Origin of the sequence: Bacillus sp. JJ1609 (genome assembly GCF_036967045.1) — a bacterium.
In the GTDB taxonomy this organism is placed as follows: Bacteria; Bacillota; Bacilli; order Bacillales; family Cytobacillaceae; genus Mesobacillus.
Genome location: NZ_JBALSS010000010.1, coordinates 1 through 53,727, shown reverse-complemented (window position 1 = coordinate 53,727; position 53,727 = coordinate 1). Strand labels below are relative to the sequence as shown.

Below are 53,727 nucleotides of genomic sequence, written 5' to 3'. Positions count from 1 at the left end.
TAAAGTTAAAACGTTGGCTCGTGTTCTTTCTATATAATAGAAGATACACGATCATTTATTGTTTGTTGACGCTTGTTTGTTTAGTTTTCAAAGAACAAGTTAGTTAGCTTGCCGCCTAGAAGCGACTTTATTAATATAACATGTTGATTTGTTATTGTCAACAACGTTTTTTTTTTCATTTGTTAAAAACGAAGTTGTTTATCAAATCTTGTTGCTTTCTCTCAAGCGAGATTAAATATACCATGGATAAAATATGTTTGCAATATAATTTTTAAATAAATTTTACGAGTTAAAGTTTTTTTAAAACTCCCCCTACTTTCTTCTTATTATTATGTATTATTAATATTTTTCTTTCCCTGTTCATATAATGGCTTGGACAAACTATATGACGAGGTGATTTTGTTTGCTTCAATCAATCGCACTATATCTATCTTTATTCATGGCAATATTCCTGTTTTGCATTTCTTATATTGAGGCGATCAAAATTGCAAATGCAGAGGGAAAAGTTCGTGGCGGTACCTTCATTTTCAGCACAATTTGCGCCTTCTTATTTTCCCGGTTCACATACTTGTTTATATAATGCTTCTTTGGATATTATGTTATTTTTTCTTAATGCTCGATCTAATAAGACTCTGGCCTGCAAATTTATTAAGTAAATCAACTATTTATGTGTACAGCCTAAAAAAAATCCCCTTACTCAAGGGGATTTTTTATCTCAGGTCAATTTCTTCTCACTCTTCAATTTATGAATTAGCTTTTGTTTTAAAGCTTTCAAGTCATCCCACACATAAGCTAGTTCTACAACTTCCTTACCTGCTATTTTATCGATTTCTTCTCCTGCTTTTACGGGCAGAAGACTTTCATAGAATTTACGGCTTTTGTTTTCTTCAAGGACCCATACAAGCATCGATGTATATTTTTGTTCCAGTAATTCATCCACTCCTGCGTGGAGTAGTTTCAGCCCAAGTCTTTCTCTTTGATACTTTTTAAGAATGTAGATTGCGTATAACTCTCCATCTGCATTAAATTTTTCAGTGCGTTCTTTTCCATAGGAAGCAAATCCGACTATATTATTTTCTTCATTTACTGCGACAAATACAGGGGATAGCTGCGGTGTTTGGGATAAACTCCTCTTCCACAGTCCCATTCGATCTTCAATTTTTAGCGAATCCAAATATTCCTGACTAATAATACCTGCGTAGGTTTCTTTCCAACTTTCTATATGTACCCTGGCTATTCCCAGGGCGTCCCCTGCTTCCGCTCTCCGTATTTGCATTCGCATCTCTCCTATCCTGAAATAGAATTTATCTCTGATCTATTTTTCAGCTTCATTTGTCTTTCGTCGACTAAAAATAATGTTATTCCTGTAATAACAACTAATCCACCTGCTATTTGAGTCCAAATAACGTTTTCACCCAGGAGATAATAAGCGAGTATTGTCGCTCCTACCGGTTCAAAAAGGATAGCCATTGAAATAATTGATGCACTAAGCCATTTGATTGACCAGTTGAATAGCGTATGTCCCAGTAAGGTTGGAATTAAAGCAAGAAGGATGAAATAAACCCAATCACTTTTAGGGTAAGGATAGAAAGAGTCTCCAGCCGCAATAACGTAAAGGAACAATGTAATTGAACTAATGCTATAGACAAGAAATGTGTATGTTATAAGGGACATTCTTTTTCTCACCGTTTGCCCGAACAGCAGATAAACAGTTACCAGTGCGCAGGCTACAATTGCCAGGAAGTCGCCGAACAGTGCACTTCCGCTTATTTTAAAATCACCCCAGCTGATAATCACACTTCCGCCAATGGCAATAACCCCGCTTAGAATGGCTTTTGCAGATAATTTTTCTTTGAAGAAAATATAGGCTCCAGCAAATGCAAATAAAGGCTGCAGGGTTACTAATACGGTTGAACTGGCTACAGAGGTGTAGTTCAAAGATTCGAACCATAAAATAAAATGAAAAGCCAGGAATACGCCGGATATCCCAGTAAACACCCAATCCCGTTTCGTAATAAGACGGAGTTCTGAAACATATTTTAAAAGAAACACCGGAAGCATAAATAAGACTGAAAAAAACAATCTGTAAAAGGCAATGACTCCCGAAGGGGCAGAAGATACTTTTACTAAAATCGCTGATGTCGACACAGCTACAACACCTATCGCAACAGCTAAGTAAGGATTAACTTTTGGGGATTCCATCACTATTCTCCTTTTATTTAGAAACAATATTTAATTTATATGTATTCTACAATGAAATTCATCATTTTTCTTATTATATTAAAAAATTTATCCGAAAAGGGTTTATTTAACTTTAGATAGGGAAAGAAAATACATCTTATCAGGGCAGGAGATTATTATGTTGTATTCTATGGATATGGAAATTTTAATAAAGTTGGGAATATCAGCTTTTTTAGGGCTGGTCATTGGACTCGAAAGGGAAATTAAGAGAAAACCGGTTGGCCTAAAAACCAGCTTAGTCATATCAATTGTCAGCTGTCTCTTAACAGTTGTTTCAAGTGAATCTGCATACATGTTCCCAGGTGATGAAGATGTAAACATTACAATGGATCCACTCCGTCTGGCTGCTCAAATTGTATCAGGAATAGGTTTTCTTGGCGCAGGTGTTATTTTAAGAAGAGGAAATGATACAATTTCCGGCCTCACCACCGCTGCAATGATTTGGGGAGCAGCTGGAATCGGCATCACAGTGGGTGCAGGTTTCTATTTAGAGGCGATCGCCGGCGTGGCACTGCTGATTGTCAGCGTTGAATTTATGCCATTCCTTATGACTTTTATCGGTCCAAGACAGATGAGAGAGAAAGAAATACGTCTCCAATTCAATGTGAACGGCAGAGAGAGCATTGCCGATATTATCACAAAAATTAAGTCGGAAAAAATCGCGTTAAAAAATGTACGCATTAAAGATTTAGCAGAGGGGAATCAGCTTGTTCAGTTAATAGTCACTGTGGATTTCCGCAGAAAAACCACCGATGTTTATGAAGCTGTTTCGTTAATAGAAGGAATCAACCGGGTAGAAATCGAAAGTGTGTAGTTGAAAAGCCGCTGTTGAGTGGCTTTTTTCTGTATTATTAATTAAATTTTTCTTGCATCTCTGTATAGTTGGAGATATAATTTTTCTTGTACCTTATCTTATTATATACGGGGGATTAGCTCAGCTGGGAGAGCGCAACGCTGGCAGCGTTGAGGTCAGGGGTTCGAGCCCCCTATTCTCCATCATCGGAAACCCTTGCGCAGCAAGGGTTTTTTCAGTATATACTAATGTAAATTACTGAGGAATTTCTTAAAGTGTACACAATGTGTACACCTTTAGTATACTAAAGTGTTTGAACAATAGGGTGTAACGCTATCCAGATACCTAATTTCCATTATGGAAGAAATCATTTTCTAATCGCATCGCTGCTTCTACTTGAAGATCCTCATTTACGTGAGAATAAAGATCTAAAGTTATCGCTACCCTAGAATGTCCCAACCTCTCCTGGACTACCTTGGGTTAACCCCGTTAATCATAAGCTGTGTTGCATGAAGGTGTCTCAGATCATGAATTGTGATTTTAGGAAGTTTTGCCTTCTCAATCAGCCGGTTAAACTCGCGGAGAAGGTTTCTAGGATCTTTAAGCTTTCCTTCAAACGTACAGAATACCATCCCGTTATCTTGGTACGCAGCTCCAAGTACTTTTTTTTCTTGATCCTGGTTTCTCATATACTCCTGAAGCCTGTTTATTAATTAAGGGGAAATCGAAACTTGCCTTTTGGAACTTTTGGTTTTAACATCTTTCAAAAATAGACCCTTTTCCTTTATTTTTGCTAATGATCTCCTAACATGTATTTTTCCTTTTATAAAATCAATATCATCCCATTTCAGACCTAAGGCTTCTCCTCTTCTTAATCCTGTAAATATAATCACTTCAAATATAGGGTTCATCTTTTCTGTTTCTAATATCATTAGGAAATCTTTAGTTTGTTCCTTAGTCCAAATTTTTATTTCCTTTAACACTTTATCTTAGGCGGGGTTGCGTCTAATGCGGGATTGATTTTTAGAAGTGACCATTTCACAGCTTGTGTAAAAGCACTTCTCAAAAGATTATGGAATTCGCGAACAGTTTTTGGTGATAATCCATCCTTTAATTTCACATAATAAAAATTATCAAGTTTTTTTGTAGTAATTAGATTCAACGGTGTTAGTCCAAAAAAAGGCATAATGTGTTTCTCTATATATCTCCACCAGGTTTCTGCAGTGGTCTCTTCTACACTTGGTTTATAAGACATATTAAACCAACTCTCAATATAAGTAGAAAACGTTTCTTTATTGGGTTCCACGTATGTTCCTTCATCGATTTCCGCTAAAACTTTGTTAAGGCTCTTGCGCTGCCTTCTTGGTCTTAAACCCACCTTTGTACTTTTATTTCCTCTCGCCCCTCATACCTGAATCGTATCTAACCACATATACATTTCCTCGTTTTACAAAAGGAATTACGGCTTCCAAATAAGTTATGATTTCGACAGGGATTGAACTACTGAACCTCTACCCTGTCAAAATCAAGATGCAAAAATATATGGTTCAATTAAAACCAACCGAGTAAATAGAATGCTTACAAATCAACGTTTTTGCGTTCAGTTAGTAAATTAATTCAATTTAAAACTAGGGAAAAAATTAAGTCGGTGCAATAAATGTGCAATTGGTGTGTGGTAAAAACAAAGTAAGTATGTGGTCAATTACTAAAATGTTATAAATCCTACCTTTTTTTGTTCCCGCTATCTACGTGGGTTGGATGGTGATCGCAGATAGAATGGTGTAGTGGTGTTTACCTAATTAAAAGATTCTAGAATTTTTCCGAATCATTACCATAGATGCTTATAGAGCGAAATAAGTCTTTTCTTTAATATTTAACCATCTATTTGGTTTACATTAAGGATGAGTTGGTTCAGTTAAGTTTTCCAAACCCATCAGCGAAAAGGTATGGTTAGCGGCTTGGGGAAAAATGAAAATAAAAGTTAATTATCAGCTTTATTTTGAGGCATTACAAAATACTAAAAATAATTATTAAATTATCATGAAAAGAGGTTGACCCCCTTGGCCGGAGTCAACCTTAGATTACCAGTTAAAATTTACCTAATCGACTCTTGTCGTACTAAAGGATTCAACCCAGCAGTTTCCATATAATCTTTCCCCCAGTTATACATAGCATCGAGAATCGGCATCAAGCTTCTTCCTTGTTCAGTAAGGGAGTATTCTACTTTTGGAGGAACCACGGGATAGACTTCGCGGTTTACAATCAAGTCTTCTTCCAGTTCTCGCAATTGATTAACTAGCATTCTTTGCGTGATCCCTGGCATAAGAGCTTTCAGTTCACCAAATCGCTTCGTTCCCTCTTTTCCTAAATGCCATAGTATAAGCATCTTCCATTTACCACCGATAACGGAAAGAGTTAATTCTTTTTCACAATTAAACATCTTATCCTGCATTCGTGACATTTCACTTCACCTCCATATTTATTATAACCTACAGTATACTTTTTTCACTATATAAAATAAAAGTATGTACTTGTAATATTATTCCATACATATTTATTAGCAGTGAATATATAATTCTATTGTGCTGTTCAAAAAAGAAGTTAAAGAATGATGCGGCCATAGGAATTTTTTTGGAATCGAATGGCAACCGATTTAAAACCTTCTACTCTTTCTGAAACTGTGAATAAAGAAATTACACTTAAAGATTTACCTGAAACCTTACCTACTATTTCAAAAGGACAAGCAAGAGGTAGAATCATAGTAAAGATTTAATAAAACAATAGAGAGGGACCCAAAGTCTCTCTCTAAAGGAAATTACTTTCTTAACATGACAACATTTTTTTCTCGATCCAGAGTGATAACTAAGTCAGTCATGCCAACAAATAACCCATTTTCAACTACTCCCGGTATCATGTTAAGCATTCGTTCTAACATCTCAGGTTGAACGTGCTCAGAAATTTCGCAGTCAAAAATATAGTTCCCATTTTCAGTAATAAACGGATTTTCTCTGTTTAATCGAATTTCTGGGACTAAACCCATGGCTCTAATATGTTTTTCCGTCATTTCATAACCGAACGGAATAACTTCTACAGGCAATCGAAACGCACCTAATTTCTCTACCCTTTTAGATGAATCTGCTACAACAATAAATGTTTTAGCTGCTCTTGCTATGATTTTCTCTCTTAAAAGTGCGCCGCCACCACCTTTGATTAGTTCTAAGTCTGAATTAACTTCATCTGCTCCATCAATAGCAATATCTATACTTTCTATTTCACTAAAACTAGTAAGTGGAATGCCTATTTCTTTAGCCAATTCTTCCGTTTGAACAGAAGTTGGAATACCTTTAATGGAAAGGCCTTCCTTCACTAGCTGACCAAGCTTTTGTATGGTATAAAAAACTGTCGAACCCGTACCAAGCCCCACAACCATGCCATCTTTAACAAAATCTGCTGCTTTTTCACCGACTATTTTTTTATCAACCATTTTTACACCCATCATAACTAGGTCCTTTCTTTTTCATAAAGCATAATTATCATTGATCTAATTCTTTGCCAAACTTTCGTGATCAGTGGCAGAGGTAGGTTGTTCCATCTATCCCTTTTCTATTAATAGATTTATATCATCTTCAGCAATTAAGGCAATTTCGGTATTCATTCGTGCGTAATCTGCCGTTAAGTCTCTTCTTTGTCCCATTGATAATGCCTCACTATAACAAGCAATTGCTGCAGAAAGCAGTTTCGCTATATGAAATAGCATAAGTTTACCTGAAAAGGGAGGTAGGGTTGAATCGGTTACTTCTGTTTCAAATAACTTAGGAACATGAAGATTTTCCTCTTTTAACCTTGAACTTAGAATATCAAAGTGTTTAATACAAAGCTTACTAGCACGTTCCATATAATCTCGTTCCTCTTTAGATTGACAAACTTGACTGAATCCTAACACCAATACCATTTTCACCATTGTTTTCTGCATATTAAGATGCATACCACTGATTTCAATTCCGTTAATAGGTCTACGTTTCCCAACCAACCAGTTAAATAATTTTGCTTCCTAACAAAATCAATCTTTTGTTGATTGTTTAAAGTAGAGGATTTGTTAATAATTTCCTTATTTAAGGAAACACTAGTTACCCTATCATATAGTTCAAACGATTGCGAAGTACATTCAATAAAGTATTTTCTGACATCCTCTCGTATACAAACACTAGTGGCACCAGCATATCTCGTCAAACTGCGAATTGTAATAATATGTAAATAAACAGTCTTAAATGTATCAGTAAATAAACTAGGAGCGTCTACTGTGACATCTTCGTCTGTAAAGCCTATTGGAATTGGAAGATTTTCTAAGGATATGAATTGCTTCGTTTTTTCTAAATGAGTTTCTGATAATTCTAAAGCAAATTCCATTAAATCGCGAATATCTTCATCCTATACTTCATGTAACATATAGCGAAAAATACATCGTGACAAACCGTCATTAACATATAGTGATCAAATGACAGCATTTTCTGATGCATTAATTTTAGTATGGTGATTAACTTGTTCCATTTTATCATCCCTCCTATCTATTACAGATAAGGATAACCATTTACATAAATTTTATTTGTTAAATGTTCCTGGCAAGATAAATATATTACCGTTTTCTTACTCATGTTTATTAGGGAATCTTATATGATTGGAAAAGTTAAACATATTTTCTTGATAGGAAGATGCATTACAGAAATAGAACAGGAGTTAAATAGGGAATTCATACCGTTTGAGATTCCCTATTTAACATTTCTAAAAAACATACTCCAAATAAATTTTCTATCATTATTAATGGTTATTTCAGAAACTAGTGAGATCTCTCAACACGAGCACTTAAAATGTCTTCTGTTGTGATTTCCAGTAATTTCTCCAGGAACCTTATTGTTCCTATTATATTTTCCTCAGTTTTAACGTTTTCCATTTTCTTATCAGCTATCAAATCATTAAGAACTTTTCTGAAAGCATTGCTTTTTATTAGCCACTCTCCAATCAGTTCCTTTGTTGCAGATCTTTCAAATTCATTTTTCACAGCAAATAAACTTTCTCTTTTTGTTTCTATTATAGTAATAGCATTTAAATCAGAATTCATACGCATCTTAAAATATCTCTTTTCACTATTATAATAATTTTCATTTCTTAACCGAAAATACTCTACACCAATAGTGATTTCGTAAAAAGAAGCTGTCTCTGTAACATATTGAATGTCTTTCACTTCAACATTTTTCAATAGATCTAGATAAGTTTCTATACCATACTGAGTATTTATCATTTTTGCATCCAATACATTCATGAACTTCACATCCTTTTCTACCATCATATTCATTGTTTTCATTACCATTTCACGAATAATGAGCTATTTTTCTTCACCTATTTTTATTGACTCTTTTTCTATTAAATGTGACAGATGTAATTCTGTTAGTTTTTTTCAACAACATGTCCACCAAATTCGTTTCTTAATGCAGCTACCACTTTACCTGTAAAAGTATCGCTGTCTAATGAACGGTAACGCATCAAAAGAGACATTGCGATAACAGGAGTGGCTGCTTGTAAATCTAAAGCTGTTTCAACAGTCCATTTCCCTTCACCAGAAGAGTGCATAATCCCTTTAATTTCATCTAGCTTTGCATCTTTTGAAAATGCACGTTCAGTCAACTCCATGAGCCATGAACGAATAACTGAGCCGTTATTCCACACTCTAGCCACTTTTTCGTAGTCAAAATCGAAATTGCTTTTTTCTAATACCTCGAATCCTTCACCAATCGCTGCCATCATACCGTATTCAATTCCATTGTGAACCATTTTTAAGAAATGACCGCTCCCTGCTTTACCAGCATAGATAAATCCGTTTTCGACAGCTGTATCCTTGAAAATAGGTTCCACGATGCTCCAGGCTTCAGGGTCTCCACCAATCATATAACATGCTCCATTACGAGCACCTTCCATTCCACCAGAAGTACCGGCATCCATAAAGTGAATTCCTACTTCCTTTAGCTGGTTATATCGGCGAATGGATTCCTTATAGTGAGAATTTCCTGCTTCAATTACGATATCTCCAGTGCCTAATAATGGTGTCACTTCATCAATTACTGAATCTACCACAGCATGCGGAACCATAATCCATACAACTCTAGGTTTTTCTAATGATTCAACAAGTTCTTTTAAATCAGATGTACCTTGAGCACCGTATTTCTTCATTTCTTCAACGGCACTTCCATTTACATCGAAAGCTACTACTTCGTGCTTGTTATCAATTAAATTTTGACCTAAGTTTAATCCCATTTTTCCTAAACCAATTAATCCAACTTTCATGTTCATTTCCTCCTTAATAATCTAAAAAATATCTTCATCTTTTATTACTACCACCATTTATATCCTTCCTCCGCCAATAATTGATGGGAAGCATCTGGTCCCATTGACCCGGATGGATATAATTGAAGGGGAATTGTATTTTCCTCAAAAGCCTCTAAGATAGGCTGTACCCATTTCCAAGACAACTCCACTTCTTTCCAATGTGCAAAGAACGTTGAGTCGCCACGCATTGCATCGTAAATTAAAAGCTCATACGCTTCAGGAACATCTGCTTGCTTAGCAGAAAAATCAACATTGACTGGTTCGATTTTTCCATTGTTTAATGGGTTTTTACTATTTAATTGTAATGAAACACTTTCGTTTGGATTGATTTCAATCACTAAAAGATTTGGCGCAGTTTCTGCTTCTTGAGTCCTATACAAATCCTTTAAAGTATTTTTGAATTCAATCACAATCCGGGTGGATTTCTCTGTCATTCTTTTTCCTGTACGGATATAGAAAGGAACCCCTCTCCAAAAATCATTATCCACACATAGACGGGCAGCCACAAATGTGTCATTTAAAGAAGAAGGAGCAACTTCAGGTTCTCCTGTATACCCAACAACTGGTTTACCTTGGATTTCACCAGGACCATATTGACCTCGAATCACATGATTCACCACATCCTCTTTCTTTAATGGACGAAGTGATTCTATTACTTTTCTCTTTTCATTGCGGATCTCTTCTGCACTAATTTGTTTTGGCAGCTGCATTGCTGTCATCATCAACATTTGCAGCATATGATTTTGAAACATGTCGCGAATAGCCCCAGCTTGATCATAATAACCAGCTCTCTCTTCAACCCCAACTGTTTCGCTTGCAGTAATTTGCACATTTGCAATGTATTGGTTGTTCCATAATGCTTGAAGCACTGGATTTGCAAATCCTAACGCTTCCAGGTTTTGTACCATCGGCTTTCCAAGATAGTGGTCGATGCGAAAAATTTCTTCTTCATCAAAAGCTTTACTTAGTTTATCGTTTAATTCTTGAGCTGATTTTAAGTCATGTCCAAACGGTTTTTCGATAATTAGACGTTTCCAACCTTTAGTAGAACCTAGACCACTCTCTTTAATGTTGAAAGCAATCACATTAAAAAACTCAGGAGCAACAGATAGGTAGAACATACGATTTTCTGGAATATTCAATTCTTCTTCACGTTGTTTAACTAGTTCAAGTAATCCCTTATATCCTTCAGCCTTGATAGCATCTACATGGCTATACCGAAAGGCACGGATAAACACTTCAAGGTTTGAATCTTCATTTAGTGATCGTCTAGAAAATGTTTTTAAGGAATCTTTCACATGGTTTTGGAAATCAGTATCTGATAAATCACCTCTGCCCACCCCAATAATTGAGATGGGCAGAGGTAATTTTTGATCCAAAAATAAATTATATAGAGCCGGGAAGATTTTTCTTTTTGCTAAGTCCCCTGTCGCCCCAAATAAAACAAATGTCATTGCCTCCATTTTACATACCTCCAAAATTTAAAATTTCACTTATGCCTTTCTTAAAAAACTACTATAACTCTTGATAGCCAATCCCTGGCTTAGCCATATTTTTATTTGAACCTGCTTGGACCGTAATAATGATGTCCCTAAAATGCGAATGACCACATTTTGGACAATAACCATTATTCGATGTGAAGGTTAGGCATCTTGAACAAACTTTGTGATGCTTTGCATGTAACCCGAACATACTATTCACCCTTTCAATGTAGTAAACTGAATGCGGAAGATCAGATGACTGATCAATAACCACAGTATTCTTGAATCCAATGTTGCAACAAGATGTAAGTATAATACCTACATTTTTTAAATGGAAGTACGCACTTTTTATTTAAATAGTGATAAAAAAATAACATAATAACAAAATGTATACTATAGGAAATAAACTCATCTATTTTTGTGTTAATTAAATTAAAAAGCCAGGGTGAGCATCATCTCCCTGGCCAAAAATTATAAGTGATATAAATTTGTTGAGTACAGTATTCTTTATGTGTTGAAGCTTTTGGCGTAATAAGCGGATTATCTAAACCGGATGTCTCACAAACATAAGAAGCCTCCATAATTGCATTAGGATCAACTTACAATATAACCCTTTTTAATTTCGAATAAATAAATGGATTGGTTACAATAGACTATTTTCTTCTTTTCACTTAAAAATCCACCTTCACCATATAAATAGTAATACTCATATTTAATTCTTTGATTATCCTTTCACCAATTTCGTCCGGTTTTTCTGAGCTAATAAGAATGTGGCAATCGGTATTCAATAATGCCGGTTAAACCATATAGCCAGCATTTCAATTCCCTCGATGGCCCCTCCGCTTTTCACAACATCTACCAGCCCATTTGGCGCTAATATCATTTCTAACCCCATTGCTACAATAGCAGCTCCTACTGTTAAAAAGAGTATAATCAAAAAACTTATAGTATACTTTTTAACACTATGTAAATTAAAAGTGCGTACTTTAATTGTTGTTATATACATTGTATACTTGCAATTGTTCAGCGAGAGGACATGATATCCCTTATTGCTGGCAGGTACAGATAATGCACTATAAGGATAATATTACTGTAAAAGTATTATTACCCTTTGGAGACATTATCACTGTACAACAAAAAAAAATTATAGGAGTGAATATAGATGGAATTACAATTAGCATTAGATTTAGTCAATATCCCAGAAGCAATTGAACTGGTAAAAGAAGTAGAGGAACATATTGATATCGTTGAAATCGGTACACCGGTTGTAATTAACGAAGGTCTTCATGCTGTAAAAGCAGTTAAAAAAGCATTCCCTAACTTAAAGGTATTAGCAGACCTAAAAATCATGGATGCAGCTGGTTATGAAGTAATGAAAGCTTCTGAAGCAGGTGCAGATATCGTCACAATTCTTGGAACTGCTGAAGATATGTCAATCAAAGGTGCTGTTGACGAAGCAAAAAAACAAGGTAAAAAAATCCTTGTTGATATGATTGCAGTAAAAGACCTTGCTGAACGTGCAAAAGAAGTGGACGCTATGGGCGTTGATTATATTTGTGTTCATACTGGCTACGATCTTCAAGCAGTTGGAAAGAACTCTTTTGAAGATTTACAAACCATCAAAGGTGTTGTAAAAAATGCTAAAACTGCAATCGCAGGTGGTATTAAGTTAGACACACTTCCAGAAGTCATCAAAGTACAACCAGACCTTGTTATTGTAGGTGGCGGGATTACTGGACAAGCTGATAAAAAAGCTGCTGCTGCCAAAATGCAACAAATGATTAATCAAGGGTAATTCAGATTATGAATACAACTCAATACCTAGCTGAAATCATAAAAGAGTTAAATCGCTCCGTAGATTTAATTTCGAATGATGAAGCTGAAAAATTAGTTAATGGGATTCTTGAATCAAAAAAAATCTTTGTTGCAGGTGCAGGTAGATCTGGATTTATGGCCAAATCATTCGCCATGCGAATGATGCACATGGGGATAGATGCCTATGTGATTGGCGAAACAGTAACCCCTAACTTTGAAAAAGATGACATCTTAATCATTGGATCAGGTTCAGGAGAAACGAAAGGGTTAGTTTCCATGGCTGAGAAGGCAAAAAGCATAGGTGGGACGATTGCAGCTGTAACCATTTTCCCTGAGTCCGCTATTGGACAATTAGCGGATATCACAATTAAGTTGCCTGGCTCACCTAAAGATCAGTCGGAGAGTGATTTTAAGACGATTCAACCAATGGGCTCATTATTTGAGCAAACACTTTTACTATCTTACGACGCTGTGATTCTTCGGTTCATGGAGAAAAAAGGTTTGGATACCAATAAGATGTACGGTAGACACGCCAACTTAGAATAAATATATTATTCCTCGAGTTCTAAATAGAAAAGACCGCAAGCTGTTTCCATACAAGATTGCGGTCTTTCTGTTAGAATTAAACTTCAATTTGTAATAATTTCAGGAGTGATAAAATGATTTCTTTAAATGGAAAAACTGCAATAGTTACTGGCGCAGGAAGAGGCATTGGACGTGCTACTGCTATCGCCTTAGCAAAAGAAGGCGTTCATTTAGGCCTAATCGGCTTAAATATCTCTAATCTAGAAAAGGTAGCTGCAGAACTAGCACAATTTGATGTAAGGGTTTCTGCAGCAACAGCAGATGTGACCGATCTTGAATCCGTTACCCATGCTGTTGAACATATCAAATCAGACTTAGGCCCAATTTTCCTAGAAGATTCGATAGACCAGCAATGGTTGGATTCCTAAATAAATAAGCTAATGGAATTCTTTCACACAAACCTACCCCGAACCTCTCAAAGTCTGGTTTTAGAATAATTTGATCAATAACAGAACAAAAGCACTAAGGTAATCCCCCTCATTACCTTTTTTTACTGTATTTTATTATTGGTAATATATTTTCTTATTCTCTTAATAAAGTGTTGACACCTTCAATATTGTTTTTCACTTTGTACCGAAAATTCCCTTTAGTTACGATTTCCGTTTTGTATTAGACTATATCCATTTCTGCAATCTTATAGCTAACAACTTCCTTGTTTAAACTTATTCAGTGTTTCTCCTCCCCTAGATTATAGTTAAAATTATCAATGATATGATACCCTACCTAAATTTCAAATATATTAATTAATTGCTTGATACCTTCTTATATTGCCTCGAAAATAAATAAAAGTGGAGTTCATTTAACTATACTGACTTTTTTGACCACATGCTTTTTGTCCGTATACATAACCAGTACAGAAAAGAGTGCACAAAATAGTGCACAGACTTATTTTATTTAATTGAACTAGATTTATCTAAAATTAATAAATCACTCAAAAAATCCTTGAGAAATAAGACTTCTTTGTTTTTAATTTATCTTATTTAACTCAGTTTTCTTCTTGGATTTCCTCTGGCAGCGTTGAGGTCAGGGGTTCGAGCCCCCTATTCTCCACTTACAAAATAAGAGTGTCCAAAAGTATAATCTTTTGGGCACCCTTTTTATTTTTTGGCCAAGTAAAAATGGTCCGTTGATTTCCGTTCCAGGCGCTTCACTTTCCGCGGGGCTGGGCTGAGCCTCCTCGCCGCTGCTGGTGTCTTTGGGGTAAAATGGCCCTTCTTTTGGGGTCATTTCTACCGGGGTCTCACCCGTCTAGCTGTGCCCGCAGGACATTGATTAGTTTCCTCGAACCTGCCCACGCACGATGGAAATTCGGTAGCATTTTCATAGCTACTATTATACTGATGTATTAGACAACTTTAATAAATCAGACACAGATAAAACATTTATTAACTTCTATTCACCAAATTCTTTAACTACACTCCTGCAAGCAGCATCTTCCAAAATTTTCTTAACTGGATATACCATTGTATTCTTCTTTAATCTCTTCTATTGTCTTATCTAACTCTTCGCCCCAATAATCATTTACTGTATGGAACACTACATTCCCTTTTTGATCAAGGAGTTCATATCCTCTAAAAGGAACTTCTCGATTTCTCATGTCAAACAACTCAGTCATTTTAAGTTCTGGGTCTGAAATGAATGGTAAGCTTTTTCCATACTCTTGGACCAATGCATTATACAATTCTTTTTGCTGTTCTGGACTATCTCCACTGATGATATACGCATTTACATCTAGACCATTTAATTTTTCAAGATTTTTGTGCAACTGGACCAGTTGCTTTTGGCAGTGCGTTCAGGTGTAGGTTGTCATGAAAAAAAACAGTGTTGGCTTGGCCTGAGGGAAGGTGACTTCTTCCGGTCTTGATTAAGCAGTACCATATTTTCTTCTAGTTTCGTTTTACCGCAAGCTGCTATACAAGGACTATTAACAGCAGTGTTATTATTTTTCTTGTTTTCATGGTATCTCCCGTTTTGAGTAATTGTTTGCATTTAAAAATTTCTGATAAAAAATAAGTGTATTAAAGCTTTTAACAATAAGATTTTTTATAACCCTATTTGATTTATCATTTTTTCAAGATGTTTTACAGTAGGTGATAAATTAAGCAGAAAATATGATTCTCTTAGTCTTCGTGATGGAGCACTATACTTTAAATATCCTGCTCCTCCCTGATGAAGCATACTGCCATGTGTCGCTTGTGCTGTAAGATAAGCAACTCCAAGGCGCAGCCGGAGAAGTTCATGCCAATGTTCTTGTATATCCTGAACTGCAGCCAAATCATACACTTTAGTACGGATTGCTTCTAGTTCTTTCTCTAGTTCCTCTGGCTGAATAGGCAAGAAATTATTACAGCCACCTTGCTTATTGCAAACTTGACGAATCGATGCAACGGCTGCTTCTGTAACACCTATGCCTAGCGGTATTTGATAAAGCACAAAGGCTGGTCTAATTCTGACAATAAATTGATCCACATCATGTGACACTACCCATTTTTCAGGGATCTTCACTTCATCAAAAGTACATGAATAGGTAGCACTTCCGTTTACCCCTAAATATTCTAGCTTTGCTTTTAAAATAAGGCCTTCAGTATTACATGGAACCACTGCCATAATCCGTTGGTCCTCGCTAACCTCTGCAATGATACCAAACCAATGATCTGTACCCAAATTTGAAACGGATGGCAATTGCCCTTTCACGATATATCCTTCATTTGTCTTTGATGCTTTCAAATGCAAAGCTTCTAACCCAGCATAATACTTCATTGGATTGGAGAGCCCTGTACCGCCCAGCAGTTCCCCTTTTTCCAGCTTGTGTAGAATTTCATTCTTCAAATACGCATTCTCGCTATTACGAATATAAGTTAAAGAGGCAAGGTGGCACCAAAGATTAAATGCGGTTGTCATACAAATCTTCGATGTTTCCTCTACTACGCGTACCTCTTTTGAAAAATCTACCCCATTTCGGGAATCTAAAAATCCCGCTTTGCCTACACTCCTCAAATAATCTTCCGCATAGTAGGCATCCGAATCGATTCTCCTTACAAATGGCTTTAGCTGTTTTTGGATTAATTCATCCAATATCGTCAGATCGTTCAAAGCTTACCTCTCCCTTTTGCTGCCTTTTAAAAAGAAAACCTCCGACGAGGGAGGTTTCACCATTAAGATAATTCAGTAATTGTATCAATCGGGGCCTTAACAGCCTCACGTGCCTTCTTAACTGTACTTTCATCAGGAGAATCATAGAAACAGAGGCATTTTGTCATGTCTTCACAAACATAGGTCCTTGAAAAAGTAACTTCAGGAACTTCTGCGTAGTGGACTGAGTTTTTTGATTTCCTTTCCAGGTAAGCATCCATTGTTAAGTTTTCCGGGAGGTTCCATTCCACTAGATAATTTACTTTATCGGCCTGCTTCTTAACTTCTTCTAACTCAGTTCCAACAAGACGCACAGGCTTAATCAGCGTTACAGGAACTCCTAATCCTCTTAAACTTTCATTTATTACATTGCGTTCTTCCGCCTCAAGGATAAAGAAAGCTCTAGAGAAATCCTTAGCTACTTGAACCTCAATTAAACTTGCATTTTGTTTGCCTAACTCCTCACGAATTTCACCGACCTTTTTTTCAAAAGAATCTTTTCCGTTTACTGAACTGTTTAAGATTGATTCCACTAAATATAAAGATGACATTTTACTTCCTCCTTTTTTAAAAATAACCGATAAGTTTACTCGGGTATTACTTGTTAATAATTTTATAACACTAAGTTAAAAAAAACAACTTAGTTGTTTAATAAATAATGTTATGATTTAATTAATCATTATCGGAGGTTTATACTATGAGAGAATCTAAATATGATTTACCTTGTAATATCGCGCAAACACTAAATGTTATCGGGGATCGGTGGACCTTATTGGTATTACATGAAATCTTAGCTGGAAGAACAACTTTTAATGAGATTAAAAAAGAACTGAGTGGTATTTCATCCAATATACTGTCTGACCGGCTGAAACATTTAGAACAGTCAGGCCTGGTGATTTCTTCGCTTTATTCAGAGCATCCACCTAGATATGAATACACCCTTACCAAGAGTGGACAAGAACTAGAAGGCGTTTTCAACGCTATCATTTTATGGGGCAGGAACAATCTCGAAAAGTGCTATAAGAAAATTATCCATGCTGAGTGTAAGCATGAAGTTGAAATAGCTTACTATTGTCCTCACTGCAATAAAAATGTGGACGAATTAGAAATAGTCGAAATCGAAACAATTGATACATCTTCACTTATATAAATATTAGGGAGACAGAGAGCAATCATGCACTCTGTCTTTTATCAATTATTCACTTTCCCCCATTGCTGGTTAATCCACGCTTCAAAAACACCAACTGCTTTATCAAGCAATAGGCCTGATATTCCAATAAAAAGAATGCCTGCCATAACAAGGTCAAGCCTCATGGAGTTTCTTGCATCAATGATCAAATACCCCAAACCAGATTGAGCACCAACCATTTCACCAGCAACTAGAAAAATCCATGCGGTACCTACAGCAATGTGAAGACCATTCGCGATGTACGGAAAAGCAGCTGGAAAGATAATTTTCGTCAAAAGCCTAATACCCTTAATCTCAAGATTTTGAGCAACTTTCAAGTAATTGCTATCTACCCTGCGAACAGCAGAAACCGTTGATAGCAATACAGGAAAGAATGCAGCTATAAAGATGATCACGATTGCAGGAATATCACCGATACCAAACCATAGTACGATAAATGGTGACCATGCAATTGGTGAAACTGGCCTAATGACCTGAGCTACAGGATCAAGGACATTCCACAAAACAGGGAGACGTCCAAGAACCAGGCCAAGGATAATGGCAGCAACTACCGCGGATAAATACCCTGCCGCGAACCTATACAGACTAACCTGAAAATGTGTGAAAAGAGTGCCATCGTAGATAAGGGAAACAATCCCTTCCCATACCTTTAATGGCGGTGGGAATAACACTGTATCATACTCACCAATCATAATTACCGCTTGCCATACAATAATCAGTAAGGCAAACCCTATAATTGCATTCAATAAAGATTTTAATCTAATCATTTTCATTTCGCCTTATCAATTAATGAATGATCAACAAATTCACTGTAGGCTGGAGGGTTTTCCATCAGACCCATTTCCTTGAGATTATTTCTCAGTTCCTCAAATTCTTCTTCCTTGATTTTCAAATCATCATAAGAGATCCATTGGAATGAAAGATCAAGTACGTCCTTGTCAACTTTCATATACTTCGAAGACATTTCGTGAGTATGTTCATCTTTTAATTCAGCCATTTCACCAGCTTTTACATATTGATTTACAAACTCTTGAGCAATTTCACTTTCTTTTTTGATGAAATCATTTCTTAAGACTAGTGTGCAGTCAATCGAGTCCTTCCATATATCCTGATCCTGGAAAAGAACCTTTCCTTTATCTATAGAAACAGAGATAGCTCCAAATGGCTCTGCCACGACATATCCTGCTATCCGCCCTTCTGATAATGCTGCTGGCATTTCGGCAGGTGGCATTTCAATTGCTTTTACATCTTCATATTTAAGTCCATTTTGCTTTAACATTTGGTACAACAGAATGTTATGTGTCGAAAACTTATGCGGAATCGCAAAGTTTTTCCCTTTCAGATCCTCAGCACTGTTAACATGATTTCCCACCACAAAAACATTCCCATCGCGATGCCCCAATGCTACTGCACTTAAATCAATCCCTTGCTCCTTTGCCTTCATTGCAAGAGTGACCAGGACAGACGCACCATCAATCCTTCCAGTATTCAATGCATCCATCAGTTCTGGCCATGAACCGAATTTTACAAGTTCTAAATTAAAACCCTTATACTGTTCCATTTCTTTTTCAATGTAAAGGGGTACTGCATGAGTGATTGGCAAGTAACCGATTTTTACCGTTCTCTTCCCGGTATCTACTGATGATTGTTTGTTAGTTCCTGACCCGCATGCGGCAAGTGAAAAGGTCATAAAGAACACCAGCATAAGCAGGATATAATTTTTATATAGCTTCTTCATTTGTATTCTCCTTATCTATTAATTTGCTTTATATATGAAACTCAATTGCTGCGTCTTGACGATTGAAATGGAATTCCTCAAAAATCATTTTCCTGTAATGCTGAAAATCACTGTGACTTCTGTCACGTGGCTTTGACAATTGAATTCTAATTTCTTTATGAATTCTGCCTGGATTGGCTTGCATAATAAAAATCCGATCCGATAAATAAATAGCTTCATCGATATCATGAGTTACTAGCGCAATCGTCGTTTTTTCCTGTGATTGTATACGAAGGAGTTCATCTTGCAGATAATATCGATTAAAGGTGTCCAAAGCCGCAAAAGGCTCATCCATGAGAATCATCTCAGGCTGAAGTGCCAGAGCTCTTGCGATTGCAATCCTTTGCTTCATCCCACCAGAAACCTCGTGGGGAAACAAATCACCTTTATCCTCTAAACCTACTAAGGCCAAGTAATGTAATGCCCGTTCCCTCCGCTCCTTAACCGTTAGGTTCATTCCATCTAATCCAAGTTCAACGTTTTTCAAGGCAGATTTCCAAGGAAACAAACCATAATGTTGAAAAAGCATAATACATTTGCGAGTTGGCTGAATGACTGCGTTTCCCTCCAAGATCACTTGCCCCGCATCTGCCTTTTCAAAGCCTCCAATAATATTTAACAATGTACTTTTACCACATCCACTCTCGCCAAGAATGGAAATTGTTTCACCATAGTTAATTTCAAACGAAATTTCATTTAAAACTTGAAGGTTCTTTTTTTGATTAGGAAAGCTTTTACTTACACTTTCCACCATAATAATCGGGTCTTGAATCACTTTTTAATCCCACCTTCCTGCCTCTGTTTATTTATACTTCACTAATGTTAACAATTCCTATAAAAATAGTATGATTTATCTTTAGGTTATTTTATTATACTTTGTTAAGTTTTACAACTTAAAGTGTGTGAAAATTTATAATCCATTGTAGATAATTTTTTACGATATGCTCATTTATTTAAAATGTTAACAGGAAACGATAAATCTAGAACTTCCCAAGAGTTGATTACCATACTACGGATTATTAAGCTACCCCTTAATCCGCAAGGGAGCAGAGAGACTATCCACTTGGATAGTCTCTTTTAATTGTATGATTTAAATTTAACTAACTCGTTCCATTTATTCCTTATGCATTGTAAGTTATACGGATGTCTAAATATGTAAAACAATCTTAATTTCATACAAAAAAATACCTGTCTAAGCTGCCACCGTTCATTCTTGAACAAACTAGAGTTCTTCAAGATATGACTGAGATTGGATATTCCATAAAGCAAAACACATAATTATTTTTGTTACTGTAAACATTGATTCTAAGGGGTAGTAATTCGTCTTATAAAGGGTAAAGGTTGCTTTAGTAGCGAATAGAGCAATTATTAAAATAGATTTCTGGCTTCGTAGATTTCACCCGTGCTAAGCACACTAAAAAAGGTGCCTTTCAGAAAAGCGAAAGGCACCTTCATTAATTAATTAACAAACTGAATCTGTTGTTTTGGGGTTTTTTAGCCCAAACAGCGGTCGGATGAATAGGGCAACCATAGTTCCAAGCATGGCCATGATAGCCCAAACCCAGCCATGAAGACTAAAGCTTGCAATTCCGCCAAAGTAAGCGCCGATGTTGCAACCGAAGGCCAACCTAGAGCCGTAGCCCATCAAGAGTCCGCCAATAATAGACGCTCCTGCTACGCCCGGCTTAATTTTTCCTGGCTTGAAATTCCCCTGGGAAGCTGCCGAAATAAAGGCACCAAGGATGATTCCAAAGTTCATCACGCTAGTGGAGTCAGCCAACACTGTATTGTTCAGCGCAGCAATATTTGCGCCTGTTGAGAAATATCCCCATGATGTAACGTCGACTCCCAGAGCCATCAAGCCTTTCCCTCCCCAAAGAGCAAAAGCAGATGTAATGCCCCAAGGAGTTCCACGTACTGTAAGAGTCAGTGCATTCAGCACTGCCAGTATAATGGCAGCTGCAAATAATGGCCATGACCCGCGCAATACCTTTTTCCAGCCAGTCGTAGTCGGAAGAGCCTTCATTGCTGGTGCCTTACGCTTTTTCGCAATTAGCAGTGTAGTCCAGTAAATCAATGCAAATAGAACAAGCTGGACTACCAGGGCACCGCCATATCCAAGACCCGTTGAGGTCGCAAGAGAGATAGGCGGAAGTGTTGGTGTTTCCTCCATCCAGAAGGAGAAATGATAGGCACCCAGAGTCGAGCCTCCCACGAAGGAAAGCAACGTGAGGATCATGGAAGAGGAACCACCTCCAAGGGAATAAAGTGTCCCTGAAGCACAGCCGTTACCGAGCTGCATCCCTATTCCAAACATGAATGCACCAACAAGGACACTAACTCCTACAGGTGATACGTAGCCTTTAGGTTCAATGCCGGTAAAACTAAAGCCGGTGCTTAAAATGATTGCAAAGAGGATAGAGGCCACCGAGAGCATCAGCATGTGAGCCTGAAAACCCTGACCGTTCCCTACCGATGCAAACCTCCTGAAAGCAGAGGTAAAACCGAAGCGGGCATGCAGCAGGGTAGCTCCTAGGGCAAGACCGATTACGTACAGCACTCCCTGGGTTCCATTTGCCATTGATAAAATAGCGGTTAAAAGAATAATAGCAGCCAGAACACCAACCGCTACAAGCGGCTTTTGTACAGGATTTAGCCTTGTTACTACTGTCGTTGGCGACAGCTTCAAAGTTATAGACGGTTTAGCAGTACTGTTGTTAACATTCAGTTGTTTCAAACTAAAACCCCTTTTCTTATAAGATTAGTCGGAATTCAATTTAACTAGTTTAACTGATAATTTATAGAATGTAAATGGTTTTTTCACTGAGATAAAAAAAGTTTGAAACTTAATTAGCAGAAATACAGCCACTGAAACAGAAAAGGATACGTCAAAAACTTCCTGGTAACTCACAAATTTTGTTATCAGAACATTGTTGTAAAACTACTCATTTCTCTTGGAATGAACGCCTCCGCAACCACCATAATTACTTTTACCTGAAAATAAATTACATAAGTGTTTTATTTAATCTATTATTATCCCCTTTGTTATTAAACACTGCCTATTAATTTTTTCTTTTAGGCAATTTTCTTTATTCAACTAACCCCCAGGGGAAAAGGTGATAAGGAACGTGTAGTCATTTTAATATCCAACCCGAACTCTGGCTTAAGCGATACCTAGATAGCCGCAAGGATAAGGATCCGCCCCTCTTTGTGTGGGGAAGCCGACAGGATGAGCATTACCCAGATGAGGTACTACATAAAAAAAGAATTTCTTCCAAGCCCGTATAATTCTTCGATATAAAATCGTTTAATTAGTATATTGACATTAGGAGGAATTTTGATGAAATCAAATGATAGCATTACTTTGGATATGGTGAATGAAACGAGAAAAGTAAGAGATCAATTTTTCAATACTATTTCTGAATATTCAACAGATTTATGGAATTATTGTAAATATATCACTGGCTCCCCTTGGGATGGTGAAGATCTCTATCAAGAAACGATGATAAAATCTTTTGGCTTTCTTCCTCAAAGATGGAGTGAAATAACTGATAAAAAATATTATCTGTTCAAGGTTGCAACAAATACCTGGATTGACCTGTGCAGAAAGCTAAAACGGGAAACAGGAATATTAGATGAACCATCTGAAACTATCGAAGATTTCTCGAGTCCTCTTTTATTGGAAGAAATTCTAACCTCTTTAGATTCTCATTTGACACCTAAGCAAATTGCAGCTTTTCTTTTATTGGATGTTTTCAAATTTAATGCTGAGGAAGCATCCGGAATTTCACAAAGCACTCCGGGAGGAATTTATTCTGCTGTACAACGTGCGAGAAGAAAAATAGATTCCATTGATTTTACCCAATCAAAATCTGAGTTGTCTAACCATAAAACCAAGATAACCATTCAATCATATTTAAAAGCATTTAATGATGGAGATTTGGATGGTATGTTAAAACTATTTAGTGATCAAGCACAGAATGAAGCCTATTTTGGTTTCCATGAGTTTTCTAAAGATGAGATGTTAAAAGGATCTCTAAAGTTCGGCCTACCTGGACATACAGCTCGAGAATTTATTCTATGGAATAAACCCACGATTATTGTGTTTGCTAATGGGGAACAGGGACCTGAAATCCACGATATACAATTACAAGAGATTGAAAACGGTAAAATAGTAAGTCATAAAAGTTATTTCTTTAGAAAAGAGTTTATTCTGGCTGCTGCAAAAGAGCTTGGAATAAAAGTACAGTTGGAAAAACCACCAGTGGATTGGACCTAAACTTTAAGGGATAACATATGTCATCCCTTTTTTGTTTATTACATATTAAAACTAATGCCAGTGTTTCTATTTGTTTACAGAATCGATATACAGTATATTGTTTATTCAAAGTCCATATAAAAAGAGCTGCCGTGCAACTCCTTACTTAAGCATAAGCACCCGTTACTTGAATAAGAAAACAGGCTCGCCAATACAACTATCCTCAACTTACACACCCGTCACTTAACAAGCCTTTGTTCTAACTCATCTTTTTGACGCAAGTGATGACGAAAATGCATACCAACCAAATCATACCATTCCCTTGCATTCAGCCATCCAAACCCTCCATGCTCGACTTTATAATTTGTGTTTATATTATCCACTTTCGATTTCCATTGACTTAACCTTAGAATTACTTGATCCATTCTGCTGATAAGATCGTCCTTGCCATCTCAATTATTAGGTGGAGTATTTAGTTCATCCTGTAATCTAATTTTAATTGATGGAAACCCTCCAATCTTATATAAATGCTGACCAAACTCCGTTTTCCCAAGGGGCTGTTCACCATTTAAGGTAGAACATTTTTTCGGTAATTAAGAAATTATTGATTCAACAAAAAAAGACGATGGATGATCACCGCCTTAAATGATTGTTTTATCTTTCTGCGAATTTATTTTTGAAATAAAGGTAATCAACCTTATGTTTTGTGGCCATTAGTTGTGATGCAAGTATTGCGGTGTAGATAGATGTTAATAGTATGCCAAAAACTGCTATCCCAAATATTGAGTCCTTGTTATTCAAAATAACAACCTCCATTTCTAAAAGAATAAATAGGAATTCATCTTGGATTTATTCAATTTAAGGTTTTAGAATGACTTTTATACAATTATCGGTTCTTGTGTCAAAAACTTCGTATCCATGCTTTGCCTGGTCTAATGGAAGAACATGTGTAATTACATCACCAATATCTATCTTTCCTTCAGATATAAGATTGTAAAGAAAAGGCATATACGGAATAACTGGGGCCTGACCCGTTTTAATGTCAACATTTCTTTGGAAAATGTCTCCTAACGGGAAACCATTATAACGTCCCCCATAAACACCGGTAATTTGGATGGTCCCAGCTTTGCGTACAGCCTGTGACGCAATGACAAGCCCGCCCATTGCACCGCCATGAAGCTTCATTCCGGATGCAAGATATTCAAGAGGCGTCATCTTGCCGCTCATACCTGAACAATCAATAACGATATCTGCTCCACCTTGTGTTATCTCTCTTAAATATTCGCCAACGTTTTCATGTTCTTCAAAATTTACAGTCTCCACCTTATTGGTCCGTTTCGCATGCTCAAGCCGGTATTTGAGGTAATCGACCGCAATAACACGCTCAGCACCTTTAAACCAGGCAAATTTTTGAGCAAGGAGACCTACTGGACCACATCCTAAAACGATGACAGTATCACCAGCTTTGACACCAGAGTGATCTACACTCCAATAAGCTGTTGAGGCTGCATCTGCAAGTAACACTAACTTTTCATCTTCTACTTCGCAATTCTCCGGTATTTTAAAGGGAGTAAAATTTCCATATGGAACTCGCATATATTCAGCTTGTCCGCCAGCAAATCCACCGGTTGTTTCTGAATATCCAAAGAAACCGCCCATTTCACCATGAGGGTTTGAATTATCACATTGGCTGGTTATGTCATGGTTACAGTACCAGCAATGCCCGCAGCTTACATTAAAGGGAATAATTACCCGATCCCCTTTTTTCAATTTTGTTACTTCCGGTCCTACTTCTTCGACTACCCCCATCGGTTCATGGCCTATTACGTAATCAGTTGGCATATTGGGAATCATTTGATGAATCAAATGCAAATCGGATCCGCATATAGCAGAAGTTGTTATTTTTACAATGATATCATCGCCATTTTTAATTTTTGGGTCTTTTACTTCTTTAACCTGGACATTTTTATTCCCCTGGTACGTGACAGCTTTCATTTTTTCTCTAACCTCCCTTATTTATTAGGCGTTGCGAACATTCCAAGTCTATCCGTATCATTCGGGAATAAGTTCATCCCGGCAATCATTAAAGCATTGTCGGCAGATTTAAGATCCAACTCAACTTGCTTGCCAACATCGTTCGGATATAACCAGCCCTTGCTTATCATCAATTCAGATATCTCGGTGTGTAAATCAATAGATAGTTCCATTTGTCTGTATAATGCCTCTCTTAACTCCAGGCTCGATGTTTCAGTTAACGCAATGGCATATGTATGAATGCCCGTTTTAACTGAAAGAAGAAACTCCAATGCAATGCCCGAATCTGCCATTTCTGGCATATGTTCAGCCCCTTGGGGATCCAAATAATCCATTTCCATTTTTTTCACCTCATTCTATATAATTGGTTCTTGCCCCTTTATAAAATTCTTTAAGTTCATTTATCGCTGCAATTGACTGTTGAACATTTTTTTCCATCAGTGCTTTTAAATCATTATCGAAACAAAGGCCCTGCATAAGCTTTGATTTCAATAAGCTTACAGTTTTCAGGTTTAATACCTCATGTGTTTCCATTGTTTCATGATAAGCCAAACTTTTCTTCTCCATGACTTCACCTCCTGAAATTAAAATCCCTTATATATGTGAATATTATTCAATGGAATATTACTGGTTATGGAATATTTTTGGTGGCATGTGAATCTCCTGTCTGAAGCAAGATAAGAGAAGTTTTTAAAGATTGGAGAGATACTCTTGACAAAATATTTAGGACTTCATGAAACGCTGGAGACACTCGAGTTAATTGCCTTTAAAACAGTATGTTTAACAAAAGCTGTAACTATGAGCAACTTGCTTCCTGATGGAGATCTTAAAACGATTCTTTCTGGTGATTTAGAATCAGGAAGTCAAGGTCTGAAGCAACTTCAGACCTTTATTACAAACCGGGAGGAGACTCACAATGACTAATCTCCTGCAAAATATGGCTGGAATGGGAGGATTAACAGAACGGGCAATCGCCTCGGATTTTCTGATTTCATCTAAATCTGCCATCAGAAATCTCGCATTTGCTATTACGGAAACAGCTACACCTGCACTGAAATCAGCTCTTCGCGAGCAATTAAGAAATGCAGTGGATACACATGCAAAGATAACAGATTATATGACTGCCAATGGATATTATCACCCTAATCATTTAGGTGACCAAATAAATGTGAGACTGCAGGATGCACATACCGCTTTAAACCTTAAAGATCAATTGGGGCAATAAACGTATGTTTTATGCAATAAAAAATCAGCTGCTATTAAACAGCTGATTTTTCCCTTCAATATATTACACAGGTAGATCTTCAACCTGCCCGTCAGTTGAAGAAGAAAAGCCGCCTGTCACTGTTACCCTTTCACACCGTAATCATTGTATAAGATTCAAATTAACTTTTCTGGGTTTCTTACTTTTAGCAATAATACATTACAACAGCTAACACAAAAACAAGCATTGACAGGAGAGTATTTCAAAACTGTATTTTTCTTAAATAGGGCTCCATATCCTGGTTGTAGGTTCCATGCTTTAACTAATGGCAAAGCCATCTCAAAGGAACCACTTCCAAATACTAGGGATCTTTTAATGGATTAAAGTCAATATCGGTCATTAAAAGATACCCCTCTTTCCATTTAGGGGAACTCGTTTTTATAGGGCAATCGCTATCCCCTTTTGAATTCTAACCTGCCCCGTTCGTATAATAAGTTCAGCCAGGTATTTCTGGTTGAACATTTTTTATATGGTTTTATGATAACGGTAGCCGGGGTAGAACTTACCTGCATGGGGCTTAGACCTCGTCAGCTAAACCTTGCCGCCTACTTTTGAACCATGTTTGAGGCTGGTTGGGACTTAATCTCGTATAACAAGCAAAGCTATGATACTACAAGAAGGATTAGGGTTACCGGTGAATTTGTTTATTGGAGGAGGAGATTTAATAATGAATCCAGTAGTTGGTCTGGAAAAGTAAGGTTCAAGCATTTCTGGATAAAGGAAAACCATACGGTAAAAGCTTTTGTATCAAGCGATCTTGATGCACTAGGGACATTGTTAGAATTTCTGGAATTCGTGACTCAAGTAAAAAGAAAACGATTGATGAGATAATCCCCTAGAAATAAGAGATTAATGAGCATTTTACGATAGGAAAAGCAGTGAAGGTAAGCTGTACCAAGTAGCCGTTATTGCTTATGTAAATAAGCTCTTACATTGGATTAATGCCATATTAAAAACAAGACCCCTTTCAAGAATTATGATTAGAAACAATATCTAACAAAATACAGAAAAACCTTCCAATAACCGTTGACGGAAGGTTATTAGTATGCGCATTTTTAGTATAACTGGGTAATTTAAGTTTTTTAGTGAAAAGTGTTGAAAAACTATTAGCTGGTTTAGCTAACAAGAAAAGACCGTCGCAGTGGTCATCCTCAGCCATCGTAAATAAATGAATTTTCTCCAGTTTACTAATATTCCAACTATTATAAATAATTTTCCTATCTATAAAAATAAAATAGGAGCAGTTTAGCTTTACCAACCTAAACTGTTCCTAATAAACCATTTATTTTTAAATGATTTAAATATACGATTTCCCTCCTTTTGCGACCACCATTTTCTTTTACAATTACAAATTTGATGTCTTTTCTTTTATGAATAGAGCTATATTAAGCTTACCCGTTCAAATTTCACAAAAAATTGAACCAACTTTTTTTAATTATCAAATGGTAGGAGCAGGAAATTCATTAATTTTCATACGAAGTAAACTATAAGGTTTTTGTCGCAGGTCTTTTCCATAATAAAATCTTGCCTGCCGATGTAATTGGTTCACAATGACATATAAGTATTCATCCGGACCAATCGAAAAAGTATCCGGCCATAAAATTCTCGGATCATGTGCGATGGTTTCCATTGTGCCATTCGGCCATATCTTTCGAATACTATTGTTCTCATAATCTCCAGCATAAACGGCCCCTTTTGCATCTGTAATCATTCCATCAGAAGCACCTTTTTCTCCCCAATACTCCACATGATAAGGTAAATCCATGTCCGGTATATTTCTGTCTCTCAGGGCTTCTGTTGGGATTGAGAACAGATGACGACTTGTTAGTGGACAAAAAAACAATACCTTTCCATCAGGAGAAATCGCAATTCCGTCAGACGCCAATCTAAATGGAGAAGTCCCGCCATCTTTATTTCGATTCATCAACACTTTTCCTTCTACTTTCGGTATAAAATAGGGATCGGGTGAAGTTGAATTTGCTCCATTTAACCGTCTAAACGCGTTTCCATTTTCTAAATCTACGACTATAATAGCTCCTGGTCCTTTGGAAGAAGAATCCGTTATATAGGCATAACCTGCGTTTCCAACACGAAAATCAAATCGGACATCATTCAGGTAAGTTGTTGGCAGGACAACATCTTCTGTAAAGGTATATACTCTTCTAATTGTATTGGTTTTTAAATCAACAGCGACTAATTTTGCCCCACCTTTAATAGGTTCAGAAAAATTGGGTGCCGCTGTATCTAATACCCAAAGCGTTCCTCTTCCATCAGCAACTACACTTTGGACACTGATGAAAGTCATTGTGATATTCTCGAGGTTAACCAAATTGGTTTGTAAATTAGGATAAGGCTGCAATTTATCCTCAACAATTTCCGCAACCGTAAATTTAACATCGTCTCCCCATTTCGGAAAACAAATGAAAATACGACCAGTTTCCGAAACACTAACACCTGTAGGCATAGCCCCATAAAATGCATAAACTAGTTCTAACTTACCGAAATATTTTTCAATAGGCAGCATAGCTTTCATGATATCCTCCTCAACCATTTAAAACGGGATATCACCTATATATGATTTATATTTTTTCTAGTGCATGTTTCTTAATAAGTTTTTCTATACGAAAAGATGATGGAATTGGAATTGATTGTTTCGATATTTAAAAAGTCTTGTCAGGCGAAACTGCGTATGATTTAAGAGCAAATGACAAGATTAAGAAATTCAGGTATCAAACAGCAGCAGCATCTGGGTTCCCAGCTTCGCACTAAAGTATATAACTTTTTTAACAAATATCACTCCCGATTATTCTAGGCTGATATTCTTTCTGAAATATGTAAGATTATGCTGATTCAAAAAAAAAGCAATAAATTCCTTAAAATTGTACCATGTCCATTTAGAAAGCCAATTTTTGTTTAGTCACTTTCATGATTTATCATTACCTACTTTTAAACATTAATAGGTTGGTCGCCTAAGATATCCATTCCTTTTCAAAATTTCTCAATTACTCGCATTAATAAGAATCAGTGGGCTTTATATTACCACAAAGAAGCAGCCCAATTCAGATGCGAATTGGACTGCTTCTTTGTGTGCTAATATAATTTTTATACTCGAAAACCGAACCGGTTACTTAATTTTTGCAATGTTTTGTTTCCTTGTTTTTTAAAAGGCATTTTGATTGCAGGTTAAAAATTAAATTCCCAAAATACACTTTATTGGATACTTTTAACGATTTGGGATAACCCTTCGCTAAGTGGTGTAGCCGGACGTCCAAGTAGTTTTTCAAAATCGCTGCTCTCGATTTCGAGTGTGCCCTCTCGAATATCTTTCTGGATACCAACTAGAAAAGGAATGAGAAATTCTGGAACGCCAGCACCCTTCATTATCTCAGCATAAGAAGCATCATTAACCTGTTGTACTGGTACTTCCTTACCCAATACAGCGCCAAGTGCAGATGCAAACTCTTCCTGTGTCAATAACTTGCCCGAGAGCTCATAAATAGTATTCTCATGCCCGTTACCAGCTAATACTGCCGCGGCAGCCTCTGCATAATCCTGTTGCAGTGCCCAGCCAACTTTTCCAGTTCCTGCAGAAGTCACCCATGGGGCTCCTGCCAGTACACCTTGAATGCTTGAACTTTCATTTTCCAAGTACCAATTGTTACGCAAGAAAGAATAAGGAATTCCTGTTTTCAAAATAGCTTCTTCTGTTGCCTTATGTGTTGGAGCAAGCATGTTTTTACTTTCCTGTGCGTTTACAATGCTAGTATATCCAATAAATTTAACACCGGCTCGCTCTGCTGCAGCAACCGCATTTGTGTGCTGACGAATTCTTGTTTCATTGTCTCCATCCGCAGAAATAATCAATAAGCGATCGATTCCTTTAAAAGCTGTATCTAAAGTTTCTGGACGGTCAAAATCTCCCTGGCGAACTTCTACTCCTCGAGTTTTTATTCCTTCTGCCTTCTCCGGATTACGAACACTAACAGCAAGTTGATTTGCTGGTACAGTTTTCAACAATGAATCAACAATTTTGGTGCCTAATTTCCCAGTAGCTCCAGTTACTAACAATTTCATCTTCCATTCCTCCCAATTAAATGTTTATCGTTCCATCCTTCAGTTACATACAACTCAATTAACTGTAACCATTTCTATTACACGTAACCATAATAATTACAACTTAAGGTTTTGTCAATCACTATAAATGATAATTTTTTAAGGTATAATATAAACGGTGTAACCACTTTTATTACAAGAAAAGATTTATCCTTATAAAAATGCAAGAAAGGTGATGAATAAATGTCCATTAGCAGCCGATTTGCTGTAGGCGTTCATATATTATCTCTTATAGAGTTTAATAAAGACGGTGTAAGTTCATCTGAATATTTAGCCGAAAGTGTAAACACAAATCCAGCACTAATCAGGAAAATTATTGGAATGTTAAAGAAAGCAGGGTTAGTAGAGGTACATCCTGGTATTCCGGGAACTAAGCTCGCAAGGAATTTATCTGACATTACTCTGTTAGATGTATATAAGGCAGTTAATGTCGTACAGGATAATGAGTTGTTTAATGTTCATGAAAGTCCAAATCCTAAATGTCCTGTAGGTAGAAACATTCAAAATACGATCATTCCTATATTGTCTGCCGCACAATTAGCGATGGAAAAGGTCTTAGGAAATGTAACCATCGAGTATGTAGTTAAGGATATGCTTGAAAAAGAAAAAATAAAATAACAACTAGTTATAGTTTTAATAAAGGTATGTCATTACCATTTGCAATTACAATTTAATAGCTAGGCTTTGTCAGCCTTTTACAAGGCCAACAAAGAAAAAGGGGCAATGCTATATCACATTGCCCCTTTCTATATTGTGGTGCTGTTTGTACCGGTTTATATAGTCAAGTTTTAATTAATTGACTCTTTCTTAGGGTTTACCCCTACAGTCTCCATATAGTTTTTACCCCATTTATACATAACATCAAGAATCGGCATCAAGCTTCTCCCCTGTTCAGTGAGGGAGTATTCCACTTTTGGAGGCACAACCGGGTAAACTTTCCGCTCTACTATCAAGTCTTCTTCTAGTTCACGCAATTGGTTCACAAGCATCCTTTGCGTGATTCCTGGCATTAGAGCCTTCAATTCACCAAATCGCTTGGTTCCTTCTTTCCCTAGATGCCATAAAATAAGCATTTTCCACTTACCACCGATAACTGATAGCGTCAATTCCTTTTCACAGTTAAAGATCTTATCCTGCATTCGTGACATTCCACTCACCTCTATCGTTATTATACCCCATAGTATACTTTTTATCACTATGTAAAATAAAAGTGCGTACTTCCACTAAAATATTATAGGTTGTATACTTGCAATTGTTCAGTGATTGGGAACATCATCGATCCCGACTGCTGGTACAGATAATACTCCAAAAGGATAATATTACTGAAAAGGATCTATTTAATTTTGGAGATAGTATAACTGTACGAAAAATCCGAAAAAAAATTAATAGGAGTGAATATATATGGAATTACAATTAGCTTTAGATTTAGTCAATATTCCAGAAGCAATTGAGCTTGTTAAAGAAGTGGGGGAACATATCGATATCGTTGAAATCGGTACCCCAGTCGTAATCAACGAGGGTCTCCATGCAGTAAAGGCAGTAAAAGAAGCATTCCCTAATTTAAAGGTTTTAGCAGACCTGAAAATCATGGACGCTGCTGGTTATGAAGTGATGAAAGCCTCTGAAGCAGGTGCAGATATTATTACGATTCTAGGTACAGCCGAAGATATGTCTATTCAAGGTGCTGTAGAAGAAGCGAAAAAACAAGGCAAAAAAATCCTTGTTGATATGATCGCTGTTAAAGATCTGGCTGCTCGCGCTAAAGAAGTCGATGCAATGGGTGTAGACTATATTTGTGTCCACACTGGCTACGATCTTCAAGCAGTAGGTAAAAACTCTTTTGAAGATCTGCAAACCATTAAAAGTGTTGTAAAAAATGCAAAAACTGCAATCGCAGGCGGTATTAAATTAGAAACACTTCCAGAAGTTATTAAAGTAAATCCAGACCTTGTCATTGTTGGCGGCGGTATTACAGGTCAAGCTGATAAAAAAGCTGCAGCAGCAACAATGCAAGAAATGATCAAAAAAGGGTAAGGTCGAGCATGCATACGTCACAATATTTAGCTAAGATCTTAAAAGAGTTAATCAGAACAACTGACCTCATTTCGGATGAAGAAGCTGAGAAATTGGTTAATGGGATTCTTGAAGCAAAAAAAGTGTTTGTAGCTGGCGCAGGTAGATCTGGATTTATGGCCAAGTCATTTGCGATGCGAATGAGACATATGGGCATAGATGCTTATGTACCAGGCGAAACGGTGACCCCTAACTTTGAAAAAGATGACATCTTGATCATCGCTTCAGGTTCAGGAGAAACGAAAAGCCTTGTTTCCATGTCAGAGAAAGCAAAAAGTATAGGTGGAACGATTGCCGCCGTAACGATTTTCCCCGAATCCACAATCGGAAAAATAGCGGATATAAAGATTAAGTTACCTGGTTCACCTAAGGATCAATCGGAAGGTGATTATAAAACCATTCAGCCTATGGGCTCATTATTCGAGCAAACTCTTTTACTATTCTTCGATGCTGTCATTCTGAGGTTCATGGAGAAAAAGGGCTTGGATACGAATAAGATGTATGGCAGACACGCCAATTTAGAATAAAACGTTGATTGTCTATGAGAGACCGCAAACTATCCATGCAAGATTGCGGTCTTTCTATTTAATTTTGTGTAAAAACCTTGTTCATAGGAGTGAAAAAATGAATTCATTAAATGGCAAAACTGCTTTAATTACTGGTGCAGGCAGAGGTATTGGACGAGCTACTGCTATCGCCTTAGCAAAAGAAGGGGTTAATTTAGGATTGCTTGGCTTGAATATGTCTAACCTTGAAAAGGTTGCGGCTGAACTAGCACAATTTGATGTGAAAGTTTCAATAGCAACAGGTGATGTCTCCAATCTCGAATCAGTTATTAATGCAGTTGAACACATTAAAGCTGATCACGGACCAATTGATATCCTCATTAACAATGCTGGAGTTGCCAAGTTTGGCGGTTTCCTTGATTTAACTCCTGAAGAATGGGAGAAAATCATCCAGGTGAATTTAATGGGAGTTTATAATGCAACAAGAGCTGTACTTCCCGGCATGATTGAAAGAAAAACAGGTGATATTATCAATATCTCTTCCTCTGCCGGACAAAAAGGTGCTCCTGTAACAAGTGCTTACAGTGCTTCTAAATTCGCTGTTTTAGGACTAACAGAATCACTCATGCTCGAAGTAAGGAAGCACAACATCCGTGTAACAGCTTTTACACCAAGTACGGTTGTAACAGACCTGGCAATTGATACTAACCTTGTCAGCGGTAATGAAGATCATGTTATGCAGCCAGAAGACCTTGCTGAATTAATCGTAGCCGGCTTAAAATTAAATCCAAGGGTATTCGTAAAAACTGCCGGGCTTTGGTCAACCAATCCTTAATCTAAATGAAGCAGGTCCATTTGGATCTGCCTCTTTTTTATTCACACCATTAGCAGCCGCATCCGTCATTGATGGTACATGGACATTACTCTTTCCAAATCACAAATCAACTCATTAATTTCATTTTGTGTCAGGTGTAAAGGCATTTGATCGTAAAGGGTAATTATTTGCCCATCATCTTCATGCTGATGTTTTTTTAAATAAAGATAAATATTGTTTAACTGGTTTTCTTTAAGAACCGATTCTGTATTTAAATTTTTTACTTTCTGTAAGGAAAATTCATTCATGGAGGAATCAAATTCACCTGCAATAATTGTACCTTGCATAAACATGCTCTCACTCCTCACAATCAATATTTGTTAGTTTCCCCTACAAATAAATACTAGATGCAAAATGTTAACAAAAGATAGAGGGAGCGAAATATAATTCACTCCCTCAACCCTTTTATCAGTATTAAAACAATGATTTGCTCACTTTACAGTGTTAGAACCTCCTCAGCTTGCGGACATTCGCTCCTGAAGGCTATCGGACCGAAGACTATATGCAACTACTTTCTTTTTGTATTTTTTTACTACATTAACGCGATCGTTATAACAAAACAACCATAACTTAACATCCGTCTTGCCTCTGTGAGTTTGGATTAGAATTGGAGTCTTATTGCTCTCCGCTGTAAAACACCTTGATGCTTTCTTTATCTAACGTTGAATGCAGTTCAAATTTACTTAAAATCCACTCTACCGGACCTGATGGAAGACATGTAATTACTATTTTAAATAAACTAAACAGAATTATTGGGATAATTACAGACCAGGTCATTTACATCCTCCCCTTGTGTTCTATATTTTCATGCATCTTTTGCAAAGCTTCTGAAAACCCCATATTTCAACTTCTGAAATAAAAAAAGAATGCCTTATGATTGGCATTCTCCTTTCTCAAGTCTTTGATTAATGAATTTCACTTATTCATTCTCAGTTATATTGGAGCTATAAGTTTTTTCTTTTTTTTATTTGGGAATTGAATGTTATTTTAAAAGTTGTCCCTTTATTCGATTTGCTTTTAACATCGATGCTACCTTTATGGTTCTGAATAATTTTATAGCTCACCATAAGCCCTAAGCCATTTCCATCTTGCTTTGTCGTAAAAAAAGGCTCTCCCAGTTTTTTAACCTGATCAGATTCCATCCCTATACCGTTATCCTTTATTGTGATAGATATATTTTGGTCTGTCCTATCGATCATAATATCTATTTTGCCACCTGCAGGCATTGCCTCAATGGAATTTTTAATTAAATTTAAAAATACTTGTTTTAATTGATTTTTTTCCCCAGAAATCACTACATCTTCAATCGGGAAATCGCATTTAATTTTTACATTTTTCATGATTGCTTCGGGCTCGAGAAATTTAACTACACTGGTTAAAATACTTTTTATATTACAATCACTGAAGTAAATCTGGTGAGGTTTTGCAAAGACCATGAATTCACTGACAATAAAATTGATACGATCAATTTCATCAAGGATTGTGCTTGCATAATTTGGTTCTATCTCATTTGCAGACAGAAGCTGTACAAATCCACGAATGGTTGTTAACGGATTTCGAATTTCGTGGGCGATGCCAGCTGCCAATTGTCCAATCATGGCAAGTTTCTCAGTTTTACGCAATGTTTCTTCCGTTTTCCTTTTTTCAGTTATGTCATATTGAATTGAAATATGTTTATAACGCTCTCCATTTGAATCTACAAACGGAACGATGGTTGTATCTAGCCAATATTGTGTCCCATCCTTCGCTTGATTAAGAATATCCCCTTTCCAAACCTCTCCACCCTGTATCGTCTCCCATATTTCATGGAAAAATGAAGGAGGATGAAAGTTAGAAGAGTATACATCATGTTTTTTTCCGAGTAATTCTTCCGTGGTATACTTATATAAATCGCAAAAATTATCATTTGCATATAAAATTTTATCTTCACGATCTGTAATAGCAAAAATGGTTGCTTCATTTAAGACTCTCTCTAAATCTGCCAGCTCTCTAAGTGTCATTTTTAAATCCTCTTTAGACTCATCTAAAGCAAGCTTAATGAATAACAATTCCTCATTATAGATATTCAAAAGTGTTTTGGAAATAAGCTGATAGGAGTATTCAATTATTTTAAGCACTTCAAAAAAGCTGCTTATGGAAATCCTATTTTGAAGCAATTCTTGTTCAAGCAAATCCATAATTGAGCAACGAGTCAGATAAACAAAATTGATTGATTGATCCAGGGAAGCTCTAGACTTGATTAATCTCAGGCCAAAGGCTTCTACAAAGGCAATTAAGTTATTTTTGTGTTTTTCATTCGGATTAATTAAAAACTGCCCTATATGAATAAATAAATTTTCCTCTGAAATCCCAGTAAAGTCCATTTTGTTAAATATAGGGTTATGAAAATTTTCTTCACCTATTGGCGTCTTGATTTTTTTAAAAGTATCTCCACTTAGTTCTTTAAACTTCCTGCCAATATACTCAATTTGTTTGTTCATCCTAATACCTCAATAAAATTTTTTTTACTTAATATTTAGATAAATTTATCCAAATACCTTTTTTCTAAACAAAATTACTATTTAGTAGAGTAAAAAACTGATTTCCAAGAAGGGATCCTTCCGTGGGGACCAAATAAATGTAAGATTGCAGGATGTTGATACAGCAATAAGCCTTCAAGAACAATAAGAATGAACCATCATTCCAAATTCATTAATTTTCCTGGTGTGTAATTTAATTAGATAAAATCTGTTTTACACACCTTATGTGTACAGAAAAAAAATCAGCTGTCTGGTAACAGCTGATTAGTTTTACTTACTATATTTTGGTAAAAGTAGAATAAGATACCCAAAAATGACAGCGATTTAGCTTCATCTCTCGCCAAAGCCTCCTCTTCATCAATCCTGCTGGTTTTGCGGTATCTTACGGACTCTAATGCGACTTCATTCATTAATTTGAATCGTACAGGCATATACTTGTTTAGACTACTAAGTATAATTTACACCTTCCTTTATAATGTATTATTTTTCCTTATTCGTTATATGCGCTAATGATTCCTCTTTAAACCCTCCCAATTCTAATCTAAAAACAGATTTATAATAAAAAGCCAGTTAAGCGTCCGCTTAACTGACAAATACTTGACCAAGCGCTCAATTTTTTTGAACAAAGGTGTGCACAAATCAGTGCACAGACTTAAATTATTTAATTTAACTAGATTGACTTATATTGTTTATCACAGTCCAAAAACCCCTATGAATCAGAACTTATTTGAATTTAATTTAATTTAATTTAATTTATTTAACTCAGTTTTAATAATAGATTTCAGCTGGCAGCGTTGAGGTCAGGGGTTCGAGCCCCCTATTCTCCTTCATAATTAACCTTTCAATATAAAGGTTATCAAAAAGAAGACCGCTTCCTTTTTAGGATGCGGTCTTCTTTTTGATGAGAAAAATAAAATTCATTCCCGTCTCAGGAGTCAATTTGTCAATCATGAAAATTCGTACCGTCTGTCACTGCTTTCACGATACCGGCGCGGATGGTAAAGTCACCGAAGTGCTCACCCTCTAACCTCTCCCTTGCATAGCGGGCAAAAAGCATCTGCAATTCACTCAGAATTTCTTCTTCACCAATGTTTTCGCGGTACATTTTGCTAAGCCTGCTGCCGTCAAAGGCTGCGCCTAGATACATGTTGTATTTGCCTGGCGCTTTACCGATAAAGGCTATTTCTGCGAGGGTATGGCGGGCACAGCCATTCGGGCATCCGGTCATCCGGATGGTAATCTCTTCATCACGCAGGCCGTTTTGATCGATAATTCCCTCGATTTTATCGATGAGGCGCGGTAAATATCGCTCAGCTTCTGCCATCGCCAAGCCACAGGTCGGCAGGGCCACACAAGCCATCGAATTCCTTCGCAATGCCGAAAAATACTTGCCATCCGTCAGGCCATATTGTTCAATTAACTCTTCAATTTCTTTCCTTTTCCTGCTTGATACATTGGCAATAATGAGGTTCTGGTTAGGTGTTAACCTGAATTCCCCTGTGTGCACTTTGGCAATTTCGCACAAGCCGGATTTCAGCTTATAATCCTCAAAATCAGCTACGCGCCCGCCTTCCACAAACAAGGTAAAATGCCATTTCCCCCGAACGCCCTTCACCCAGCCATAACGGTCGCCATTATTGTCGAATTTAAACGGCTTTGCTTCCTCCAGGAAAAATCCCATGCGATTCTCGAGTTCATCCTTGACGGTTTCCAGGCCGAGCCGGTCGACTGTGTATTTGAAGCGGGCGTTTTTGCGTTCTGAACGGTTGCCATAATCGCGCTGGATCGTAATCACTTTTTCTGCAACTGTATAGATTTGTTCCGGCCTGCAGAAACCGATTACCTTGCCAATCTGAGGATACGTCGTTTTATCCCCATGCGTCATGCCCATGCCTCCGCCGATAGCTACATTAAAGCCAATCAGCTTGCCTTCTTCCACGATTGCAATGAAGCCTAGGTCCTGCGAAAAAATATCAACATCATTGGATGGTGGAACCGCAATCCCAATCTTGAACTTACGCGGCAAGTATATAGGTCCGTACATCGGTTCGACTTCTTCCATATCCGGTGTAAAGACCACTTTTTCCCCGTCCAGCCATAATTCATGGTAAGCAGTGGTTTTCGGCAACAAACCTTCGCTCAGGCATTTCGACCAATCATACACTTCTGCATGAATTTCGGACTGGTGAGGATTCGAGTTGCACATGACGTTCCGGTTTACGTCACCGCATGCGGCAATCGTATCCAAAAGGGAGGCATGGATTTCCTGGAGCGTACTCTTCATATTCCACTTTAATATCCCATGCATCTGGAACGTCTGCCGGGTTGTCAGTTTCAATGTGCCGTTCCCGTATTTATCGGAAAGTTTATCAAGTTTAAGCCATTGTGCCGGTGTTGCTACACCGCCAGGCAGGCGAACACGAAGCATAAACTGATAAGCAGGCTCCAGCTTCTGCTTTTGGCGCTCATTGCGGAGATCCCGGTCATCCTGTAGATAGCTGCCATGGAACTTCATAAGGCGATTGTCGTCCTCGTTAATCCCTGCGCTAAGTGATTCAACCATCGATTCAGAGAGCGTGCCACGCAAATAGTTGCTTTGTTCCTTTATTCGCTCCACATCGCTAGGCGGGCCTTCCGGAGCTTTTAATATTTGCTTCACCATGTTGAAAATTCCCCTTTCTTGGCAAACTCAATAGACATCGCGCTGATATCGTTTTTGCTGGTGCATGTCAGCCAGATAGGCTTCCGCTTGCTCAAGAGTCATGCGGCCTTCTGTTGCGATGATTTTAACAAGTGTGTTATGGACATCATGGGCCATGTTTTTCTCATCGCCGCAAATGTAAACCGCAGCTCCTTCTTCAAGCCATTCGAACAACTCGTTGCTGTTTTCTAACATTCGGTGCTGCACATGTACTTTTTCAGCCTGATCCCTGGAAAACGCAACGTTCATTTTCGTCAGCACTCCCTCTTTCAGCCACCTTTGCCATTCGGTCTGATAAAGGAAATCCGTCATAAAATGCTGGTCGCCGAAGAACAGCCATGATTTGCCTTCGATTCCCGTTTCTTCACGCTCCTGCATGAATGCTCGGAACGGTGCAACACCGGTCCCCGGACCAACCATGATAATTGGTGTTGCAGGATCCTTCGGTATCTTGAAATTTTCGTTTTGCTGAACGTAAACCGAAATAGTATCGCCAGGGTTAATCCGCTCTGAGCAAAAAATCGAACAGACCCCTTTTCTTTCCCGTTCATGAGCCTCATACCTGACAGCACCGATTGTCAGATGGACTTCATCCGGACTCGCAGCGAGGCTGCTTGCAATCGAATAAAGCCGGGCCGGAATTTTGCGAAGAATGGAAACAAACTCCTGGGCCGAATTGCCCCAAGCACCAAAGTCATTGATCAAATCGAGCAGGTCGCGGCCATCCAGATAGGAGTTCAGTTTCTCTTTGTTCCCTGGCGCCACAAGGTCTCGCAGTTCTAAGCTCGTGGACAGCTGCACTGCCTTTTCCAGCAATGGTTTTGTCAAAACCGTTATTTCATAATAGGTGGTAAATGCCTCTTTTAAAGTTAGGACCTCTCCCTGTTTATTCACTGTTACCTTTGCCTCCGGGTCCCATGGTAAAACTTCAAGAAGCTGCTGAACAAGCAGTGGATCGTTTTCAGGATAGATCCCCAGGCTGTCACCCGGTTCGTAAGTGATGCCGGATCCCTCAAGCGATATTTCGAGATGGCGTGTTTCTTTACTGGAGCCGCGTCCATTCAAATTAATGTTTTCAAGCACTTCCGCTTTGAACGGATTTGTCCTGGAGTAAGTCGATTCGGCCACCTGCAGCGTTGCAGCTGCTTGCCCTAGGGCACTTTCTCCTTCAGCTTCGTTTAAACGATCGAGAATACCCTCAAGCCAATCAACTGCCTGCTCATCATAATCAAGATCGCAGTCAACTCGCGGGTAAAGACGTGTTCCGCCCAATTCTTCCAACCTGCTATCAAATTCCTTTCCTGTCTGGCAAAAGAACTCGTACGAACTGTCCCCAAGCGAAAGGACCGAAAATTGAAGTCTCTCGAGCTTAGGTGCGCGTCTTCCATGAAGGAATTCATGGAAAGAGAGGGCATTATCCGGAGGGTCTCCTTCTCCATGAGTACTGACTAAAATAAGCAGGTTTTGAACTTTCTTCAATTTGTTTGTTTTAAATTCGCTCATCGATGAAACGGTCACCTGATACCCGTTTCCTTCAAGCTTCTTGCCTGCTTTTTTCGCAAGGGACTGTGCGTTGCCTGTCTGTGATCCATAAAGAATCGTCACTTCCTTGGATCCGGCAGGTGGTTCGGCAATCGCGGCTCGCGTATTTACCTGTCCTTCGGCAATGTTAAATTGGGCAGCGGCAAAATAACCGCTCAGCCATAGCTTTTGAGATTCTGATAATGTCGGCAAAAGCTTGTTAAGGAGTTCGGCCTGCTCCTGAGTAAACGGGCTGTTTGTGGCCTTAAGTTGCAAAAAAATCACCTCACAAAATTTCGAATTATACATGAACCTTTTTAATTGATGTCTAAAAGAGTACTAAGATTCCAATATTTTTGCATAAGGACATTTCTTGCCCAGAAACCAGCAAAATGTCCTTCAAAATGCATTGTGGAGAATTTCTATATTCTAAAAGAGACAATGTTTATAGACCAGCACGGGCGACAACGATATCTTCAATAATCCGATGGCTGGTTAAAGGAGAGGTATGTATAATCTCCCAGCCCTGCCTTTTCAGCCGTAATACCTTTTGATTTATTTCTGCCATAAGAAGGCCTGAGAATAATAGATAAGGTACAACAATAACTCTGCTGCTGGCATTCTGGGTAATAGCTTCCATCCCTTCATCGAGTGTCGGTTTTGCAGCAGCCAAAAAACAAACCGCTACATGGCAAATCCCAAGCCGTGCCTTAAGCCCCTCCGTAATGGCCGAAAAGTCAGCCGTGTTTTCTGGATCACTGCTTCCCCTTCCGACAATCAATAATCGATCCTGCGGGTGCAAGTCTCCTGCAGTGGCAAAGACAAGCTCGGCAACTCCATCAAGGATGCTCCCCTGTACCCCGAATGGATCCTTAACATCTATACGAATATGCGGGTATTTCTCCTGTAAAGATGCCAGCACGATAGGAATATCATGCTTGATATGACCTGCTGCCAAAAGGAACAGAGGAACTACCGTGATTTCTTTCGCTCCTCTTTCCACACAGCGGGCAAAGCCTTCAGCAATCGACGGGTCAGTCAGTTCAAGAAAACTTACTTCCTGGATGGGGATATCAATCTGGCCCATTACCCTTTGAACAAAGGCAATTGCCTCCCCTGCCCCTTTTTTAGAACGGGTTCCATGTCCTATATAAAGAATGGCCTTCATGGTTCAGTCCTCCTTTCACTGCTTATCCGTGGACAACAGGCAGATTGGGAGCAATTTCTTCCTGAAACCAGTTTAATCTTTCGTGCAGGCGTACAACTTCCCCAATTACGATCATGCTTGGATTAGAAATCTGTGCATCTCTCACCTTATGTTCAATAGTCTCAAGTGTCCCAACGACGGTTTTCTGCTCGCTTAATGTACCCCAATGAATAAGCGCAATTGGGGTTTGCGGAGATTTGCCGTATTCGATTAATTGCATTGCTATGGTCGAAAGATGCGAAACGCCCATATAGACGCAAATGGTGTCAACTGCCTTTGCCAGATGGGACCACTGGTGTTCTGCAGCAACGTCACCTGCCTGGTGGCCGGTAATAAAGGCGAAGCTTTTGCTCAAAGTACGATGGGTGACTGGAATGCCTGCATAGGCTGAAGCGGCAATGCCAGATGTAATTCCCGGGACTATCTCAAATGGAACTTCATTCTTCCGGCATTCTTCCGCTTCTTCCCCTCCGCGACCGAAGACAAAAGGATCTCCACCCTTCAATCGGACAACCTGAAGGCCTTTTTTTGCATATTTCACAAGGAAATGATTGATCGTTTCCTGTTTCATAGTGTGATAGTTTGGTAATTTTCCGCAATAAACCAATTTGACGCCCTCTTTTGCATGCGTCAATAGTTCAGGATTGACAAGCCGGTCATAAAGGATGACATCGGCTTTTTGCAGACACCTCAAACCTTTGACAGTTATCAAATCGGGGTCCCCGGGGCCCGCTCCTACTAAATAAACCTTGCCTGCCATAGATTCACATCCTTTCTACTGCTCTGGCTGGATTATGTTTCTGGCTTGGAGATATCCAAGTATTTCTGCGACTGCTTCTTCTACTGTCAGGAGTTCAGAACGAACGATGATTTCCGGATTTACCGGTTCCTCATAAGGGGAATTAATCCCCGTAAAATCCTTTATTTCCCCGCGGCGGGCTTTCGCATAAAGCTGCTTTGGATCACGGCGTTCACATTCCTCCAGCGGGCAGCTGACGAAAACCTCGATAAATTCTTCTTCATCAAACAGGTCCCTGACCTGATCGCGGTCTGCCCTGAACGGCGAAATGAACGCAGTCGTCACAATTGCCCCGCTGTCAACAAATAATTTGGCAACTTCGCCAATCCTTCTGATATTTTCTGACCGGTCATGCTCTGAAAAGCCAAGGTCACGGTTCAAGCCATGACGGATATTATCGCCATCCAAGACATATTCATTAATTCGCCTGCGGTACAATTCACTTGATACCGCATTGGCAATCGAAGATTTTCCGGAGCCGGACAGTCCGGTAAACCATAATACGCAGCTTCCATGTCCGTTTTTTGTACGGCGGTCTTGCTTTGTTACGGCTGCTGCGTGCCATGTAATATTTGTTGCCTTCGTCATGGTGTTTCCCCCCTTATACAGATTCCTTTTCCTTCATCCCTTCTATCAGCACCTCCACTACCTCTTTCCTGCTAAAAGTAGACGGCGGAAGTGTACCAGAACGCAATAACTCCCTCACTTTTGTACCAGACAAGATCACTCTGTCCGCGTTACTGTGAGGGCATGTTTTATCCGAAGCCATCCCTTCGCATTTATTGCAGTAAAAGCTATGTTCAAAGAACAATGGCTTTATGCCAAGCTCCTCTTCCTCAAATTCATTGAAAATAAGCTGTGCATCATAGGTTCCATAGTAATTCCCTACGCCGGCGTGATCACGGCCGACGATGAAATGGGTACAGCCGAAATTTTTGCGGGCGATTGCATGAAAAATTGCCTCTCTCGGTCCTGCATAGCGCATTGCAGCTGGGTAAACACCAAGGTGCACCCTATTTGCAGGATAATAGTTATCAAGCAAAACCCGATAGCTTTTCAGTCGGATTTCGGCAGGGATATCATCGGACTTCGTTTCGCCGACAAGCGGATTGACGAAAAGACCATCGACGGTTTCCAGCGCCGCCTTTTGAATGTATTCATGAGCCCGATGAATCGGATTTCTCGTCTGGAAGCCAACGACTGTCCTCCAGCCCTTCGCGGCGAACAAGGCTCGTGTCTCCTTTGGCTCAAGCCATACATCTCCAAATACCCCTTTTTCAGGCTTATTTACAAGTGTGACCTTCCCTGCAACGTATACAGGGCCTCTTTCATAAAGCCTTCTGACCCCCGGATGGGCCAGTTCATGCGTTTTATATACCTCAAGTGCCTCTCTGTCCAGATTCGGCTCAAACCATTCAGAGACTTTAATGACACCATAAACCTGTTTGCCAAAAACAAGCTTGATTTCTTCTCCGGCAGCAAGTGTGTCTGCGGTTTCCCTGGAAACAGGAAGTGTTACGGGAATCGACCAGACCGTTCCATCTGAAAGACGCATTCTATCCACAACAGTTTCATAATCGTCCTTACCCAGGAATCCTGTCAGCGGGCTGAACATTCCAACTCCAATCAATTCAAGGTCGCTTAAGGCAATTGCATCAATTTCAATCTCTTTTTTGATATGAGTTAGCTCATAGGATGGGTCAAAAGCCTGAACAAGCTTTCCCCCATGAGGTTTGGGCAAAAATGACAAATTAATCAATTCCTCTCTTTACTTTATTTTTACTGTCTCCTGCTGAACATTTATCCGAGAAGTCTGCCTCTTCATCAAGGAGAGGACCCCGAAAACGGAAATGACAACCCCGGCCATGGCAATGATTGAATAAACATTTTGCTCAATGATTAATTGAATGAGCGTATAAGTCAGGATCATTGATAAAACAGGTGAAACAATCCAAATGGTGAGCATCCTGACAACAATATCTTTTTTTAATACCTTCAGACCATCCTTGGTGAAGCCAATTCCGATGATGGAAGAAGTCGTGATTTGCGTAAGCGGGACAGGAATTCCGAACACTGATGCCATGACCACAATCATTGCCCCCGTGCCAGAAATAATGCAGCCCTCTTCCAGCCTGATTTTTGTAATTTTCTTCCCGTTAGTTTCAAGCACCCGCCTTCCGAACAGTAGAACTCCAAAAGCCACAAACAAGCCGCCCCAGAATATCCCGCTTCCGGTTGATAAAATGCCTGCTCCCACCAATGGGCCAACCGCATTTGCCACATTGTTCATACCAGCTGAAAAAGCCTCGAAAATGCCCATAAATACAACCAGGACTGACAGGATCGGTATTGCTTTAGGAGCCTCCAACCAGTTTTTTACCCGCTCAGTTTTTAAAAAGCCAGAAGCAAAAATGGCTACTAAAAAGGCAATGATCGGGGTCAGGAGCCAAAAAAACATAATCCAGAGAAGTTTGGCTGCAAATACGGATTGGTAGACAAGCCCTGCACCAACGACAGAGCCAACAGCTACTTCACTTGTAGAAAGCGGAATGCCAAAAATATTTGCCAAAAACAAGGACAGAGCGGCAGAAGCGATAACTATTAATGCGATTTTTACAGTAAAAGTACTCTCCGGAACAATCCCGCTTCCTATCGTTTTGACGACTTCACCGCCGCCAATCCAGGCCCCAAGAAAGACAGCGATACTGCAAAGCAGCAAACCCAATCCTTTTTTGACGACCCCTGAACCGTATGAAATGCCCATTGAAGCCGCCGCTCCGCTTCCACCTATGTTCATGGCAAAAAATAAACCTAACAGAATCGCTATAGTTGTTAGCAAAACAAATGCCTCCTTTAACGGGTATGCAGCCCACACTCCGTCTTGCCGCTTCCTGACCAGCGGCCTGCCCTCGAATCACCATCAGCAGTTACAGGCTTCGTACAAGGCAGGCAGCCAATGCTTGGATATTGGTAATCATGCAAGGTATTGTATGGGAGCTCCTTTTCACGGATATAATTCCAAACATCATCCCAGGTCCAATGAATCAATGGACAAATCTTGATATTCCGGAATTTTTCATCCTTGTTGATAAAATCTGTGTTTGCCCTTGTAGGTGATTGTTCCCTGCGCAGGCCGGATATCCATGCTTGTTTTGATGACAGAGTTTCCTGCAAAGGAATGACCTTGCGGATATTGCAACACTGGTTCGGATCCCTAAGCCATAGAGCCGACCCATATTGCGCTCCCTGTTCTTCAAGGCCCAGCTCTGGTTCCTTTATCTCAATCATTAAAGACGGAAATCTGGCTTGGATTTGACTGATGACCTGAATGGTTTCCGGAAAGTGCAACCCTGTATCCAAAAAGACAATATGTGCATCCGGCTTTATTTGCTGGATGAGATCGATTAATACAATCGCTTCTGCCCCGAAACTGGAAGCATAGACAATCTCTTCTTGAGGATAGGCACTGTAAGCCCACTCAAGGACGGATAGCGCCCCTTTGGTCTCATCGTCGAAAGTAAAATTCCCGGAAATTTGATTCCATTTTTTATAAGTTACTGCTACCGACATTCCTTCAAACCTCCTATTCACAATAAAAAAGGCAGCCTCCCACCAATGAATTGATGGAGACCGCCTCTAGTTTTCTAGTCAGCGATTTTTATTTGATTGGAGCCTAACCTTTTCGTTTTTCTCAATTTGGACAATCCTTCCATCCTGAACAACTAAGGTGATTGAACCAAATTTTAATGTTTTAAGCATATTCTCAAGATGTTCAAATAGTTCTTCCTTTTCTCCTGCATCCAAGCGATTCGCGCCCCCTCTTTTATTGAAAATCTTTCTAGGAACGTATTGCTGTTGTAAAAATAATAAATTCCCCAATCGTCCCATAAGGTCTTTTGCAGATTCAAGAGGGCCACAATGGAGGGGGAATTTCATATATTGAAATAAATCCTACCATGCCGATAGGATTAATGCAATTAAAAAATTAAAAAATTCTAAATATATTACAAAAGTTCTATGTTGATAATTTTTAGTCCCGGGTCGGGACTATATAAAAATATCATTTACATAAAAAGAAGACTGTCAACTATTTTGACAGCCTTCATATATTAAAGCTTCTACTCCTCAAGCCGCTTGAAAAAACCGATTCTTTTAGCAAATGAATTTTTATATTTTTCATCAAGGGCTTCCTTGTACAAACTCTGTTTTTTCTCTTTTGGAAAAAAGCTATTTTTTATCTTGAACCTGACTTCATGCAAAAATTCTAAATACTCATCATACGATTCATCATATATTTCCTTCAGATCATCACGAATTTTTTTTGCAAGTGTTGGGCTTGCCCCCCCTGTTGCAACACTGATTTGTAGTTTTCCTCGAGTAAGTGTTGCAGGAATATGAAAATTGCCTATTTCTGAATCAGAAACCACATTAACAAGACTTGAATCCTTTGTTTTTTCAAAGATTTCTTGATTAATTATCGAATCATTAGTAGCAGCAATGATCAAAAATGCATCTTTGTAATCAGCAAACTCAATTTCTTTTCGAAGGACATCAATTTTCCCATCTTGGTACAACTCTTCAATTTCAGGGATTAAAATCGGACTTACTACTGTAACTTTAGCTTTTGCCTGAAGAAGGGGTACCAGCTTGAAATAAGCTATTTTTCCGCCTCCCGCCACAACACACGGCTTACCTTCAATTTTTAGTGAAATCGCGTACATTAAATTCTTCCCTCCCACCAGTTTTAATCTCAATCATCACTTTAAATTTATACTGCCAGCATATAAGAACCTCACCTTAACACGTTTCAGGTTGTTCGAAGATGTTCCTAAAAAACAGCTGTGTTACCTTAAGGTGATTGGTACAGTTTTCTTACTGTTATATTTATTATTAGTCACAGAAAAATATAAGATCTTCAGCAAATATTAGCGAAGATTGCGATTAAAAGGAACCAACTCTTGTAAGGAAACCATTCGTAATTATTTATTCAAACGTTTGATAACTTTCCAACCATGGTAAGAAATCCATTGAGGAAATACTCCAAGACCTCTTTTTTTCAATCTATGGACCCAATGACTAGTTAAACAAGAAGTTTAGTAGCCTTATAGTAGTTCTTCAATTATTTTAGAGAAAATCCTAATGAAGTAGGAAAATCGCTAATTGTTTTTCAAGAGTTCTCATATTTTATTTTCTCTACAATTTTACCCTTTACATGTCGTTCTGAAAGACGGAATAAATCATCAGGTACTTCTTCAAGGATTATTACTTCTCCCCTTTTTTGTTTTCTTAATCTAAGTTAAATTCTCCAAGTAATTGGAAATCCCTTTTTGAACTAAACTTCATCATAAGTCGGATAAGAAAATTCAATACATTATTAAAAAAGCCAGTTAAGCATCAACTTAACTGGACATTTTTTGACCACATGCTATTTAAACTAGTGTACAAATCAGTGCACAGACTTTATTTATTTTATTGAACTAGCTTTACTTAAATTATTTACAACAATCCACAAACCCTTATAATTCAAGACTTTATTGATTTTAATATAACTTAACTCAGTTTTCGTATACGGATTTCCTCTGGCAGCGTTGAGGTCAGGGGTTCGAGCCATCTATTCTCCACTTACCGGAAACCCTTGCTTAGCAAGGGTTTTTTCCATTTCCAAGCGTTCAAAATAGACTCGTATTTTTCCCAAAAGTACTTGTTAGCTTCTGCACGCAAATCAAAGATGACATCTGCCTTATCCTTTTTCATTACCTCTTAGACATCATCTGCACCGCCGATGAAATTTCGATCGGTTTTTTAACTCATTGTTGAATCCTCCCTAGTTAACAGCAGTCACTTTCCTTTCCTGGCAAAACAAATGCACCTTTATCTTCTGAATCATCTAATGTTAACCGTTCAACAAAAGAACTCCTTTAGTTATGAAAATAGCCAAGAGGTATACCTCTTAGCTAATAAGATTTACTTTCCAGTTTCAGCGAATGTTTGGATGCGGTCTTTAATCTCGTCACGTACACGCTGGAAGAAAGCCCATTTCTCTTCTTCTGTACCTTCAGCTTTGGCAGGGTCATCAAAGCCCCAATGCTCGCGCTTTACGTGAGGTGGTGTCATTGGGCAATGCTCATCTGCATGACCACAAAGCGTTACAACAATGTCTGCATTATTAAGGATTTGAGGATCAATCACATCAGATGTGTTGTTGGAAATATCTACTCCTGCCTCTTTCATCGCTTTTACTGCATTAGGATTTAAGCCGTGCGCTTCTAGACCAGCACTCTTAACGTCCCACTCATCTCCAAGATACTGTTTAGCCCAGCCATCAGCCATTTGGCTTCTGCAAGAGTTTCCCGTACATAAAAAGTAGATTGTTTTTTTAAACATCGTTAGTTCGCTCCCTTGTTAAATAATAAGTAACCAAATATATAGGCCTACAAGTGTAATGAACAAAGTAGGGATGGTTAAAATGATTCCTGTTTTAAAATAAGTGCCCCATGAAATCTTTACGCCTTTCAAAGAAAGAACGTGGAGCCAAAGAAGTGTTGCCAATGAACCAATCGGAGTAATCTTCGGACCCAAGTCTGACCCAATGACATTTGCGTAAATAAGTGCTTCGCGGATAGCTCCTGTTGTGTTAGTATCTGAAATCGCCAGAGCATCTATCATGACCGTTGGCATATTGTTCATGATTGAAGACAAAATCGCGGCAATGAATCCCATTCCGATTGTTGCAACAAACAAGCCCTGATCAGCCGCAGCCTGGATAACATCTGCAAGGATGTTCGTCAAACCAGCGTTACGCAGTCCGTAAACAACTACGTACATTCCAATCGAGAAGAATACGATTGCCCACGGTGCTCCTTTTACTACATTTGAAGTGTGGACCGCAGGGCTTCTTCTAGCCATCATCAAAAAGAAAATGGCAACGATGCCAGCAATGAACGATACGGGGATGTTAAGGAATTCACTTGCAAAATACCCGACAAGCAGGATTCCCAATACTACCCAAGATAAGCGGAACATCTTCATATCCTTGATTGCTTCTACAGGCTTCTTCAAATCAGACATCTCATAGTTTTTTGGGATGCTATTACGGAAGAATAGATATAATACCAAGATACTTGCCGCTAAAGAGAATAAGTTCGGTACGATCATACGAGAAGCATATTCGACGAATCCAATATTAAAGAAATCGGCAGAGACGATATTTACCAAGTTACTTACTACTAATGGCAATGAAGTCGTATCGGCAATGAATCCACTCGCGATGATAAAAGGAAATACCATTTTTTCTTCGAATTTTAGATTCCTCACCATCGCCAATACAATAGGAGTTAAGATCAAGGCCGCACCATCATTTGCAAACAACGCAGCAACAGCAGCACCTAGAAGTGAAACGTAAATAAACATCTTAATGCCGTTGCCTTTTGCTGCTCGTGCCATGTGCAATGCAGACCATTCGAAAAATCCAATTTCGTCTAAAATGAGGGAAATAATAATGATCGCGATAAATGCTAGTGTCGCATTCCAGACAATCCCGGTAACATCAATGACATCCTGAAAATCGACAACACCAAAAATCAAGGCTAAAACCGCTCCACCTACCGCTGACCAGCCAATTCCGAGCCCTTTAGGCTGCCATATTACCAAAGTCAGTGTCAAAAGGAAGATAAGTGAAGCTATAATTGCTAATGACAATTTCAAACACCTCCGTTATTCACAAGAAATCCGTTTTCCTTGCTTTTCAAGTTCTGTTAGTTTTTCTTCCTGACTAGGCAGTGCATTTAAAAGCAATTGTACAAATTCAAATTGTTCATACCCCTGATTAAGCGAGTAAAAGATCCATTGACCTCTCCTGCTTTCTTTTACCAACCCAGCATCCTTTAATTTTCGGATATGCTGGCTAATGGCTGGCTGACTTGTATCGAATATCTCTACAAATTCACAAACACAGCAATCATGATCGGCTAAAATCTTTACCATCGTTAACCTTGTCTTATCTCCCAGAAGCTTTAACAAAGCCGAAGCATGTTCAATATCAATACATTGTTTTATCATCGCACATTACCTCCATCACGGAATCATCATATAATAATACGCTTATATAATCAAGTTGTTATATGCTAAGGAATTATTAACTTTTTGTAAATATACTAATCATTAAGATGTTCAAGTGGCTGGCTATATATGTGATAATCAACTTGGAAAATTACATAAAATCTAAGTTATAATTTAATTAATCCATATAACCATTTAAAATTGGTTACAAACATTTCGACCTTTCAAAAGAACGATGATTTTGCATTTTAGTACAATCTAATGTTTTTAAAAATTTAAGGAAGTGATTTACATTCTTTATGCAATTGTTTTATTTATTCTTGCTGGTATAGCTGAAATTGGTGGAGGTTATCTGATTTGGTTATGGCTTCGAGAAGGGAAACCATATTACTGGGGGATAGCTGGAGGTATTGCCTTAGCTCTGTACGGTGTTATAGCGACTCTCCAAACATTTCCATCATTCGGCAGAGTTTATGCAGCTTATGGTGGAGTGTTTATAGTATTATCCGTTTTATGGGGATGGGGAATTGATAGAAAAACCCCTGATTTATACGATTGGGTAGGTGCAGGAATATGTATTCTTGGCGTTTCAGTAATGTTATTTGCACCACGCCAGTAGAAGGAGAATCCTTGATGGTCATTCAAGCTAATATGTCACCAGAAGCAATTGTTGATGTTTGGAAAAATACTGCCGAGGTTTTTACAAAGTATAATATTCCTCTTGTAAACCAATCGTTAGAAAAGCTAGTAAAAAATGACCTTTTGATTGTGCTGCTTCAAGAACTAAATTCTATCGTAGGAAGTTCTACTGCAACTTGCATTGAAGGCGGCTGACACATGCCAATTAAAAAAGAGTAGGTTACTCTTTAATAAATATTCTTATAAAGATGGGAACTTTAGATTTGGATCTGTTCACCTCAACTGTGGATTTTCGCTCCAGGCACTTGCTTTCCGCAGGGCGTCGCCCTAGCCGCTAATTCCGCTGGAGTAAAGTTCCCTCCACTACAATCAACAGGTTCTAAAAATCACCATTGACCTATAACACAGACATTCATGCTAATGAAAATTCTCACCATGGCGCATGAAAATTACCAGTGATGCCCATACCGTTAGTACAGTGATTATTACTAGAGTTCGATTTGGCTTGATGTCTTGAACTCGTAACACAGACGAACCCCGGCAAGCAAGTGAACAATGTTTTGTTGCTCTCATTTTGAGAATTTAACTATTAAAGGTTTATATACTATTCTTGATTTTTTCAGCTTCGGAAATCACATTTTTAATTAAAGTATTAACCGTTTGAATTTTAGCTAGTCTTGGACTTTGACCGGACCATAGTGACATATAGTCTTGATTATTTTGTGTAGCAGAAGCTTTTCTTATCGTTTGAGTGAGTGCATTTTGAACTGGAAAATCCGGAACAGACGCTTCAGCCTTCTGCATTTCTTCAATAAATCGATTTTTAATTCCTCTTGCCATTTTGCCAGAAAATGCTCGAGTTAAAACAATCTGGTCTTCGTGAGCATGAAGAATTCCTTCTTTATGTACCTTATGTGCTCCACTTTCAATGCAAGTTAAGAATGCAGTACCCATTTGTACACCTTTAGCTCCCAAACAAGTAGAAGCAATAAACCCTCTGCCATCCATAATTCCTCCAGCAGAAATAACAGGAATGTTTACATTATCAACAACCTGCGGAATTAGTGACATCAAACCCACCAGGCTCTCCTGGTCACCATTAATAAAATTCCCTCGATGTCCACCAGCTTCACTACCTTGCACAACTACAATATCCATTCCACTTTTTTCAATTTCAACTGCCTCTCTTACAGTTGCTGCAGTTCCTATTAATATAATGTTATGTTGTTTTAACTCTCTGATCACTTCCATAGAAGGAATGCCAAATGTAAAAGAACAAACAGGGACTTTTTCTTCAATAACGATCTTAATTTGTTCTTTAAATGTTTCTAAAACATTATTAACTTTAGGCAGTTCAATGGTTTCTTCATGAGGTAAATTCAATTGCTCACGAATAGGCTGTAGCATCTCATTAGCGAATTTAATTTCATTATGTGAAACATGGAATTCGTTAGGAACAAATAGATTGATACCAAAAAATTTGGATGTTAACTGCTTTATTTCCCTGATTTGTTCGCGTATTTGAGCAGGGGTCAGATATCCAGCTCCAATGGTTCCTAGACCTCCAGAATTAGAAACTTCAGCTACTAATCTAGAAGTTGTAATTCCGCCCGCCATAGGTGCTTGTATAATCGGATACTCAATGTGCAAAAGTTCAGTAACTTCATTATTCAACATAAAATTACACCTCAATTCTTTTATTGGTTTACACGTTTAACTATTCTCTACAAACCAAACAAGCCCCTTTTTTTAGGCTGTGTTAAACTTGTC

57 protein-coding genes, 1 tRNA gene and 6 pseudogenes are annotated in these 53,727 nt (G+C 38.2%); 18 read left to right on the top strand and 46 right to left on the bottom strand.

From position 1 onward, the window contains the following. Nucleotides 1-715: 715 nt before the first annotated feature. Together V7654_RS10640 and V7654_RS10635 are read right to left on the bottom strand one after the other, a co-directional pair. Entirely contained in the window at nucleotides 716-1,276 is a 561-nt protein-coding gene (locus tag V7654_RS10640; RefSeq protein WP_335430310.1) for a GNAT family N-acetyltransferase, read from the bottom strand. An 11-nt stretch (nucleotides 1,277-1,287) separates the two neighbouring features. Next, a complete protein-coding gene (locus V7654_RS10635) occupies nucleotides 1,288-2,202 on the bottom strand; it encodes a DMT family transporter (RefSeq protein ID WP_335430309.1) in 915 nt (304 codons plus the stop codon). 169 nt (nucleotides 2,203-2,371) lie between these two features. On the opposite strand from V7654_RS10635, the gene V7654_RS10630 reads away from it, so the two are divergent. Then, nucleotides 2,372-3,055 (top strand): MgtC/SapB family protein, encoded by a 684-nt coding sequence (locus tag V7654_RS10630; RefSeq protein ID WP_335430308.1) that lies wholly within the window; start codon nucleotides 2,372-2,374, stop codon nucleotides 3,053-3,055. Nucleotides 3,056-3,164: 109 nt separating this feature from the next. Further along, nucleotides 3,165-3,237: transfer RNA gene (locus V7654_RS10625), tRNA-Ala, on the top strand. 267 nt (nucleotides 3,238-3,504) lie between these two features. On the opposite strand, the pseudogene V7654_RS10620 reads toward V7654_RS10625, so the two are convergent. The 3 genes and pseudogenes from V7654_RS10620 to V7654_RS10610 form a co-directional block, all read right to left on the bottom strand. After that, nucleotides 3,505-4,017 (bottom strand): annotated as a pseudogene (locus V7654_RS10620) (site-specific integrase). After that, nucleotides 4,011-4,412 (bottom strand): phage integrase SAM-like domain-containing protein, encoded by a 402-nt coding sequence (locus V7654_RS10615; RefSeq protein ID WP_335430307.1) that lies wholly within the window; start codon nucleotides 4,410-4,412, stop codon nucleotides 4,011-4,013. The pseudogene V7654_RS10620 and the gene V7654_RS10615 overlap by 7 nt, the downstream one beginning before the upstream one ends. A gap of 717 nt (nucleotides 4,413-5,129) precedes the next feature. Then, nucleotides 5,130-5,495 carry a winged helix-turn-helix transcriptional regulator gene (locus tag V7654_RS10610; RefSeq protein WP_133370871.1) on the bottom strand — a complete coding sequence of 122 codons (366 nt, stop codon included), beginning with the start codon at nucleotides 5,493-5,495 and terminating at the stop codon, nucleotides 5,130-5,132. A 180-nt stretch (nucleotides 5,496-5,675) separates the two neighbouring features. On the opposite strand from V7654_RS10610, the gene V7654_RS10605 reads away from it, so the two are divergent. Next, nucleotides 5,676-5,807, top strand: a complete 132-nt coding sequence (locus V7654_RS10605; RefSeq protein WP_335430306.1) for a hypothetical protein — start codon at nucleotides 5,676-5,678, stop codon at nucleotides 5,805-5,807. A 42-nt stretch (nucleotides 5,808-5,849) separates the two neighbouring features. Here V7654_RS10605 and rpiA read toward each other — a convergent pair whose 3' ends face one another. From rpiA to V7654_RS23920, 7 genes and pseudogenes are all read right to left on the bottom strand, one after another. Then, on the bottom strand, nucleotides 5,850-6,518 hold the full coding sequence (gene rpiA, locus V7654_RS10600) for a ribose-5-phosphate isomerase RpiA (protein WP_335430314.1): 669 nt from the start codon (nucleotides 6,516-6,518) through the stop codon (nucleotides 5,850-5,852). A 108-nt stretch (nucleotides 6,519-6,626) separates the two neighbouring features. Beyond that, nucleotides 6,627-7,007: a DUF3231 family protein gene (locus V7654_RS10595; RefSeq protein WP_335430305.1), complete on the bottom strand. Its 381-nt coding sequence runs from the start codon at nucleotides 7,005-7,007 to the stop codon at nucleotides 6,627-6,629. Continuing rightward, nucleotides 6,989-7,441 (bottom strand): DUF3231 family protein, encoded by a 453-nt coding sequence (locus V7654_RS10590; RefSeq protein ID WP_335430304.1) that lies wholly within the window; start codon nucleotides 7,439-7,441, stop codon nucleotides 6,989-6,991. Before V7654_RS10590 ends, V7654_RS10595 begins: the two co-directional genes overlap by 19 nt. 427 nt (nucleotides 7,442-7,868) lie before the next feature. Further along, nucleotides 7,869-8,393: a hypothetical protein gene (locus tag V7654_RS10585; protein WP_335430303.1), complete on the bottom strand. Its 525-nt coding sequence runs from the start codon at nucleotides 8,391-8,393 to the stop codon at nucleotides 7,869-7,871. Between the two features lie 83 nt (nucleotides 8,394-8,476). Beyond that, nucleotides 8,477-9,370 (bottom strand): phosphogluconate dehydrogenase (NAD(+)-dependent, decarboxylating), encoded by an 894-nt coding sequence (gene gnd / locus V7654_RS10580; protein WP_335430302.1) that lies wholly within the window; start codon nucleotides 9,368-9,370, stop codon nucleotides 8,477-8,479. A 47-nt stretch (nucleotides 9,371-9,417) separates the two neighbouring features. Then, complete coding sequence (gene zwf / locus V7654_RS10575) at nucleotides 9,418-10,875, bottom strand: glucose-6-phosphate dehydrogenase (protein WP_335430301.1); 1,458 nt, start codon at nucleotides 10,873-10,875, stop codon at nucleotides 9,418-9,420. A gap of 470 nt (nucleotides 10,876-11,345) precedes the next feature. After that, nucleotides 11,346-11,843, bottom strand: a pseudogene (locus tag V7654_RS23920) (DUF2179 domain-containing protein); the annotation flags it as partial. 212 nt (nucleotides 11,844-12,055) lie between these two features. Here V7654_RS23920 and hxlA (V7654_RS10565) point away from each other — a divergent pair. The 3 genes and pseudogenes from hxlA (V7654_RS10565) to V7654_RS10555 all read left to right on the top strand — a co-directional run. Further along, on the top strand, nucleotides 12,056-12,688 hold the full coding sequence (gene hxlA, locus V7654_RS10565) for a 3-hexulose-6-phosphate synthase (RefSeq protein ID WP_335430300.1): 633 nt from the start codon (nucleotides 12,056-12,058) through the stop codon (nucleotides 12,686-12,688). An 8-nt stretch (nucleotides 12,689-12,696) separates the two neighbouring features. Further along, nucleotides 12,697-13,254: a 6-phospho-3-hexuloisomerase gene (gene hxlB / locus V7654_RS10560; RefSeq protein WP_335430299.1), complete on the top strand. Its 558-nt coding sequence runs from the start codon at nucleotides 12,697-12,699 to the stop codon at nucleotides 13,252-13,254. A 113-nt stretch (nucleotides 13,255-13,367) separates the two neighbouring features. After that, nucleotides 13,368-13,619: pseudogene (locus tag V7654_RS10555) on the top strand (SDR family NAD(P)-dependent oxidoreductase); the annotation flags it as partial. Between the two features lie 1,121 nt (nucleotides 13,620-14,740). On the opposite strand, the pseudogene V7654_RS10550 reads toward V7654_RS10555, so the two are convergent. The 3 genes and pseudogenes from V7654_RS10550 to V7654_RS10540 form a co-directional block, all read right to left on the bottom strand. Next, nucleotides 14,741-15,070, bottom strand: a pseudogene (locus V7654_RS10550) (peroxiredoxin family protein); the annotation flags it as partial. A gap of 266 nt (nucleotides 15,071-15,336) precedes the next feature. After that, on the bottom strand, nucleotides 15,337-16,386 hold the full coding sequence (locus tag V7654_RS10545; protein WP_335430298.1) for an acyl-CoA dehydrogenase: 1,050 nt from the start codon (nucleotides 16,384-16,386) through the stop codon (nucleotides 15,337-15,339). Nucleotides 16,387-16,448: 62 nt separating this feature from the next. Next, nucleotides 16,449-16,976: a DUF4242 domain-containing protein gene (locus tag V7654_RS10540; RefSeq protein ID WP_335430297.1), complete on the bottom strand. Its 528-nt coding sequence runs from the start codon at nucleotides 16,974-16,976 to the stop codon at nucleotides 16,449-16,451. 146 nt (nucleotides 16,977-17,122) lie between these two features. Here V7654_RS10540 and V7654_RS10535 point away from each other — a divergent pair, with 146 nt between their 5' ends. After that, complete coding sequence (locus tag V7654_RS10535) at nucleotides 17,123-17,575, top strand: winged helix-turn-helix transcriptional regulator (RefSeq protein ID WP_335430296.1); 453 nt, start codon at nucleotides 17,123-17,125, stop codon at nucleotides 17,573-17,575. A 41-nt stretch (nucleotides 17,576-17,616) separates the two neighbouring features. Here V7654_RS10535 and V7654_RS10530 read toward each other — a convergent pair whose 3' ends face one another. The 4 genes from V7654_RS10530 to V7654_RS10515 all read right to left on the bottom strand — a co-directional run bounded on the left by V7654_RS10530 (nucleotide 17,617) and on the right by V7654_RS10515 (nucleotide 22,119). After that, nucleotides 17,617-18,381: an ABC transporter permease gene (locus tag V7654_RS10530; protein WP_335430295.1), complete on the bottom strand. Its 765-nt coding sequence runs from the start codon at nucleotides 18,379-18,381 to the stop codon at nucleotides 17,617-17,619. A gap of 2 nt (nucleotides 18,382-18,383) precedes the next feature. Then, nucleotides 18,384-19,352 (bottom strand): ABC transporter substrate-binding protein, encoded by a 969-nt coding sequence (locus tag V7654_RS10525; RefSeq protein ID WP_335430294.1) that lies wholly within the window; start codon nucleotides 19,350-19,352, stop codon nucleotides 18,384-18,386. Nucleotides 19,353-19,380: 28 nt separating this feature from the next. Further along, on the bottom strand, nucleotides 19,381-20,163 hold the full coding sequence (locus V7654_RS10520) for an ABC transporter ATP-binding protein (protein WP_335430313.1): 783 nt from the start codon (nucleotides 20,161-20,163) through the stop codon (nucleotides 19,381-19,383). Nucleotides 20,164-20,853: 690 nt separating this feature from the next. Then, on the bottom strand, nucleotides 20,854-22,119 hold the full coding sequence (locus tag V7654_RS10515) for a YeeE/YedE family protein (protein ID WP_438825283.1): 1,266 nt from the start codon (nucleotides 22,117-22,119) through the stop codon (nucleotides 20,854-20,856). A gap of 612 nt (nucleotides 22,120-22,731) precedes the next feature. On the opposite strand from V7654_RS10515, the gene V7654_RS10510 reads away from it, so the two are divergent. Beyond that, a complete protein-coding gene (locus tag V7654_RS10510; protein WP_335430293.1) occupies nucleotides 22,732-23,670 on the top strand; it encodes an RNA polymerase sigma factor in 939 nt (312 codons plus the stop codon). A gap of 218 nt (nucleotides 23,671-23,888) precedes the next feature. On the opposite strand, the gene V7654_RS10505 is transcribed toward V7654_RS10510, so the two are convergent. The 5 genes from V7654_RS10505 to V7654_RS10485 form a co-directional block, all read right to left on the bottom strand. Beyond that, nucleotides 23,889-24,074 (bottom strand): hypothetical protein, encoded by a 186-nt coding sequence (locus tag V7654_RS10505; protein ID WP_335430292.1) that lies wholly within the window; start codon nucleotides 24,072-24,074, stop codon nucleotides 23,889-23,891. Nucleotides 24,075-24,303: 229 nt separating this feature from the next. Then, on the bottom strand, nucleotides 24,304-24,450 hold the full coding sequence (locus tag V7654_RS10500; protein ID WP_335430291.1) for a hypothetical protein: 147 nt from the start codon (nucleotides 24,448-24,450) through the stop codon (nucleotides 24,304-24,306). 57 nt (nucleotides 24,451-24,507) lie between these two features. Next, complete coding sequence (locus tag V7654_RS10495; protein ID WP_335430290.1) at nucleotides 24,508-25,644, bottom strand: zinc-dependent alcohol dehydrogenase; 1,137 nt, start codon at nucleotides 25,642-25,644, stop codon at nucleotides 24,508-24,510. Between the two features lie 17 nt (nucleotides 25,645-25,661). Further along, entirely contained in the window at nucleotides 25,662-26,024 is a 363-nt protein-coding gene (locus tag V7654_RS10490; RefSeq protein WP_335430289.1) for a spore coat protein, read from the bottom strand. Nucleotides 26,025-26,034: 10 nt separating this feature from the next. Continuing rightward, nucleotides 26,035-26,250, bottom strand: coding sequence for a spore coat protein (locus V7654_RS10485; RefSeq protein WP_335430288.1), 216 nt, complete (start codon nucleotides 26,248-26,250; stop codon nucleotides 26,035-26,037). Between the two features lie 144 nt (nucleotides 26,251-26,394). Here V7654_RS10485 and V7654_RS10480 point away from each other — a divergent pair, with 144 nt between their 5' ends. The 4 genes and pseudogenes from V7654_RS10480 to V7654_RS10465 all read left to right on the top strand — a co-directional run. Continuing rightward, nucleotides 26,395-26,607, top strand: a complete 213-nt coding sequence (locus tag V7654_RS10480; RefSeq protein WP_335430287.1) for a hypothetical protein — start codon at nucleotides 26,395-26,397, stop codon at nucleotides 26,605-26,607. Further along, nucleotides 26,600-26,908: a spore coat protein gene (locus V7654_RS10475; protein WP_335430286.1), complete on the top strand. Its 309-nt coding sequence runs from the start codon at nucleotides 26,600-26,602 to the stop codon at nucleotides 26,906-26,908. The genes V7654_RS10480 and V7654_RS10475 overlap by 8 nt, the downstream gene beginning before the upstream one ends. A 597-nt stretch (nucleotides 26,909-27,505) precedes the next feature. Continuing rightward, a complete protein-coding gene (locus V7654_RS10470) occupies nucleotides 27,506-27,778 on the top strand; it encodes a hypothetical protein (RefSeq protein WP_335430285.1) in 273 nt (90 codons plus the stop codon). Next, nucleotides 27,733-27,944, top strand: a pseudogene (locus V7654_RS10465) (hypothetical protein); the annotation flags it as partial. The gene V7654_RS10470 and the pseudogene V7654_RS10465, both read left to right, overlap by 46 nt. A gap of 441 nt (nucleotides 27,945-28,385) precedes the next feature. Here the strand turns inward: V7654_RS10465 and V7654_RS10460 are convergent. Beyond that, on the bottom strand, nucleotides 28,386-29,480 hold the full coding sequence (locus tag V7654_RS10460; protein ID WP_335430284.1) for an L-dopachrome tautomerase-related protein: 1,095 nt from the start codon (nucleotides 29,478-29,480) through the stop codon (nucleotides 28,386-28,388). Between the two features lie 677 nt (nucleotides 29,481-30,157). Continuing rightward, nucleotides 30,158-31,021, bottom strand: a complete 864-nt coding sequence (locus V7654_RS10455; RefSeq protein ID WP_335430283.1) for an SDR family oxidoreductase — start codon at nucleotides 31,019-31,021, stop codon at nucleotides 30,158-30,160. A 222-nt stretch (nucleotides 31,022-31,243) separates the two neighbouring features. On the opposite strand from V7654_RS10455, the gene V7654_RS10450 reads away from it, so the two are divergent. Continuing rightward, a complete protein-coding gene (locus tag V7654_RS10450; RefSeq protein WP_335430282.1) occupies nucleotides 31,244-31,678 on the top strand; it encodes an Rrf2 family transcriptional regulator in 435 nt (144 codons plus the stop codon). 170 nt (nucleotides 31,679-31,848) lie between these two features. Here the strand turns inward: V7654_RS10450 and V7654_RS10445 are convergent, their stop codons facing one another. Beyond that, nucleotides 31,849-32,208 carry a winged helix-turn-helix transcriptional regulator gene (locus V7654_RS10445; RefSeq protein ID WP_335430281.1) on the bottom strand — a complete coding sequence of 120 codons (360 nt, stop codon included), beginning with the start codon at nucleotides 32,206-32,208 and terminating at the stop codon, nucleotides 31,849-31,851. Nucleotides 32,209-32,461: 253 nt separating this feature from the next. On the opposite strand from V7654_RS10445, the gene hxlA (V7654_RS10440) reads away from it, so the two are divergent. The 3 genes from hxlA (V7654_RS10440) to V7654_RS10430 all read left to right on the top strand — a co-directional run bounded on the left by hxlA (V7654_RS10440) (nucleotide 32,462) and on the right by V7654_RS10430 (nucleotide 34,474). Continuing rightward, nucleotides 32,462-33,094 (top strand): 3-hexulose-6-phosphate synthase, encoded by a 633-nt coding sequence (gene hxlA / locus V7654_RS10440; RefSeq protein WP_335430280.1) that lies wholly within the window; start codon nucleotides 32,462-32,464, stop codon nucleotides 33,092-33,094. 8 nt (nucleotides 33,095-33,102) lie between these two features. Next, entirely contained in the window at nucleotides 33,103-33,660 is a 558-nt protein-coding gene (gene hxlB, locus V7654_RS10435) for a 6-phospho-3-hexuloisomerase (RefSeq protein WP_335430279.1), read from the top strand. 97 nt (nucleotides 33,661-33,757) lie between these two features. Then, complete coding sequence (locus V7654_RS10430; protein WP_335430278.1) at nucleotides 33,758-34,474, top strand: 3-ketoacyl-ACP reductase; 717 nt, start codon at nucleotides 33,758-33,760, stop codon at nucleotides 34,472-34,474. A gap of 65 nt (nucleotides 34,475-34,539) precedes the next feature. On the opposite strand, the gene V7654_RS10425 is transcribed toward V7654_RS10430, so the two are convergent. The 18 genes and pseudogenes from V7654_RS10425 to V7654_RS10340 all read right to left on the bottom strand — a co-directional run bounded on the left by V7654_RS10425 (nucleotide 34,540) and on the right by V7654_RS10340 (nucleotide 51,318). Then, entirely contained in the window at nucleotides 34,540-34,800 is a 261-nt protein-coding gene (locus V7654_RS10425) for a hypothetical protein (RefSeq protein ID WP_438825282.1), read from the bottom strand. 168 nt (nucleotides 34,801-34,968) lie between these two features. Continuing rightward, nucleotides 34,969-35,290, bottom strand: a pseudogene (locus V7654_RS10420) (YfmQ family protein). Nucleotides 35,291-35,457: 167 nt separating this feature from the next. Then, on the bottom strand, nucleotides 35,458-36,993 hold the full coding sequence (locus V7654_RS10415; RefSeq protein ID WP_335430276.1) for an ATP-binding protein: 1,536 nt from the start codon (nucleotides 36,991-36,993) through the stop codon (nucleotides 35,458-35,460). Nucleotides 36,994-37,274: 281 nt separating this feature from the next. Further along, nucleotides 37,275-37,463: a hypothetical protein gene (locus V7654_RS10410; protein WP_335430275.1), complete on the bottom strand. Its 189-nt coding sequence runs from the start codon at nucleotides 37,461-37,463 to the stop codon at nucleotides 37,275-37,277. 512 nt (nucleotides 37,464-37,975) lie between these two features. Continuing rightward, nucleotides 37,976-39,694 (bottom strand): assimilatory sulfite reductase (NADPH) hemoprotein subunit, encoded by a 1,719-nt coding sequence (cysI, locus tag V7654_RS10405; protein WP_335430274.1) that lies wholly within the window; start codon nucleotides 39,692-39,694, stop codon nucleotides 37,976-37,978. Between the two features lie 27 nt (nucleotides 39,695-39,721). After that, nucleotides 39,722-41,530: an assimilatory sulfite reductase (NADPH) flavoprotein subunit gene (locus V7654_RS10400; protein ID WP_335430273.1), complete on the bottom strand. Its 1,809-nt coding sequence runs from the start codon at nucleotides 41,528-41,530 to the stop codon at nucleotides 39,722-39,724. Nucleotides 41,531-41,699: 169 nt separating this feature from the next. Further along, nucleotides 41,700-42,422: a sirohydrochlorin chelatase gene (locus V7654_RS10395; protein ID WP_335430272.1), complete on the bottom strand. Its 723-nt coding sequence runs from the start codon at nucleotides 42,420-42,422 to the stop codon at nucleotides 41,700-41,702. Between the two features lie 22 nt (nucleotides 42,423-42,444). Then, nucleotides 42,445-43,221, bottom strand: coding sequence for a uroporphyrinogen-III C-methyltransferase (cobA, locus tag V7654_RS10390; RefSeq protein WP_335430271.1), 777 nt, complete (start codon nucleotides 43,219-43,221; stop codon nucleotides 42,445-42,447). A 15-nt stretch (nucleotides 43,222-43,236) separates the two neighbouring features. Further along, entirely contained in the window at nucleotides 43,237-43,848 is a 612-nt protein-coding gene (gene cysC / locus V7654_RS10385) for an adenylyl-sulfate kinase (protein WP_335430270.1), read from the bottom strand. A 13-nt stretch (nucleotides 43,849-43,861) separates the two neighbouring features. Continuing rightward, on the bottom strand, nucleotides 43,862-45,010 hold the full coding sequence (gene sat / locus V7654_RS10380; protein WP_335430269.1) for a sulfate adenylyltransferase: 1,149 nt from the start codon (nucleotides 45,008-45,010) through the stop codon (nucleotides 43,862-43,864). An 18-nt stretch (nucleotides 45,011-45,028) separates the two neighbouring features. Continuing rightward, nucleotides 45,029-46,099 (bottom strand): inorganic phosphate transporter, encoded by a 1,071-nt coding sequence (locus V7654_RS10375; RefSeq protein WP_335430268.1) that lies wholly within the window; start codon nucleotides 46,097-46,099, stop codon nucleotides 45,029-45,031. Nucleotides 46,100-46,113: 14 nt separating this feature from the next. Next, nucleotides 46,114-46,830: a phosphoadenylyl-sulfate reductase gene (locus V7654_RS10370; protein ID WP_335430267.1), complete on the bottom strand. Its 717-nt coding sequence runs from the start codon at nucleotides 46,828-46,830 to the stop codon at nucleotides 46,114-46,116. Between the two features lie 78 nt (nucleotides 46,831-46,908). Further along, nucleotides 46,909-47,064 carry a YezD family protein gene (locus V7654_RS10365; RefSeq protein WP_335430266.1) on the bottom strand — a complete coding sequence of 52 codons (156 nt, stop codon included), beginning with the start codon at nucleotides 47,062-47,064 and terminating at the stop codon, nucleotides 46,909-46,911. Between the two features lie 314 nt (nucleotides 47,065-47,378). After that, nucleotides 47,379-47,981 carry an NAD(P)-binding protein gene (locus tag V7654_RS10360; protein ID WP_335430265.1) on the bottom strand — a complete coding sequence of 201 codons (603 nt, stop codon included), beginning with the start codon at nucleotides 47,979-47,981 and terminating at the stop codon, nucleotides 47,379-47,381. A 901-nt stretch (nucleotides 47,982-48,882) separates the two neighbouring features. Then, entirely contained in the window at nucleotides 48,883-49,014 is a 132-nt protein-coding gene (locus V7654_RS10355; protein ID WP_335430264.1) for a hypothetical protein, read from the bottom strand. A gap of 210 nt (nucleotides 49,015-49,224) precedes the next feature. Further along, nucleotides 49,225-49,644 carry an arsenate reductase (thioredoxin) gene (gene arsC / locus V7654_RS10350; protein ID WP_335430263.1) on the bottom strand — a complete coding sequence of 140 codons (420 nt, stop codon included), beginning with the start codon at nucleotides 49,642-49,644 and terminating at the stop codon, nucleotides 49,225-49,227. 18 nt (nucleotides 49,645-49,662) lie between these two features. Beyond that, nucleotides 49,663-50,958, bottom strand: coding sequence for an arsenic transporter (locus V7654_RS10345; RefSeq protein WP_335430262.1), 1,296 nt, complete (start codon nucleotides 50,956-50,958; stop codon nucleotides 49,663-49,665). Between the two features lie 15 nt (nucleotides 50,959-50,973). Next, nucleotides 50,974-51,318 (bottom strand): ArsR/SmtB family transcription factor, encoded by a 345-nt coding sequence (locus V7654_RS10340; protein ID WP_335430261.1) that lies wholly within the window; start codon nucleotides 51,316-51,318, stop codon nucleotides 50,974-50,976. A 283-nt stretch (nucleotides 51,319-51,601) separates the two neighbouring features. Here V7654_RS10340 and V7654_RS10335 point away from each other — a divergent pair, with 283 nt between their 5' ends. Together V7654_RS10335 and V7654_RS10330 are read left to right on the top strand one after the other, a co-directional pair. Continuing rightward, nucleotides 51,602-51,937, top strand: a complete 336-nt coding sequence (locus V7654_RS10335) for a YnfA family protein (protein WP_438825281.1) — start codon at nucleotides 51,602-51,604, stop codon at nucleotides 51,935-51,937. Between the two features lie 14 nt (nucleotides 51,938-51,951). Then, nucleotides 51,952-52,152, top strand: coding sequence for a hypothetical protein (locus V7654_RS10330; RefSeq protein WP_335430260.1), 201 nt, complete (start codon nucleotides 51,952-51,954; stop codon nucleotides 52,150-52,152). A 402-nt stretch (nucleotides 52,153-52,554) separates the two neighbouring features. Here V7654_RS10330 and V7654_RS10325 read toward each other — a convergent pair whose 3' ends face one another. Further along, nucleotides 52,555-53,634 (bottom strand): NAD(P)H-dependent flavin oxidoreductase, encoded by a 1,080-nt coding sequence (locus V7654_RS10325; RefSeq protein WP_335430259.1) that lies wholly within the window; start codon nucleotides 53,632-53,634, stop codon nucleotides 52,555-52,557. Nucleotides 53,635-53,727: the final 93 nt, after the last annotated feature.

Coding starts and splice junctions, on each gene's coding strand:
- V7654_RS10640 (WP_335430310.1), bottom strand. CDS start 1,276: ATGCAAATACGGAGAGCGGAAGCAGGGGACGCCCTGGGAATAGCCAGG.
- V7654_RS10635 (WP_335430309.1), bottom strand. CDS start 2,202: ATGGAATCCCCAAAAGTTAATCCTTACTTAGCTGTTGCGATAGGTGTT.
- V7654_RS10630 (WP_335430308.1), top strand. CDS start 2,372: ATGGATATGGAAATTTTAATAAAGTTGGGAATATCAGCTTTTTTAGGG.
- V7654_RS10610 (WP_133370871.1), bottom strand. CDS start 5,495: ATGTCACGAATGCAGGATAAGATGTTTAATTGTGAAAAAGAATTAACT.
- V7654_RS10605 (WP_335430306.1), top strand. CDS start 5,676: ATGGCAACCGATTTAAAACCTTCTACTCTTTCTGAAACTGTGAATAAA.
- rpiA (WP_335430314.1), bottom strand. CDS start 6,518: ATGGTTGATAAAAAAATAGTCGGTGAAAAAGCAGCAGATTTTGTTAAA.
- V7654_RS10595 (WP_335430305.1), bottom strand. CDS start 7,007: ATGCAGAAAACAATGGTGAAAATGGTATTGGTGTTAGGATTCAGTCAA.
- V7654_RS10590 (WP_335430304.1), bottom strand. CDS start 7,441: ATGGAATTTGCTTTAGAATTATCAGAAACTCATTTAGAAAAAACGAAG.
- V7654_RS10585 (WP_335430303.1), bottom strand. CDS start 8,393: ATGAAAACAATGAATATGATGGTAGAAAAGGATGTGAAGTTCATGAAT.
- gnd (WP_335430302.1), bottom strand. CDS start 9,370: ATGAAAGTTGGATTAATTGGTTTAGGAAAAATGGGATTAAACTTAGGT.
- zwf (WP_335430301.1), bottom strand. CDS start 10,875: ATGGAGGCAATGACATTTGTTTTATTTGGGGCGACAGGGGACTTAGCA.
- hxlA (WP_335430300.1), top strand. CDS start 12,056: ATGGAATTACAATTAGCATTAGATTTAGTCAATATCCCAGAAGCAATT.
- hxlB (WP_335430299.1), top strand. CDS start 12,697: ATGAATACAACTCAATACCTAGCTGAAATCATAAAAGAGTTAAATCGC.
- V7654_RS10540 (WP_335430297.1), bottom strand. CDS start 16,976: ATGTCATCTTTATATTTAGTGGAATCAATCTTAAACAGTTCAGTAAAC.
- V7654_RS10535 (WP_335430296.1), top strand. CDS start 17,123: ATGAGAGAATCTAAATATGATTTACCTTGTAATATCGCGCAAACACTA.
- V7654_RS10530 (WP_335430295.1), bottom strand. CDS start 18,381: ATGATTAGATTAAAATCTTTATTGAATGCAATTATAGGGTTTGCCTTA.
- V7654_RS10525 (WP_335430294.1), bottom strand. CDS start 19,352: ATGAAGAAGCTATATAAAAATTATATCCTGCTTATGCTGGTGTTCTTT.
- V7654_RS10510 (WP_335430293.1), top strand. CDS start 22,732: ATGAAATCAAATGATAGCATTACTTTGGATATGGTGAATGAAACGAGA.
- V7654_RS10505 (WP_335430292.1), bottom strand. CDS start 24,074: ATGGATCAAGTAATTCTAAGGTTAAGTCAATGGAAATCGAAAGTGGAT.
- V7654_RS10495 (WP_335430290.1), bottom strand. CDS start 25,644: ATGAAAGCTGTCACGTACCAGGGGAATAAAAATGTCCAGGTTAAAGAA.
- V7654_RS10490 (WP_335430289.1), bottom strand. CDS start 26,024: ATGGAAATGGATTATTTGGATCCCCAAGGGGCTGAACATATGCCAGAA.
- V7654_RS10485 (WP_335430288.1), bottom strand. CDS start 26,250: ATGGAGAAGAAAAGTTTGGCTTATCATGAAACAATGGAAACACATGAG.
- V7654_RS10475 (WP_335430286.1), top strand. CDS start 26,600: ATGACTAATCTCCTGCAAAATATGGCTGGAATGGGAGGATTAACAGAA.
- V7654_RS10470 (WP_335430285.1), top strand. CDS start 27,506: ATGTTTGAGGCTGGTTGGGACTTAATCTCGTATAACAAGCAAAGCTAT.
- V7654_RS10460 (WP_335430284.1), bottom strand. CDS start 29,480: ATGAAAGCTATGCTGCCTATTGAAAAATATTTCGGTAAGTTAGAACTA.
- V7654_RS10455 (WP_335430283.1), bottom strand. CDS start 31,021: ATGAAATTGTTAGTAACTGGAGCTACTGGGAAATTAGGCACCAAAATT.
- V7654_RS10450 (WP_335430282.1), top strand. CDS start 31,244: ATGTCCATTAGCAGCCGATTTGCTGTAGGCGTTCATATATTATCTCTT.
- V7654_RS10445 (WP_335430281.1), bottom strand. CDS start 32,208: ATGTCACGAATGCAGGATAAGATCTTTAACTGTGAAAAGGAATTGACG.
- hxlA (WP_335430280.1), top strand. CDS start 32,462: ATGGAATTACAATTAGCTTTAGATTTAGTCAATATTCCAGAAGCAATT.
- hxlB (WP_335430279.1), top strand. CDS start 33,103: ATGCATACGTCACAATATTTAGCTAAGATCTTAAAAGAGTTAATCAGA.
- V7654_RS10430 (WP_335430278.1), top strand. CDS start 33,758: ATGAATTCATTAAATGGCAAAACTGCTTTAATTACTGGTGCAGGCAGA.
- V7654_RS10425 (WP_438825282.1), bottom strand. CDS start 34,800: ATGCAAGGTACAATTATTGCAGGTGAATTTGATTCCTCCATGAATGAA.
- V7654_RS10415 (WP_335430276.1), bottom strand. CDS start 36,993: ATGAACAAACAAATTGAGTATATTGGCAGGAAGTTTAAAGAACTAAGT.
- V7654_RS10410 (WP_335430275.1), bottom strand. CDS start 37,463: ATGCCTGTACGATTCAAATTAATGAATGAAGTCGCATTAGAGTCCGTA.
- cysI (WP_335430274.1), bottom strand. CDS start 39,694: ATGGTGAAGCAAATATTAAAAGCTCCGGAAGGCCCGCCTAGCGATGTG.
- V7654_RS10395 (WP_335430272.1), bottom strand. CDS start 42,422: ATGAAGGCCATTCTTTATATAGGACATGGAACCCGTTCTAAAAAAGGG.
- cobA (WP_335430271.1), bottom strand. CDS start 43,221: ATGGCAGGCAAGGTTTATTTAGTAGGAGCGGGCCCCGGGGACCCCGAT.
- cysC (WP_335430270.1), bottom strand. CDS start 43,848: ATGACGAAGGCAACAAATATTACATGGCACGCAGCAGCCGTAACAAAG.
- V7654_RS10370 (WP_335430267.1), bottom strand. CDS start 46,830: ATGTCGGTAGCAGTAACTTATAAAAAATGGAATCAAATTTCCGGGAAT.
- V7654_RS10360 (WP_335430265.1), bottom strand. CDS start 47,981: ATGTACGCGATTTCACTAAAAATTGAAGGTAAGCCGTGTGTTGTGGCG.
- V7654_RS10355 (WP_335430264.1), bottom strand. CDS start 49,014: ATGAAAAAGGATAAGGCAGATGTCATCTTTGATTTGCGTGCAGAAGCT.
- arsC (WP_335430263.1), bottom strand. CDS start 49,644: ATGTTTAAAAAAACAATCTACTTTTTATGTACGGGAAACTCTTGCAGA.
- V7654_RS10340 (WP_335430261.1), bottom strand. CDS start 51,318: ATGATAAAACAATGTATTGATATTGAACATGCTTCGGCTTTGTTAAAG.
- V7654_RS10330 (WP_335430260.1), top strand. CDS start 51,952: ATGGTCATTCAAGCTAATATGTCACCAGAAGCAATTGTTGATGTTTGG.
- V7654_RS10325 (WP_335430259.1), bottom strand. CDS start 53,634: ATGTTGAATAATGAAGTTACTGAACTTTTGCACATTGAGTATCCGATT.